Genomic DNA, 56,248 nt, shown 5'->3' with positions numbered 1-56,248 from the left:
CAATTGTCGCTGGAGGGTAGGGGCCCTCAGCCGGACACCAGTCCATCGGGTCGAAGATCGTACACATTCGAGGACATCCAAAGCCTTCGTGCTTATCTCGACGAATCCGGCAAGGGCGTGCGCCGATACCGACCGCATCGCGTCGCGGGCGAACAGTTGCAAGTCATTGGCGTCGTTAATTTTAAGGGAGGATCGGGTAAGACCACCACCGCCGCGCATCTCGCTCAACATCTCACACTGCAGGGCTATCGAGTGCTCGCAATCGATCTCGATCCGCAGGCCTCGCTCTCCGCGCTGCACGGCTATCAGCCAGAGTTTGACGTCGAAGAGAACGGAACTCTCTACGGCGCCATCCGCTATGACGACGCGCGTCGCGAGCTGAATGAGATCATTCGGCAGACTTACTTTTTGGGGCTCGACATTGTTCCCGGCAATATCGAACTGATGGAATTCGAACATGAAACCCCGAAAGCTTTAGCTGCGCGCCAGTCGGGTGACCCGCTTTTCTTCGCCCGCGTTGCGCGTGCCCTCGCCACGGTCCAGGACCGTTACGACGTCGTCGTGATCGATTGTCCGCCTCAACTTGGATTTCTCACGCTCTCCGCGCTCTGTGCAGCAACCGCAATTCTGATTCCGGTGCATCCGCAAATGCTCGATGTCATGTCGATGTGCCAATTCCTAATCATGACATCCGACCTCCTTGCCGTCGTCGCCAAGGCGGGCGGCAACATGAATTACGATTGGATGCGCTATCTCGTCACGCGCTATGAGCCCGGCGATGGACCGCAGGCCCAAATGGTCGGCTTCATGCGCTCGCTGTTTGGCGACCGCATGGTCACCAATATGATGCTGAAAAGTACGGCGATCTCGGACGCCGGCATCACGAAGCAAACGCTCTATGAGGTCAGCCGCGATCAGTTCACACGCGCTACCTACGACCGCGCGATGGAATCGCTGGATAGCGTCAACGGCGAAATCCAAAGCCTTATCCAGGCTGCATGGGGGAGGGCCTAATGGGTCGAAAAAACCTGCTTGCTGAGCTGATGGACGACAAGTTGACCGCGGTCAACGAACAGCCGTCAGGTGAGCCTAGCGACAATTGGAGACCATCCCAACCAACACACGGGTCGCGCGGGGCAGTCGGTGCCATGAGCCGTTCGCTCGAGATGTTGTCCGCGGAGCGCGATGCCGCCAAGGCCTTGACCGAACGACTCACCGCCGGTCAAACCGTCGTTGAAATCGCCCCAGATTTGATTGATGCCTCGATAGTTCCGGATCGCATGACGAGCGTCGACGAGAAGCACTCCGCTCTCGTCGAATCGATACGCGCCAATGGGCAACTGGTTCCGATCCTCCTTCGCCCGCATCCGACCAGCCCAGGTCGGTTTCAGATTGCCTACGGCCATCGTCGCGTCCGTGCGCTCGCCGAACTTGGCCGCCCCGCGCGGGCCGTGGTTCGTGACCTCAGCGACGAAGACCTGGTGGTAGCACAAGGCAAGGAGAATGGTGAGCGGGAGGATCTCTCCTTCATTGAGCGGGCAACATATGCCACCGCTCTCGAGGATCGTGGATTCAAACGTGAGATCATCATGGCGGCGCTCAGCGTCGACAAGACGGAGCTCTCCCGCCTCATCACTGTCGCGCGGACCCTTCCACGGAGCCTAGTCGATGCGATCGGGCCAGCGCCGAAGACCGGCCGCCGGCGCTGGATGGAGCTCGCAGAGCGGATTGTAGGTCGCCACGATCAAAAGGCATTGGCTGACAGCATTGCTAGCGATCGTTTTGTGCGCGCCACTTCCGATGAACGGTTCGCGATAGCGTTCGCCGCGCTCGCGCCCCGCAAGCCAAAAGCTCCACGGCCGACAACTTGGGCCGATGACGACGGCAAGAAGATTGTGAAGATTGAACGTCGCGAAGGTCGCGTCACGCTAGCGCTCGACGAAAAGGCCGCGCCTGCGTTTGGAGACTTTGTGATTTCGCGGTTGCCGGAACTCTACCGATCTTTTCGCGAGGGGCGCACCGATGAATGACATCACGCGTGTCGCCGCTTTGGATATGGCGCCGACCGGACCTCTCATGGTCGGGCAGCGCGATGCGTACCCGCGTTTCCGTCCTCTAACCGTAGGAGCATAGCGGAAAAGAAAAAAGGCCCCCGGAACGTCTCCGTCCGAAAGCCTTCTCTCGTCACGTTTGGCGACTGACAGAGAATCACTTTCGCGAATCGCAGTCAAGCGTCTTTAGCAACGGCGCCGTTTCGGCGAGCAGATTTTCTTTGCCCGCATGAGGCAAAGACATGCAATCACACTCCCCAACGACGCCCTTTGGGCGGCGATCGCTGACGCTTGCCCATGTGACAAGCCAGATGGTCGCAACGGAGCGTCCTCCCGAAAAGATCGTACACAAATGGAAGATCTTCCACGCCATCTGCACGGCGCGGCCGCGCCTTGGGGTATCGGAGCGTTCGCTCTCGGTCCTAAACGCGCTGCTGACCTTCCATCCCGAAACCGCCCTGACGGGGGAGGATGATCTGATCGTCTTCCCCTCGAACCATCAACTCACTCGGCGAGCGCACGGCATGCCGGCATCGACGCTGCGGCGTCATCTCGCAGTGCTGGTTGACGCGGGCCTGATCGTTCGGCGCGACAGTCCGAATGGCAAGCGCTATGCGCGGAAGGACAATGCCGGCGAAATCGAGCTCGCCTTCGGCTTCGATCTGTCGCCGCTGGTCGTGCGCTCGGAGGAGTTCGAGAGCCTGGCGGCCGATATCGAAGCCGAGGCCCGCGCGCTCAAACTCGTACGAGAGCGCATCACGCTCTGCCGGCGCGACATCGCGAAGATGATTGCAACTGGCATCGAGGAAGCCGTTCCGACGCGAAGGGGAGGGCAGGGGCCTGCCGATTGGCAGGTCGTGCATGCTGCCTTCCGCGCGATCGTCGACCAGATTCCGCGTACGGCTACGCGCCAGGAGCTCGAGCCGATAGCCGACGAGTTGTCGCAGCTCGCCGACGACGTACTCAATCTTCTGGAAGAGCACATCAAATCCAAGAATCCGAGCGCCAATGAGTCCCATTCTGAGCGCCACATACAGAGTTCAAAACCAGAGGCCCCTATTGATCTTGAACCTGTCCTTCAAGAAGGCAGGGCGGCGGGAGCTGAGCCCAAACCTCAACCCTCGCGAGTCGGGGAGGGGGCGTATCCGTTAGGAATGGTCCTGAGTGCGTGTCCTGACATCGTCGATTATGCGAAGGGTGGGGTTTCGAACTGGCGCGATTTCCTGGCCACAGCAGCCGTCGTACGATCAATGCTGGGGATCAGTCCGAGCGCCTGGGAGGAGGCTCAAAAGGTCATGGGCGAGGTGCCCGCCGCCATTGTCGTCGCGTGTATCCTGCAGCGCGGGACGGCGATCAATTCCGCCGGCGGTTATCTGCGCGGCCTGACGCGAAAAGCCGAGGTCGGCGAATTTTCGCTTGGCCCGATCCTGATGGCGCAGATCAATTCTCGCCGGCGAGACAAGCAGCGGGCGTAAGGCGATGAGGCGCCGTTCCCAGGTTGCCTTTTTCGTGTGATCAAATTACCCGCGCTAATCCGGCTGCTGCGCCGGGTCGACGCAAAGCGTTCGGAGAGATCGTCATGGCAAAACACCCTCCAATCATCCTCACGCCGTTCTTCCAGCCTCGGGATGAAGGCGCCGCGGAGCCGCGGATGTACGTGGCGGGGTTCGCGGACGAGGCGGGCGAGGCCTGGGGGACGCTGATTCCGTTGGATGCGGAGATGGTCGAGCACGCTGTTCTGGGACTTCAGACATTCACAGTCTGGTGCAACTCCGACGGTCGCATCCAACCGCAGCCGAGCAGCGCCAGTCTGTTTGAAGAGCTCTTGGAGAAAGGCCAATTGGAGGAGACGCCTCTCGATGAGCTCGTCGCCGAAGCCATCGAGCAGGGCAAGAATGAACCCAATGATGACATCCTCGATATGTTCGAGACTCTGCATGAACGGCTGGTGCGGGCGGAGGGCATGGTCGCTGACGAGATCGCGCGGCGCAGGCGATGACCCTTCGCGGCGCGCGTGCGCGGCTCAGTGCTGTAGGGCCAGCTTGTACTAACGCGAGCACCGCGACCGCGCGCGGCCGACACCCGGACCGGTCGATGAAAACATAGAAAACCGACGACCGGGCCGCGCTGGGATTATCTCAAGCTTCGCCGGAGCCGGAAAACAGCGCCGTCGGTGGCGTCGCGCGCGGCGGCGGGAGGGGCCGACCGCCCGGGGCTCCCGGTCTGCTCTTGAGATCGTATCGCTGGGCTAGGTCGAGTAGCCGCCGCTTCGTGAACGGGTCCGCGTTCTCCGCCAGATCGCGCGCCCGCTGCGCGAAGCCCCTGTAAAATTCTTCCACGACGCCACCCTCGCAACATCACTGAAAATCGGATTTCAGCGTGAGACGCGCTCCGCGTCAAGCGGTCTGGTAATTTTCGTCGATCTACTTGTGCTCGCGGCGCACGCGGAACTAAGCTGGTCTCGGCAGGCAAAAACCATGACTCCGCTCTACCTCAGCCGGAAGCTGTGCCCGAAGTGCGGCAAGCCGATGACGGCCGTGCCAGACGACGTCGCGCCCGGCCGGCCGCGCTACCTCTGCCCGGTCTGCGAGGACGATCCGCTGCGCGATCCCGCCGCCCGGAAGTGGGCGGAAAGCCCGCTGCGAGCGCCGGCCAAGTAACGTTCGAGTTAAAATCGAGCCGGGCAGCCGGATTGCTGCAGAGGCCGATTGTGCTCACAGCCCTCTCCAACGCTGTTGCGTTGCAACCCGAACGCCCAGCTTCGTTCCATCTAGCGTGCCGGCGAAATCGTCCCGGACTCGCAGGCCGGCATGTCCAGCGACGCCAGCATCTGTTTCACGCCGCGCAGGGCGTGCCGGGCGCACGGATGCGGGGGCGGGGTCGCATCCAGATGGCGAGTATGTCGCCAGCCTCGTTATCGATGTTGCGACGAGTTCGAAGGTGCGCCGACGTTGCTGACAGCGACGGTTTCCATTGCGGGTGGTGACGTGGCGCTTAGGTGGCCTGCTTAAGGTGAACTACGTTTCGCTGCGACGCTCGTTGCCTTGAGATGCGAATGGCCGAACCGACTAGGGCCGCCTGTCTTCATTCCATGTGTTTTCGCGATGGGCGCACCCATCAGCGTCCTCGATAGGGGCTGGTCTGACCGAAGGGCGATCCCGCTTGGCGGGCTCTCGATCTTGTCCCTGCAACGACCGTCCTCGACTTTCTTCCCCTGGCGCTGCGCACCATTCCTCGCGCTCCAAGAAAGTCGCCGCCGGCCGCCCTCCATTTCATTTCGGCCCTTTGGGTGCAGGTCGATCGCCTCCGGTCTCACGACCGCCATCGAGGTCGCGATAGGGGCGGCCCGAGAAAACCAAGGATATGAGACAATGGCTACCATCGGCACCTTCACCTCCACGGGCAATGGCTTCTCCGGCGCCATCAAGACGCTCAACCTCAACGTCAAGGCCAAGCTGATCCGCGTCGACAACCCTTTCGACAAGGGCCCGCACTTCCGCATCTACTCCGGCAGCGTCGAGCTGGGCGCCGCTTGGCAGAAGACCGCCAAGGACACCGAGCGCGACTACCTCTCCGTCAAGCTGGACGATCCGAGCTTCCCGGCTCCGATCTACGCCACCCTGATCGAGGTCGAAGGTGCGGAAGGCCTCCAACTGATCTGGTCCCGGCCGAACCGGGACTGAGGCTCCAGAAAGTCGGCTCCGCCGCAAGGCGGGGCCGGCTTTCCTTCTACCGGAGATGCGATCATGACTGTCGACACCATTGAAGAATTGCGCGCCGAGCTGCGCGAATGCGTGTTCACGCCAGCGGAGCGCAAGGCGCTCGAGGCCGAACTGGCCGAACTCATCCGTCAACGCGACGAAGCGCTCGCAGCCGAGGAGGGGGCATAAGCCCCCTCGTTCCGCGTCTTACGATGCTCCGTCGTTAGGGATCGTTCCTCCGTTGAGACCGTCCTTGATGGCTTTGGCGGGCGTAAAAGTCAGCTTCCTGGAAGCTGCGATCGCAATCGTTGCGCCGGTCGACGGATTGCGGCCCTCACGAGCGGGGCTATCCTTGAACTTGCCGAACCCGGGAAGGCTCGTCTCGGCTCCGCTCACGGCCGCATCAGCGATCGCCTTGAACACGTTATCGACGATGGTTTTTGCCTGAACCTTTGTCAGGTCGTTCTCGGCTGCGATCTTTTCGGCGATCTCATTGGCAGTTGTCATGGGACGAGCTTCCGTCTTGTTTCGATTTTGCTCGTCTGACATCAAGGCCGTGGAACAGATAGAGCCGGCATCAAAGGAGGTGTAATCCCCTAAAAATTGTCAGGCTATGACATTTTCCCGTCCGCGGCAGCGTAGCCGCGCCTCCGCTTTACGCGCTCCAGGCGTGCGAATGCTTCGATCGCCTCCGCACGACCATCGAAGGTCTGCACCATGGTCTTGCCACTCGTACCGATCCGGCCCCAATTGCGGATCAGCGAAATTTCTCCGAACAAGGTGGGCTGCGTGGACAGCGCATAAAACCGCCGCATATTGCGCGCGGCATCGATGCGGCGCAGATGAAGCGGTTCTGGTTCGGGTTTCGGCACGGACAGATTCTCGCTTCCGAGGGAAACGGCGTCCAATGAGTTTTATGAATCGACCGGGCAGATCGATTCATTTTATCGATAGGTCCATTTCGCCGGAAATGCTGCGACCCGTCCTATTGCCGAATAGAATCTCTCCTCGACGTAGACTTCGCGATCGGGACGCGCGTCGCAATGCTTAGCTTGCAATTGCGCCAGTCCTGATCACAACAGCCGCCCGCAAGAGATCGGCTCTTAAATTCAAAGGTTCCTGCGGCTCTTAGAGCCTTGCCTGCTTGGGCGAGCCCCTTTCGGGGACGGCTCTACTCGCGCCGCCGCGGCGACGCTCCCGGAGCCCACAAGCGGCCTTCGCGTGACGATCCTCTCGCGAGCGTGTCGCAGAGCGCCGAGCAACGAGTACGATTCCCGTCTCGCTTCGTCAGAAATTCCCTCGATGGCTATCGGCTGACCTGCCACTTCTGGCAGGGGATTCGCCGGATGAATTCCGGGATCGTTCCCACGTTCGGATTCGCGATCGCTGTTGGTTCAAACCAACATCCCCAACGACATGATGGACGAGGATATGACCCCAGCGCCGTTAGACCTTTTTCGGACCTTAAGATGAAGACCATTGTCATCAACAATCAAAAGGGCGGGGTCGGCAAGACGACGCTTGCTGTGCATTTGGCCTGGTTCATGGCGGAAGCGAATCTCCGCGTTCTGGTGATCGACGTTGATGCGCAGAGCAATGCGTCGGATACGTTGAGGCACTACGCTGGTTCAACGTTAGCCGCGGATCTGTTCAAGCCGGGGATACGGGTCGTGCCTCGGGAAGACGAGTCCCTAACGCTCGCGCCGGCCGATAGCTCGCTGACCGATCTGGATCGCAGCAATGCGGCCGCCATAACGACTCTGCAAGAGAACCTCGCTGTCGCGTCGGGTCAGTTCGATGCCTGCGTCATCGACACGCCGCCATCACTTGGGCTGCGCAGTGTCGGCTGCTTGGTTGCGGCGTCGCATGTGCTCGCCCCCATCTATCTAGAGGACTATTCGATCAAGGGCGTCAAAGGTCTGATGCAGACCGTGATTGGCGTGCAGAGACGCTATGGCCGCCAGGATACGAAGTTCCTCGGGTTGCTGCCTTCTAACTTCAACACGAAATCGCCCCGTCAAAGGACGCATCTTGAGCAACTCTTGCGCGAGGCGGGCAAATATGTGTTCCCGGGCCAGATCGTTGCAAGGGACGGCTACGCTGAGGCCGTTGCGGAACGCCTGCCGGTCTGGAAGCTGAAGCGCCGCTCCGCGCAGGAGGCGGGTCGGGAAATCCGCGAGGTTCTCGCCAAGATCGTCGCGCAGATGGACGAGCCGGCACATGGCGCTTGATCTCAGCTTTAAGCAGCTCATCGACGCCGCGGAAGATGGTGCTGCAATCGGGCAACCGATTTGCATCCCCATCGACCGTATTGACGAAGATCCGGACCAGCCCCGTCGCAGCTTCGACGAACAGAAGCTCGAGGAGCTTGCGGAATCGGTCCTTCAGCATGGTGTGCTGCAACCGATCGTCCTGAGGCAAGCGATCGAGGAAGGCCGATACATGATCGTCATGGGTGCGAGGCGGTATCGTGCTGCGAAGCGCGCCGGGCTCCGTGACATCCCGGCCTTCATTCATGCCGTTGGGTCTGCGGATCGTTATGCTCAGATGATCGAGAATATCCAGCGCGATGACCTCAATGCTCCCGAAATTGCGGCATTCATCGCGGACCGCTTGGGGCAGGGTGACAACCAAGCTGACATCTCGCGCAAGCTCGGTAAGCCCAGGGACTGGGTGTCTCGTTACGCGTCGGTCCAGAGCATGCCGGAGTTCCTCCGGTCGAAGCTTGCCGGCTCATCAATCCGTGCTGTGTATGAACTCTACCAGGCTTGGCGTGAGCAGCCCAACGCCATCGAGACTTTATGCGAAGCACAGGAGAGCTTCACTGACGCCCACGCTCGTCAGCTGGCCCGCAAAATTCGCAGCGAAGCCGGCGGCGCCCCTGCTGATGGCGAAGGACCCCCTGGAGCTCAACCCGCACGAACCTCGATAGCGCCGCAAGTGGCATTGCGACGCAGAGAGACAGACCGTGTGACAGCGATCGCGAAAAAGCCCCCTAACTATTCGGTCGATCGGTACCAGCGAAAGAGTCCATCACTGACGATCAGAGTGCGTCACCAAGGTCGCACTGGCTGTCTTCTGGTCAATCGACTCGCGTCTCAAGGCTCACGGCACGCAGTACTGCTGGTTGATGGCGCAGAAGAGGCGGAAGAGGTTCTAGCATCGACCATCACAATCGAAGAGATCCTTGTCGCATGAAGCTGGTCTTAGACAGCCCCCTCAGAAACGCTGCTCCAGTTGGTGCGCCGGCGGAGCGGATTTCCCATCCGAAGGATGGCGCGTCAGCGCAGCAGCCGGAGGCCGAACGCGCCCCCCGCAGCGCTGTAGAGAGGCCGGAGGCTGCTGGAAAGCCGCGGTCCACATATTCGGTGCCAATGTTGCCGATCCGCGCGCACGGCATTCGTGGACAAGGATTAGCAGCGACGGCTGCATCATTCCAAGAGGAATACCTTGCATCGATCGCCCGCTGGGTTCGGCCTCACCTGCAGCACCTGCCTAGCTGTGGATGCCGAGTATGTTGGTTTGAACCAACACGGAGGGGGTGGAAGGTTTCGCGTTTTCTAGTGCAGGATAGGCTTCGCGCCAGCGATGTATTACATCGCGATTGGGATTGGACAGCATGGCTCTGATCTCGCTTCGCGTCTCCGACGAAGTCGCGGAGGAGTTCTCAGCTTTTGCGGCTACCCAGGGCGGCAAATCCACGTTGTTGCGGCGTCTCATTGCTGAGGCACTAGCTGCACCAGTCCCGCGCATCTTGGCGTTGCCTGTTGGACGACCGGAGAAGGTGACGGTGCGATTTCGCCAGAGCGAGATGCTGCAGCTCGCGGAGGTGTCACATCGGCGCGGCATGACCCGAACCGGCTGGATCGTCGCGCTGGTGCGCTCGAGATTGGCGTCACCAGTGCAACATTCTCCGAGTGAGCACGAGGCGCTTCGCGCGATCGTTCGCGAGCTCAACCGGATCGGCGGCAACATCAACCAGATCGCGCGCGCCGCAAACGCCAGTGTGCTGCAGGGCAGGGCGGTTGAGCCCGATCTGGCCGCAATTCAAGAAGCCAAATTGGTCATCGAAAGAGAGCTCGCGCAATTACGGGATGCGCTACATGGCAACGCGGATTATTGGGATGGGCGGCGATGAGTCGGCGCTCCTCCCCTCGGCCGGCCGACCTGGCCCCCGAACTTCCGCCGATCTCGTATGTCTGGGAAACGCCGAATCGGCGCCCACGGCGGGCGGAGTGGGATATCCCCGATCCGGCCGCTCCCGGCCGCCTTACGCCGGCGATGCGTGCAAAGCTCGAGCGCATCGTAGGCCGAGCACCAGAGGTGATGGTCAAGATCACCGGCCGCACCAAGGGCGTGGCGCACCTCAAGTCGCACCTGGCATACATCACGCGAAACGGTGAGCTCGATGCGGAAACAGAGCAGGGCGCGACGCTGGCGGGTCGTTCCGGATTGAAAGACCTGCAGCAACGCTGGGAGGATGATGCCGGTCTCGACGACAAGCGCCGCCGCGATGGTTCGCTTTCGATCAACATCATTCTGTCGATGCCGGCTGGCACCGATGCCGTTGCCGTCAAGGATGCGGCTCGGGCATTTGCCATCGAGACGTTCGGGGGCAATCACGACTACGTCTTCGTCCAGCACCTCGACGACAGGCATCCCCACGTGCACTTGACCGTTCGGTCGCTGGGCCATGACGGCAAGCGCCTCAACCCTCGCAAGGCGGATCTTCAGGCCTGGCGGGAGCGGTTTGCTGGCGAACTCCGGCTGCGCGGGATTGCGGCGGAGGCAACGCCGCGGCGAACACGCGGACGGGTTCGAAAGGCTGATCGCGGGCCGGTGCTCGCTTTGCGCAAGCGAAAGATCACGCCCGATGTCGATCGGTTCGCCCGCACGGATGTGCTTTCGGAGGTGAGGGGCGGCAAGGCTGTGAAACATCCTTGGGACGAAAAGATTAAGTCACGTCAGGATGCGATCCGGCAGCGATATCTCGACTATGCCGCCGAGCTACAGCGCTCTGGCGTGGCAGCAGATCACGAGCTCGCGCGCCAGGTTCGCCAATTCGTCCATGACATGCCTGCTGTCGAAACCCGTCGGCATGCGCTGAAGAATGAGCTTTCGGAGCTTGCCAGTAGCCGGCGCCGCGGCGCGGAGCAGGGCGTCGATCCAGAGGAGCGCCACCAAACAAGAGGCAATGACCGGACCAGATGAGCGAGCGTAGGAATCATAATCCTGGGGTCGGGGGTTCGAGTCCCTCTCCCCCCCCCCCCGCTACCAACGTTCCCCCGACATAGCCATGTTTGGAAACAGGCCCGAATTGCCGCAAAGGGCGGCAAGGCGCCCCTTGATGTCGATCCGCACACTCCGGTCATCCTCAGTGTTGGCTTTGGTTCCAGCACCGCCCGGTCGGCTCGGGCTGGCATGCACGATGATCGCCGTCACCAGCTCGCGGATGGTCGCAAACTCGGTCGGTGTGCCGCGCTTGAACTCGCCGGCTAGTTCCACAACAGCGCGCTTGTAACGATCGAGCGCCTTGGGGTGCAGGGCGATGACATTGTCGCTTTCCTTGGCGGCATCGAGCCCGGCGATGACCTTGGCCTTCTCAGCCTCAAGCTCCTGCATCCGGGCGACGAACTGTTCAGGCGGCATGCCGGTGACAACGATAGAGTCAACGATACGCTTCATCTCGCGCCCGATCTCGCCGAGCCGCCGTTCCAACTGCGCGCGTTCAGTAGTCGCCTCTTTCTTGAGCCGCTTGCGCTCGGCGTTATAGGCGTCGACAAATTCGGTGATCACCTCGGGATGCATGAGGTGCTGGCGGAGCCCCTTGATGGCGAGCGCCTCGATGTCGTCGAGATAAACGCGGCGACCATTTCCGCACGATCCGCTTTCCCTATGGGTTGAGCACTGCAAGCGGAGACCTTTCGCGTCGCTGCCGATTGACGCCATGCCGCCGCCGCACGAGCCGCACCTGATCAAACCAGAAAAGACCCGCTTCGGCGCGCGCGCCTTTTGCGCGTTCGCCGGTGTGGCGTCACGGCGGCGCTCAGACTTGACAGCTTGCGCGCCCCTGAATGTCGCATCATCAACGATGCGCAGATGCGGCGCCTCGACGATCTTGTATTGATCCTTTGGATTCGGGCGCGAGAGACGCTTGCGTGTCACCGGGTCCTTGATCATGCGGACTTTGTTCCAGATGATCCTGCCGGCATACAAATCGTTCAGGATCAGCCCGCCGCCGCGCGACACGTTGCCGTTAATCGTTGATGCGTTCCAATGGCGCCCACGCGGCGGCCGCACACCGCGCTTGTTGAGATCGTTCGCGATCATGCGCGGCGTCTTGCCCGAGATGTAATCGGCGAAAATCTGGCGAACGATCTCGGCTTCTTGCTCGACGATCTCCAACTCGCCCGGGTTACCAGCAACAGACCGATAGCCGTATGCGCGACCACCGGCATGGCGGCCATCGCGGATCACTCCCTCAAGACCGCGACGCGTGTGGATCACGAGGTTCTCGATGAACATCTCTGACATCAGCGCACGCAACGCGCCGTCGAGCTTGCCGACCTTGCCAGACACGGTGTGCAGTGACACGCCAAGGTGATCGAGATGCTTGCGGGCAGTGTGATAGTCGGCCTGATCGCGAAAAACGCGATCCAAATCCTCGGCGACAATCACGTCGAATAGCCGTGCCTCGGCGGCGCGCATCAAGGCTTGGAAGCCGGGACGGTTGATCGCGCCGGTGCCTGAGATGGCCCGATCCTCAAACGTCGAGATCACCGCCATGCCCTCGCGACTGCAAAGGTCGCGGCACGATGCAACTTGATCGTCGATCGACTTGTCGCTTTGCAGGTCGGAGGAGAAGCGGGCGTAAATGGCGGCGCGGATCATCGTCTTCGCTCGTCACAGGTTGGATGCTTGGCGGGTCGCGATCTCGACCTGATGATCCTCTCGTGCCAGCCGTTTGGCAAGCTCCCGCACATAGCGGAGAATAGCCTCGTCGGGCCGATCCAGCGGTATTATAGGAGTCATGCTGCCGTCAGGCGCAATCGCGGCCGGCGCCCGCAACGGGCGATCTAGCGTCAACGACTCATCATCCTGATGATTGCGCTCCACCAGGAAGCATCAAGCAAAGTGCACTGCTTCGCAGAATCCACTTATGAACCAGAACATGCTGCTCGCCGCTGCTGCCTGTTCAAAACACACCTTTCGGCGCGATGATCCCGCCGTTCAGCCGAAGATGACTTATGAACCAGCACGTCGCCTCATGACGACGTGCTTGTTCATAACTCACTTCTCAAAGCGCGAATTAGGTCTAGTTAGGATGCGTCCTGACGTAACAGGGCGCACGTCCAAATGGATTGGCGTGCTTACTCTAGAAACAGGAGCACGACCATGTCAGTTCGCAAGCTGTTGTTATTTCCTGAACTGCACGACCACGGCGTTCCCTTCGGTCGCCGGTACATCGATCGTCTCGAAGCTGAGGGAAAATTCCCGAGACGCGTTCCGATCGGCGCCAAGCGCGTGGGTTGGGTTGCCACCGAGATTGAGGGTTGGGTCAGTGCCGCGATTGCACGGCGCTAGGCGCAAGGTTGCGACGCAGGTCGCGGTCGACAGCGTGGCCTAGTCGCGGAAAGAAAAAGGCGGCCTGCCAGCCGCCTCTCAATCGTCCTCTCAGGAATTTTAGAATGTTAGTCACTGATACAAGGGCGCCCGCGTGCGCGCAAGCCAGCAGCACGAACCCGCAGGCCATCGGCCCGATCGACTTCCTGAAAGCACTCCTCGCCAACGCCACCGGGCCGGCTTACATCTGCTCGTTCACCAATGAGCGCGTAGAGGGCGCCGAGCGCCACATCATCGGCCGCAATTTCGTGCACGTCCAAGGCTTCATGGAGAAGTGGGACATCAACGGGCGCGGCATGTTCGTTTGCGTCTCGACCCAGCGCGAGGGCACGCAGAAGCGCAACAAGGAGAATTGCAAGGAGACCAACGCCGGCCACACCGACATCGACTTCAAGGGTGTCGACGGGCTCGGCGCCGACCCGCGCGGCGAGGTGCTGAAGCAGCTCAAGCGGTTGAAGTATCAGCCGAGCGCGATCGTGTTCTCCGGCAACGGCTTCCACGTCTATTACTTCTTCAAGGAACCGGTCGACACCCAGGAGAACAGGGAGCGCCTGGAGGCATTCTATCGCCAGCTCGCCGAAGTGATGGCCGGCGATCTTGCTGTGTGCGAGGTCTCACGCGTGATGCGTCTGCCCGGCACCCACAACAGCAAAAACGGCGAGATGGTGCCGGTTGAGATCATCGAGCTGCATCCCGAGCGGCGCTATGACCTCGCAGAGCTGGAGGAGTGGTTGCCCTGCTCGACGTGAATGATCATTTGCTTGCTGTCGATGTCGGAGATTTTGAGCGAGATGACCTCGGTGGCGCGCAGGCCGGCGCCGTAGAGGCCACGCTCAGCGCCGCCTTGTACTTGAGCCCGGGTGCGGCATCGAGCAGCCGCGCCACTTCCTCAGGGCTGAGCACCACCGGCAGCTTGCGCGGCTCGCGAATGAAATGCGTGTGCTCGACGATATCGTAGCGCCTGAGCGTGACCCTGAAAAAGAAACGCAGCGTCGATACGGTCTGGTTGATGGTCGGTACACCAACGCCGCTCGCCGCCAGATGCAGCTGGTAGCGGCGCACGTCCTCGAAGCTCGCCATATCGGGTGATCGCCCGAGGAACGCAGCGAAGTTCTTGACCCTCTGCACGTAGTCATGTTGGGTCTTCGGCGCTAACTTGCGGATCGTCATGTCTTCGATCATGCGCCGCCGCAATGGGCTCATGGCCTCGTCGGTCATGGGGATGCTCCTGTCTTGAGTGAGGTTGTCGAAACCCCTCGATCTCAAGACAGGACGCCCCGTTGCGCTATCCCTTTGCCCCCGACGCCCGCCGCAGTGCCCTACCGCGCGAGCGGTTTAGTCGTGTGCCGGGCATGCTCAATAGCTCGGAAGTGAAAGTCTTCCACCCAACCTGATGGAGGTGAAGGGTTAGTGAAACGCAAGGGCTGCCGTCGCGAGGCGGGGTCTGAAGGAAGCGTGGATCAAAGGTGCGAGCCGATGAACAAAAACCGGATATGAGGCGCAAGCGTCGGACGAGCGGGCGACACATCGCGAAGTCCAGATCCATCAAGGATGCGAAGCGTAGATCCGGCGGTTGTGCACCGAAGGCGATTGAGCTTACCCCGGGAGATCTGCCCGGTGTCGCCCTCGGGCGACTGAGACGACCGCGAGGCCGTCTGACCGCCGGGCAGAAGTCAGCTGAGGGCGTATTAGGTCAGGCTGTCGGCAAAGCTATTGAGGCACTCCAAGGCCGAAAGGCGGAGAAACAGATAGGCGGAGCCGGAAACGATGGCTGAAGGCCCGAACGATTGAGAGAGCAAGTAGGACTGGTATCTCGTGAATAGAAAGCGGCAGAACAACCAGCAAGTGCTGGCCTTGGAACCGAAGGACCGGGGTGAAGCCCCGGCGCACGGTGACGAGGAGACCGAACCATTCATGGCGAAATCAGCTACCGAAAACTCGGCTTTCACAGAACAACTGATGGAGGAGGTGTGCGACCGAGAGAACCTCGAAAGAGCATGGAAGCGTGTTAAAAGGAACAAGGGAAGCCCCGGCGTTGATGGGATGACCATCGACGACGCTAAGGCGTTCCTGCGTCAGCACTGGCCAAACACTCGGTCTCAACTGCTCGACGGAAACTATCGGCCGCAGCCGGTTAAGCGGGTCGAAATCCCGAAGCCGGATGGCGGGGTCAGGAAACTCGGCGTCCCCTGTGTCGTCGACCGCCTGATTCAACAAGCTATGTTGCAAGTTCTCCAAGAGCGATGGGATCCGACGTTTTCGGAGCACAGTTTCGGATTTCGGCCGGGGCGGTCCGCCCACCAGGCTGTAGCCCAGGCACAGCGTTACGTCGCCGATGGCTACAACGTAGTGGTTGATCTCGATTTGGAAAGATTTTTCGACCGAGTCAACCACGACATCCTGATGTCGCGCGTCGCCGCACGGATACCCGATAAACGCGTGCTCAAGCTTATCCGGGCATTCCTGAATGCCGGGGTATTGGAAGATGGTTTGGTCCGACCGGTGGACGAAGGGACCCCGCAAGGCGGTCCGCTCTCGCCCTTCCTCAGTAATATCGTGCTCGACGATCTCGACAAGGAATTGGCTCGACGTGGTCACCGGTTCTGCCGTTACGCGGATGACTGCAACATCTATGTTCGTAGCCACCACGCCGGCGAGAGGGTGAGGGCCTCGATAAGCCGGTTCCTGACCGACAAGCTCCGCTTGAAAGTCAACGAGGCCAAAAGCGCGGTGGCGCGACCCGAGGAACGTAAATTTCTCGGATTCAGCATTGCGAATGACGGGAGCGAGCGACGCATTGCGCCGAAAGCCCTCGACAAGTTCAAAAACCGAATCCGGGAAATCACATGCCGGACGCGAGGGATCAGCTTGCAGCAGATGGTCGCAGACCTCACGCCATACCTCATCGGATGGCGCGGGTACTTCGGCTTCTGTCAGACCCCGCGCGTGCTAACGAACCTGGAAGCCTGGATCCGCCGGAGACTGCGTTTGTATCTCTGCCGGCAATGGCGGAACGGGCATAACCGATTCACGGAGCTTCGCCGCTTCGGCATCGCGAAGTTCGCCGCATCGGTCGCTGCCGGTTCACCGACTGGACTCTGGCGCATGTCCGGACACCCGGCGGTTCAACACGCCCTACGAAATCATGTGTTCGACTCTCTTGGTCTCCCCCGAATCTTCATGCCTGTGCCGGCTTAATTCGATCGAACCGCCGTGGTACGGACCCGTATGCCCGGTGGTGTGGGAGGGGTGGCGTCGCGAGACGTCCCCCTATCCCGATCGTTGACCCATCTCGGACATCTGAGAACAGACACTCGGTGCTCGCCGCGCACGGCGATAGACCAGTTCGTCATACTGATTAAGCGTTCGGATCGCGTGATGATGCCATCCGAACGCTTCGAGAGGAGCCTGAAACTACGGCGCGCGCGCCGGACCGATCTGCGGCGCGCGAACCGGCTTGGCCATGCCGTAGAACACAGTCACCCCCTGGCCGCCGCAACGGGTCGAGAGCGCCTCGTTTGGCTCGCCGAAACAACTGGCAATGTCCGTCCAATTGTTCATTACCCAGACGTTGCCCGCTGGGTCGACGGCAAGATCAGTCTGCATTTGCAGGCCGCCACCGACATAGCCTCCGGGCGGCGAAATCTGGTCGCCTGTCTTCATGCCCGGAGGACAGGTCTCGGTGCGAGTGCCGCACAGCTGGGTGATCGGACTGTTCGGCATGGCAAAGTTAGAGATCCAGACGTTGTCGTTGCCATCCACCGTTGCCGCCCAAGGACCGGGGAGACCGCCGCCCGTGAACGGCGAACCGGGATACTGAGTACCATCGGGCCGCAACAGCGTGACGCTGCCACCGTCAGGGCCGCCTACCTGTTTGGCCATTTGCTCGGTGAGTGTCCGATCAGCGTTGTCGCCCATCTTCAGGACAGCGATGTCCTCGACAATATCGAACATTCCGCGATCCCTGCTACCTAGTCGATTGGTGACCCAGACATTGCCGCGGCTGTCGATGCCAAGACCGCTGCCGCTGTACCCGGTTTTGAACTTCTCGACCTTATTCGGGTCGGAGGCGGGAAATCGCGTCACATGCGCACCAAAGGCGTTCGTCACCCAGATGCGATCTTGCTGATCAATACCGAGATGGAACGGTCCAACGAACGATTTGCAAGGCTCGACTTCTCGGCCCTCACAGACGATCCGGCCTTTGGTTGGATCACCCTTTGGGAAGTGGAGGAGCTGGCTCTTTGATATGCCTACTGCCCACACGTCTCCACTGGGTGTTGCGATAATACCCTGCATGAGACCTAGCTTGCCATCAAACGTAATGCCCTCCGGCGGTGTCAGTGGCTTGCCGTTCTTGTCGAATACCGCAATTGACTTGCCGCCGTAACTGGAGAGCCAAGCGTTGTCTTTTGCATCGACGGCTGCGCCGAATGTGCCGCCCTGCATTCCACCGCCCGCGAACCCGGTCGTGATCGGGGAGAGCGGACGACCGTTAGGGGCGAACTTGGTAGCGTTGCCTTGCCAAAGGGTATCCTGACCCTGCCAGCCGACTGTAAAGTTGTCACCGACCCAGAGGTTGCCTTGGCTGTCGAACATGGCTTTGCCGCCCGCACGATAGCCGCCACCATCGAATTTGAGCGGTAGAACCCAAGCGCTAGGCGCAAAGTTCAGATAGGGCATGTACGGAACGGCGCGCATGGTCCTGCCCTTCGGGACCGGATAGAACTGGTCCAGAAGTGCGAACAGTCTCGTGGGCTGATACCACGGAGCACGCGCAATCGACTGTGCTGCCGCCAGCGTGTCATTCGGGGCATCACCTTTTGGCGGGGTGGCCGCCGTGTAGAGCTGGGGGCACGCATCGGCCGTCACACGCGTGACGCATCCGGCAAGCGCATCCGCGAGCGTGGCGAAGTTGGCCATCGTTGGCGTCTGGACGCTGTTGAGCGGGTCCTGAATTGTCGTGCCCCAGCCGCCCGTCTGAAGATCGACGAAGTTCGGAACGTTGCCAGCGGCAATGCGCAAGCTGAGCGGCGGTCCCTTGATCACGGAGCCGTCGAGAAATTGCGCGTGGGTCCATACCGAGGCCACGGTCGTCATCTCGTTAATTGTGATAGTCGCCGGTGGTTTACCGCCTATCACCGTCATCAGCGCAATGGCAGGGTTGTCACCACTTTGCGCATTCGATTTAGGTTGGCCGCCCTTCGCAATCAGATAAAGCGTGGCAGCGCCGGTCCCACCCGTTGAATTGAGCGTAAACCTGCCATCGGCTCCGGTGCGGGCCTGACCCAGCTGCTGCGGCGCGCCCGCGCTCGTAGCCCAGAGGCTGACTGTCGAATTGGTAATCGGCTGGCCGCCGCCGAGAACTTTCCCCTTGAGGGTATCCGCAGCAGCCGGGCCAACTGCCCAAGTGAGCAAACCGCCAGTCAGTAGTATGGTGACGAACTTCGCCTTACTTTTCGCTATCACAAGAGCCTCCAGCGTTTTGGCCGAAACCTGCAGTCTGTCAGCTGCTCTCATCTTGTTCTATGCAATTTCGGCAGAATGATCCCCAAAGGCGCACGCATCTCTGGCATATTGTGCGACGCGCTATCTATATTACCTGCACTTCCGTTTTTGTGAAGGTTTGCGGATGCCGGCCCCCATGATGGTGGCGCCGCGCAGACCGGGGGTAAGCGCTTAGCCGCAACCCTATTGAGGCTGGCTTGACGTTTTGCGGAATCGCCACGGCATGAGGTCTTCGATGCGGCTATGGGGATGGCCGTCGATGATTGCCTCGAGTGTTTCGGCGATGTAGGCGGCCGGGTTAACGTCGTTGAGCTTGCAGGTGGCGACGATCGAGGCGAGCAAGGCCCAGTTTTCCGCGCCGACTTCATGACCGGCGAAGAGCGCATTTTTTCTGGTCAGGCAGACTGGCCGGATGGCGTTCTCGACCGGGTTCGTGTCAAGCTCGAGACGCCCGTCTTCGAGGAAGCGGGTCAGCCCCTGCCAATGATTGAGCGCATAGCGGATGTCCTCGGCGAGCGTCGAGCCGCTGGAGATCATCGACAACTGTTTCTCGAACCACGTTTTTAACGCGGCGACGAGAGCCAACGAATGCTCCTTGCGTGCGGCCAGCCGAATGTCCGACGATGAGCCGCGGACCATGGCTTCGTGTGCATCCTATCCACATCGGGAACGCAACTTTACAGGGACGAGGACTAGCTCCCCATCCATATACCAAGATCACACACAAGAGTGCGATCGGAACGACTATGATCAGAACCGCTCTCATCCACGCGGTCAAAAAGGGTTCCTGATCGGCGACATTCGGATCGGAAACCGAATCTATCATGCGGAGCCTCACAAATTATTCCTGATCTTAGCGCCCGGCGTCCTGATCACCAGTGTGCAAACGACGGTATCGCTTCATCCGGGCGGCGATGGCAGTAGGCCCTCTGGCGCGGCCGATCCTCATAAGCGCAAAAACCAGCGACATCCTTCTTGGACTTGATGTTGTAGAGAGTGCACATCAGAAACGAAGTGTCGTGTCAGATCGGTGCACCGGAACTTCGAGATCGTTCTCTTCGAGCAAGAGGCTTACGGCGTTGTATTGGTTTTCTTGGTCTCGGTGCGGGCCGACGATGATTGATTTGATCGGTAGTTTTGCGTCCAAAGTTTCAAACAGTCGGATATAGGGTACTACCGCCCCAGCCGCTCCTTCCCGAAAATGGATTGGAATGGTTGCGCGCGTCTCCTCGCTAGTCTTACTCGGACGGGTCGCTGCAACAACGAGGCGATATTCATTTTCTTCTTGGAAGCGCGGTGTTTTGAGAAACGGAACCGTTTCCAGAAATGCACCTACGTAGGTGCCGAATTCTACATTACTAAGAATGGCTGCAACGTCTGCCCGTGCGGCTAAGTTTGGTGTCTTTTCGCGAAACGCAGTGCTCAGTGCCGCAAGTCCGAGACCGATGAAACGATCTTTGTTTGCCGCCTTCTCGTGACTTGTGTACTCGACCTTGCGAGTTGCGATCATCTGAATAGATCGATTTGTGTTTTCCAAAACGGTGAGCCTATCCAACTCGCTCTCGTCAAATTCAATCGCGAAGCCGCCGCGACCATAGCCCCTCCACTGACTGAGGAGCCCGTGCCGGCTCTCTTCACTTCCAACAGCGTGCATGCAGAAGGACGTGACGTACATTGGCGCTACGGCCTCGATTGCTCTCATCACCGCTCTGCAAGCATTTCGAGCTTCGCTGTCATAGATGCTCTCGCCATAGCTATTGAGGAGACCGGGCAAAAACGCGTTTGCGGCTATCAGCTTAGGTATGCATTGACGAAACTCTTGAGATATTTGCGGCGTAAGCAAATCCGATAGAATTTTCAGTTCGGCGGTGTCATTCAGATAATTTGCGTGAGTGGCCCAAAGCACGCGCTGCGAGATGATGCCGATCAAGCCAGATGCGGTAGTGTAGTGAAACAGCGAACCAGATTTCTGTGACTGACCTCGATCTTCGCTTGCGTCTTCGTCTTGGTGCTCTCGCTCATTCATAAGGCGGCTCCCCTTTGGTCCTATCCTTTTGTGACCAACGCGCGAGTGTCCAGCGCAGAATTGCGGCCCTCCTCTTTCATTTAGAAAGGCGTGTAGCAAGAGCCTACCGAATTCTCGCCACAACTGCATGAAGCAAATGCGCGGATGCTCGAAATCCCCTGTTGCGATCACTGCGAAGAAGAAATCGCGCCTGAAGAGCTGACCGTTCTTGCGCCACCGGCCGGGGACGGCGAGTTGATCTGCGCTCGGTGTATTGAAATCAAGTGCGTCGGGCTGTCGTGAAGCTGGCGCGGGGTTGATGATTGATGCCCCAGCGCATCATCGATCTCGGTTACAACTTCAGTGTTGCGGATCAGGGGCGGCCGGGGATAGTCCAGGAAAGACCGCCGCGTGGTTGCAAGTTGCCGACGTGGCGGTTGACTACCGGAAAGAGCGCGAGGATGCTCGCGAATGCTGTAGAGGTTGCACATGGAGAACACCCGTTGACGACGTACTGTATCTAGCAGCCGTGTTGTTGCGGCTGACAGCTACGGTTTGGAAGGTTTTTTTGCTTCCTGCACGCGATAGGCAAGAAGACTTAATAGGGAGATGTACTCTATCGCGCGCTGTTCTGTACCTTCCGGAAACGAATGGCCGCCGGGGTTGCGAATACCTAGCACCGCGCCTTCGAACAAATGCATCATGCCTTCTTGCTCGTCCAATTTTGTCTGGTCCGAGAGATCATTAAAGGCAAGCGCCGGGCTATTTTTCGAAAAGACCGTGCGCATTAGCGGCGCGCCATCAAGATCGTGGCGTCCTGATCGCTCTTTGACGAAATTCACTAGTGCTTTTGCCGCCGCAAAAACCGCGTCGAAATGGTGGCCGTCAAGAAACAGGTCACGGGCAACATCCGCAATTCTGGGATGAAGATTGAGTTTTTCGAAATAGCTTGACGGTGCTGGTCGTTCGCCACCTTCAAGGTCCTCGCGCTTTTCCTTGAGGCTCGCGATCAACCCGCTGATGATGCCTAAGACTTGCCTGCGACCATTTTCGCGCCCTTCTAATATTTGACCCGGATGCATGTCCACGAACATAGGACCGGCCCAAAAATCAATATGCTGATGTTCTCGATATTCAGGTGAGTTTGGGCCGTAAATCTCTAAGATCGCTTTCTGCAGGTTGCTCCTTGCTGCGTCGTCCGCGCCTGTGTGATGACGCTCGGCGGCAACGAAATCGATATCCGAAATCTCTTTGATGCGTCGCTCAAGTTTCACGATGGCGCGAGCAATTTCGTCGGTATTCTGAAAAACCTTTGGCTCTATCTCCGGTGGAGCGGCTGGCTTGCGAGCCATCTGGTGATTCCCGTGCTAGTTGGGGAGAGTTGAAGGGATCAATCCTAGCACGCAGGCAATCACAAGGCTGGCCACGGTTGCGTCAGTCCCCATGTTTCTGCAATAGAGGATGCTTCGATCACCGAATGACCCGATAGACCTTCGCCCGCTTCCGTCGCGGCGTGGGCTCAGGCTCCGCGTTGTGCCGGCAGACGTGATCGATAGTCGTCGCAGGCGCATCGCCGCCGCAATAGATGCACCACGGACAACCGTCCAGTACGGCCGCGTGCGCGCGACGCTTCTGTTTGCTTTCGCCCATTGAAAAATATTCCCTGATGCTGCTTCCCACCGACCTATCGTCAGCTCGTCCCCATGCACGCCTGCGAAAACTTCGGCCGCCACCTCCGCGCCGCGTTGTCCGCAGCGTTGACAGATGAAGCGCGGCTCGATGTCGGAGAGCCGGACCTCATCGGGCCAACCATCGGCGCTGCTTTCGACATGGTGCCCGCAACGATACCAGCAGTAGCGCTTCCATGGCGGCCTGCCATTCCGGGGCGTCGTGCTCAGCCTTGGGCACCGTGGTGACGTAATGCGCCGCGTCCCGCAGGGTAACGAGCGGCTTGCCGCCTGGCACCGGGACCCGGTTGAGAGAACGCGGCGCGAAACTCCCACGAGGGGAGAAGGTGGCCCCAGCGCAGCTAGGCCACCGACACCATAAACTCAGGGGAAAGCGGTCGGGGGGAACGTAGGTAGCGCTCTCCCGCTACCAATCTCACCCCGGAAACGGAACGATCCTCGAACGACTGTTTGAGAAGTGTTTCCAGATACCCTTCGATCCTGATTTCCGGCGCCTGTCCCCGAGGTCGGCCGTTTCGCCGTAAGGTATCGCAGGATATTCGGAGAAATGCGCCCGACCACTTTGCGTAGAGCCGCGGACTGAAAAACCGCACCACAGAAGCACATTCGATCTTTAGGTTTGCGAGAAATGCGATAAGTTCCGCAATCGGCTCAAGCCGGACAGAGGTATGGAAAATCTCACGCATTACCCATTGCTTTTATCGATAGCAGTCTTCCTCGCTCTGTGGCTGGCCACGTTGGCGGGCTCGTGGCTGCACAACCGCGATCCGAAAGCCCGAGATGAGCAGAAAGAGGATCTCGGCATCATCCTAGCGGCCACCCTGACGCTGCTCGCATTGGTTATCGGCTTCAGCGTTTCGATGGCCAGCAATCGCTACGATCAGCGAAAGAATTTCGAGGAAGCCGAGGCGAACGCGATCGGAACCGAAGTCCTGCGCGCCGATCTTCTTCCGCCGGCAGGTGCCGCCAAGGTGCGCGAACTTCTCGGCGCCTACCTCGATCAGCGTATTCTGTTCTACATGAATCCTGACGACGAAAGGCGAATCCAGATCGATCGGTCAACCAGTCAGTTGCAGGCCGAGCTGTGGGCCGCGGTCCGCGAACCGGCGATCGCACAACCAACGCCGGTGGCGGCGCTGGTGCTCGCTGGCATGAACGACGTGATCAATTCGCAGGGCTATACGCAGTCGGCGTTCTGGAACCGTATTCCCCGAGCCGTCTGGTGGTTGATGGTTGCCATCGCGCTCGTTGCCAACGTGCTGTTCGGATATCGGTCGAAAAGCGGACGAGCAGAGAGGAAGCTGAACCTCGTGCTACCCCTTGTCATATCGATCGCCTTTCTCATCATCGCCGATATCGACGCTCCGAGGCATGGCTTGATTCATGTCAATCCGCAGAATTTGGAAAGTCTAGCGAAGTCGCTCGGACGCTGAGCTTGGACGCCCGAGCAAGCTTGCCACAACCTAATTTTCTTTGCGCGCAACCTACTTGTCGATGTTTGCGGGCTCTTCGAGAGTTGATCAACGCCTCCGGAGGGCTTGGCGTTAGTGTTTGATAATAATGCCCATTTCGTCCGAATGGACGGAGCGCAATCGAGCACGTCGCGCAGCTCGATCCCGGACCGGCGTCATGACGCCCCAACCACTGTGCCGAATTTGCATAGCGCGCAGCCTCCATCGGGGTCACGATTAGGCAAGGGCGTGCTGTGCTGCAGCCATTCGATTGTCCGTGCGCTCTCGCGAGACTCATACGATTGACCGACAAGTCACGGAAAACAAATTCGACCAGAGGGAAATTATGAAACAGCTTTGCAGAAGCATGCCGTTCGCGCTGGCTCTCGCTGCGGCAGCTCTCGCGGCTCCGGCTTGCGCGCAGCAACAGCAGAAACCCAACATCCTCGTCATCATGGCCGATGACATCGGGTACTGGAATATCAGCTCTTATAATCGCGGCATGATGGGATACCGTACGCCGAACATCGACCGCATCGCCAACGAAGGCGCCATCTTCACCGACTATTACGGCCAACAATCCTGCACGGCCGGCCGCGCCGCGTTCATCACCGGCCAAAGCCCGCTGCGAACCGGATTGTTGAAGGTGGGATTGCCGGCGGCTAAAGAGGGATTGTCGGAAAAGGATCCAACCATCGCCGAACTGCTCAAGCCGCAGGGCTACGCCACCGGGCAATTCGGCAAGAACCATCTCGGCGATCGCAATGAGTTCCTGCCGACGGTACACGGTTTCGACGAGTTCTTCGGTAACCTCTATCACCTCAATGCTGAGGATGAGCCGGAAAATCCGGACTATCCGAAGAATCCATCTTTTAAGGCGCAATTCGGTCCGCGCGGCGTCATGAAGTGCGTCGCCAGCACCACGGACACGCTTGGCGAAGATCCCCGTTTCGGCGCCTGGGGTCGGCAGAAATGCGAGGACACCGGGCCGCTCACCAAGAAGCGCATGGAGACCATTGACGATGAATTCCTCAACGCGTCCATGAATTTCATCGATCGCGCCAATCGCGATAAGAAACCCTTCTTCGTATGGTTTAACCCGAGCCGCATGCATATCTGGACCCGCCTCAAGATGGAATCCCAAGGCAAGACCGGACTTGGAATCTATCCGGATGGTATGGTCGAGCATGACGGCCAGGTCGGCCAGTTGCTGAAGAAGCTTGACGACCTCGCCATCGCCAACGATACGATCGTGATCTACACCACCGACAACGGCGCCGAGACGTTCTCGTGGCCCGACGGCGGTACCACGCCCTTCCGCGGCGAAAAGAACACCAACTGGGAAGGCGGTTACCGCGTGCCGGCGATGATCCGTTGGCCCGGAACGGTGCCGCCGCGTACCGAGATCAACGAGATATTCTCAGCGGAGGATTGGGCGACCACCTTAGTCGCCGCCGCGGGCGAGCCCGCGGTCAAGGACAAGCTGCTGCAAGGCTATGAAGCGGCGGGGAAGACCTTCAAGGTTCACCTCGACGGCTACGACCAGCGCGAACTGCTCTCCGCCAACGGGCCGGACAAGCGCCGCGAGTTCTTCTACTGGACCGACGACGGCAACCTTGCCGGACTTCGCTATGAGCAGTGGAAGGCGGTGTTTCTGGAACAGAAGGCCGAAGGCTTCAGTGTCTGGCAACAGCCACTCGTTCAGCTCCGCCTGCCGATGTTGTTCAACCTGCGCTCGGATCCGTTTGAGCGAGCGCAACACGAGGCCGGCGACTACGTGAGATGGTTCATCGAACATGCGTTCGTGATCGTTCCGGCGCAAGGCATCGTGGGGCAGCATCTCCAGAGTTTCGTCGCGTTTCCACCACGACAGAAACCCGGCTCGTTCTCGGTAGAGCAGGCGATGGACAAGCTGAGGAGTCCGCCCGCGAACAACTAGCCTGATGTCATGGGTCTGGAAGGACGTAAATGAACAAGGCATCCCGTGAAACGATAATTTCGCCAATTGGCTTTAACCGCCGTACCGTCCTGTCGGCGTTGGCGGTACTCCCAGCCGTGTCTGGACCGCTCCTGACCACGTCGGTGCAGGCGCAGACCGCAGCGACCGGTAACGCGCTAGCTTCCTGGAACGAGGGAGCTGCGAAGCAGGCGATCATCGAGTTCGTTCGCGCTACCACGATGCAAGGCAGCCCCCAGTTCGTGACGCCCGAGGAGCGCATCGCGACGTTCGATCAGGATGGTACGCTCTGGGTCGAGCATCCAATGTATTCGCAAGTGATGTACTGCCTGGATCGCGTTCCGGCCGTGGTGGCGAAAAAGCCCGAACTCAAGAGTATCGAACCCTTCAAGACCGTGCTGTCGGGCAATCTTGAGGCTATGGCAAAATTCACGATGAAGGATCTCGAGAAGATCCTTGCCGCTACTCTGACTGGGATGCCGGTGGAGCAATTCAATGCTGAGGTGAAGCAATGGATTGAAACCGCCCGGGATCCGCGCTGGAAAAGGCTCTACACAGAGCTTGTCTACCAGCCAATGCTCGAAGTGCTGAACTACCTCCGCGGCAATGGTTACAAGACCTACATCGTGACCGGCGGCGGCCAGGATTTCGTACGGGTGTATTCCGAGCGCGTCTATGGCATCCCGCCGGAACAGGTCGTCGGCACCGTGGGCGGAACGAAGCTCGGTTATGACAAGGACGACAAGGCGTTTCTTACCAAGGAGCCGAAGCTTTTGCTCAATAATGACCATGCCGGCAAGCCCGAAGGCATTCACATGATGATCGGACGGCGACCCTGTGCCGCCTTCGGCAACTCGGTTGGCGACCAGCAAATGCTTGAGTGGACCGCCGCCGGATCCGGTGCGCGGCTGAAAATGCTTGTGCTGCATGACGACGCGAAGCGTGAATATGCCTACGGTCCGGCGCTGGGCCTTCCCGGCAGCAAGGTCGGCACCTTTACGCCGGCGCTTTACGATGAAGCGAGAAAGAATGAATGGATCGTCGTCAGCATGAAGAACGACTGGAGGCGCATTTTCGCTTTCGATGAACGCGATAGCTGATTCAGGAGGGAAACTGTCATGACCGATACCGTATTGCTGCCCCAGAGGTCGACCATCTGGTGGATATTCCTGCTGCAGGGGTTCGCAGGGATCATGCTGGGTCTCATGCTGGTGACCCAGCCCGGCGCAACGATCGTGGCGCTGGCGACGTTTCTGGGGTTCTACTGGCTCATTACCGGAACGCTAGGGCTGGTTCAGGTCTTCGTCGATCGGGCGACTCCCTGGATATGGTCCTTGCTCAGCGGCCTCGTCGGCATTCTTGCAGGTCTTTTTGTGCTGAGACATCCCCTATTTGCCGCGTTCACAGTCCCTACGATGATCGTCATCATTCTCGGCATTCAAGGCCTGGCTATGGGCGCGCTCCAGATCGTGGGAGGATTCAAGGGCGGCGGACTTGGGCCCATTATTCTCGGCGTGATCAATGTGTTGGTCGGACTATTGCTGTTGGGCTCGCCGATCGCGGCCTCGTTCGCTGTACCGATTGTGTTCGGTGTGCTGTTGCTCATCCAGGGCGCAGGATTGGTCATGCTGGCGTTTCGTGTCCGCGCCTGACAGCGCTCGTCCCGTTGGAATGCGTCTATGTTGCGGTCGAATATCATCGAGCGTTTCTCGAAATCTCGGGTGTCGAAGCGATGGGCCGTTAAAGGCTGCTCCACGCCACGTCACGACTCCGATGAACTGATCGCGAGATGGCACCCAGAGAACCGGCTTTTGGAACGAAATGAAAAGGAGGTTACCATGCGGCTATCAAGAATGTCCGTGCTGGCTTTTATCCTTACGGCGCCAGGATTGATAACCCATGCCGCGGCTCAGAATGCTCCTCAGTGCCCAATGTCGGGATCGCCATCGGGGTGGGGCGTCAACTCGATCGGCTATATTGAGATAAATTCGGGGACAAGCTGCTTATTCTCGCTGAATGTCAGGGGCGAAATATTGAGTTCGCGCGTGTCACAGCGGCCGAGGCACGGCAGGCTGCAACGAATAGATAGGTCGTCTTACGTGTACACGTCGCGCGCCGGCTATAGAGGTAGCGATACTTTCTCGGTGCGGGCGACAGGTACGAGCGCGTATGGTTCGGGTACGTCGGTCATCACAATCAACGCAACCCTGGAATAGTGACGATTGGCCGCGCCGTGGTCCACGACACATAGCCGCGATAGGAGCGCGTTCGAACAATGGGCTTCCATATCCCCGCCACCGTTATCGTCGCCGTCGTACTCATCGTGGTATCCTTGGCGATGCTTTTCAGATGGCACATCGTCTCGTCGTCGATCGGGGTTCACCGGCTCGACCGCTGGACAGGGAAGGTGGAGTTCTGCTCTGAACCGGACGGAAAGATTGTCTGTCACTAGGCACAGAGTGCGACGATCGTCGCCCGTAGGATGTGATCGAAATGAAATCCAAGGCGCAGCCGCGCGACTGGCGACGAATCCACCATTCACCGGCATTCTGGATCGGTATCTCGCTCTGTCTCGCGGCGATCACAATCTACGTGTTGTCGGATGATCTTGCCTGGCGGTCCACGTCACCAGGACATTGAGTGGAACCGCGGTACCGAGGTCTCGTCGCCACGAACATGAGTCGAAATAACCGCCGCCTCAAGGGGCACATTTCTTCACGCCGATCGAAGTCGAACCGGTGTTCCCCGAGTGTCCCCTCTCGCCTGTCGAGAGGGGCCGATAGCTTGCAGGGCGCAGCGGACGGGTCCGTCGGGCGGTTTGCTTCGACAAAATGAGGTAGGCGCGTAATCTAGATCACTCCGTTCGCCTCAGTAGCAGGGCGGGTAGGGATAGTATCCGCAGGCCGGCCGCCCATAGGGGTAGGCATAAGGCGCGGCATACGCTGCTGCGCCATACGCCGCCGCGCCGGCGGCACCAGCATACATCGCGCCACGGAACGCGCTGCGCCGGGCAACGCCGGCGAATGACAATGGCGTGAATGGCCGTCCGATAATGTCGATAGAAATTGCAGCGCCTCCGTCGCCGCCGTTGAGATCGCCTTCGAGTGTCTGAACGTTGAACGTCAGCTTATCGCCCTCCAGCTTCGGGCTTCTCAGAACGACGACGGCATCCTTCACCGAGCTATCCTTGCCGAGGACCGACACGGTCGCGTTCGGGGGATTCTTCGCAAAACTGTCGTCACCCGATCCCCAGTCCGCGATGACGTCGGCGGTGAGCTGATGGCCGGCCGCCCTGACAGGACGATCGGCGAATATGATGGAATTGGACGCCAGTCCGGTTAGCGTGAGGGTATCTCCCTGCAAGGTCGCGCCGCGCGAATTGAGCACGATTAACGAGGGCACAATCTCGGGTCGTGCCGCTGCGGCTGGTGTGCCGATCGTCTTCATCGAAGAGGGGACCGGGGACGTCTGGGCCAGTGCCATGTTCGCATTACAGAATGTCACCATCGCGAGCATTCCGGCCATCCGATGCAGTCTCATGGCGCCTGCCATATCGTTCTCCTTGTGAGTTTAGCCCAGCGTTAACGCGTTGGAAGCGGTCTCATCGGTGAGAAAGCTTTCGACCTCATCGTATCGGCAGGCTTGTCCGGGTGGCTATGCAGAAGCGGCAGAAAGCCAAGAAGGAAGTCCAATATCAAGCGATTGCGGCACTGCCGGCTTGGCTGCCAATCCCCCGCGTCGCGATCGCGTGCCTGCCCGTCGATCCATTTGACGCCGGCATCCAGGGCCGGCAGCGCGGGCGTGCTGGCACGGCAACGTTGGTCCGCGGGTTATTTCGAATCATTAATTCTGCGTCCAGCGCTGCGTAATGTGAAAACCTGCATTGCCCGGTCATAACGGCGGGCTATCGCGCGCCGAGTTCTCCATGGAGACTCGTTTTATGACCGACTATCTTTCGGACTACCGGACGGCACTATCCTTCCAGGCGCCGCGACGCTCGCCGTTCGCAGCGCGAAAACTCGCATTGATGGCATCTGTCTTGACCGGCATGTCCATCGGCGCTTACGGCTTCAGCTCCGCCTCGGGCGGGTTCGATATTCTTGGTAGTCCCGCGCACGCCGAAGTCGGCGGCGCCGCGCAGCCCGCGGGCTTTGCCGATGTGGTTGAACGCGTGAAGCCTTCGGTGATCTCGGTGAAGGTCACGATGAAAGAGAAGGCGGTCGATACGAGCAGGAAGGGCGAGAACGATGGCTCGCCGATGGAGCGCTTCTTTCACCAGTTCGGCGGCCCTGATGGGTCTCCCGAAGGCTCAGGGCGCGGCGGCCGGCACGGTGAAATGATCGGCCAAGGTTCTGGCTTTTTTGTTTCATCCGACGGATATGCGGTCACCAACAACCATGTCGTCGACGGCGCCGACAAGGTCGAAGTTACGACCGATGCGGGAAAGACTTATGCCGCCAAGGTCATTGGAACGGATCCGCGCACCGACGTCGCCCTGATCAAGGTCGAGGGCGGCTCCGACTTCCCGTTCGTGAAATTGTCCGAGAGCAAGGCCCGAACCGGCGATTGGGTGCTTGCGGTCGGTAACCCCTTCGGCCTAGGTGGCACCGTGACTGCCGGCATCGTGTCGGCCAGCGGGCGGGACATCGGAAACGGTCCCTACGACGATTTCATCCAGATCGACGCGCCCGTCAACAAGGGGAATTCCGGCGGCCCGGCCTTCAACCTGCAGGGCGAGGTTGTCGGCGTGAACACCGCGATCTATTCGCCATCCGGTGGCAGCGTCGGCATCGCATTTTCGATTCCGGCCGCGACCGTGAAGACCGCCATCGCGCAGCTGAAGGATAAGGGAAGCGTGAACCGCGGCTGGATCGGTGTTCAGAGTCAGCCAGTGACCCAGGATATCGCAGATAGCATGGGTCTGAAGCAGGCCAACGGGGCGTTGGTGGCCGATCCTCAGAAGGATGGTCCCGCTGCCAAAGCCGGGATCGATTCCGGCGACGTCATTATTGCCGTCAATGGTCAGTCGATCAAAGATGCTCGCGAACTGGCGCGCGTAGTCGGCAGCCTTGCTCCCGGCAGCACGGTCAAGCTCGACGTATTGCATAAGGGTAAAAGCAAGGTCGTGAGCCTCACCCTCGGCCAATTGCCGAACGTTCAGGAAGCCAAGGCAGAATTGGGTGTTGACGGGAAGGGCGCAACGCAGGGTGCAGAGATTCCGCGCCTCGGCCTGACAGTCGCGCCGGCTGGTAAGGAGAACGGCGCGGGCAAGGACGGTGGCGTCGTTGTCATGAAAGTCGACCCGAAGAGCGCGGCCGCCGATCGCGGGCTTAAAAAGGGCGACTTGATCCTGGAGGTTGCCGGCAAGAGTGTGTCGAATCCCGGCGACGTTCGCGAGGCGCTCGACGCCGCGCGGACGGACAAGAAGAACAGCGTATTGATGCGTCTTCGCTCCGGCGATGCGTCCCATTACGTCGCTGTGCCGCTCTCAGACGGCTAGACCCTGGTTGGCAGCGGCCTTGCCGCTGCCAACCGTTATGGGAGCCACTCGCACCGGTCAGCGGCCTTTCCGGTATCAACGCGTCGCAGCGCCGACGGAAGCCATCACTATGAAGACCTTCCGAGGCGCGGTCATGTGCAGGACGTCCGACAATGAGTTCATAAAGCTGCGGATTGCACGGGCCTATATCAAGTTATTGTGCCTTCCAGAAGGTGATTCGAGGGTCGTCACGCTCGCGCACATCGGCAGCTGCGAGGTTCGCATGTTTGACGGCTCGCAAGACGGCGCCAGCTCGGCATCGCTGTTCTCGATTGAACTCTTCGATCATGATGCGGGCTCGCCGGTCGAATCTCGCGCCTGCTTCGACATCGAGCAGGGAGCGGCTGCATATCAGGAGTTCATCTCGCGGTAAGCGTTTTCGAGCGGATGTGCCGTGCGTTCAATGTTCACTGGGCCGGCAAATGAGACAGCATCGTCGAATGCAGCCGACGCAAGTGCTTGTTCCTGGCGGTACGCCATCGAACTCGATCCTGACGACATATTCGCAGGAGAGCACTGGCTCGTGAATTCTGGAATTGATTGTAGACCGCGCAACGCTGCCTCGGCACGCGCCGTGATCAGAATTGTCGGATCTTTATGCCCTTGCTCATAAGATGCCGCCGAAGCGCCAACCAGCTCATTTCCGGCCGTTGGAAGATCGACAATCAGACAGTCCGGACGGAAGACAGGCAGCAACGCCGCCAGAAATTCCTGTCCTGATCCATAAGCGCGGGCGCAAAATGCGTGTGAACGTAGCAGGCGGATCAAGGCCCTAAGCACTGCTGGATCATCGTCCACGATAGCGACCATGAGGGAGCTTTCGCCAGAAACGACCATCGCAGTTAGATCGGGCACTGGCGATCCGGCTTTGGGCCGATAGGTGCGTCCAAATTCGAAAAGGTGAGCATGCTCGGGCGGCGAACGAGATCGGCCATGTGCGAATGCCCGGCTCTTCCATCGTCCGACCCGGTGGGACCTTGATGGTTTTTTCAACCGAAACCAGCTCGTCAGCAACCTGCTTGGTGACCCGGGCCCCCTCAGACACCCAGAGCAGTACCATGTTGCGTATGTCGAAGGCCTGGGAGCACAAATTTGCCGAAGGTGCATAGCGCCGATTGTTCGAGCCTGCCACGTCTCTTGAGTCGGCAACGGAAGTAAACCAGATGACGCAGGGGTGACAGCATGTGGAAAGTGCTATTGGTCGCGACGACAGTACTGGCTGCGGCGAGTGCGGGCGTTCGGGCGCAAACAGATCTCACTGCGTTCGCGGACGCCAACGGCTACATTGATGTCCAAGCGTTGACCTGCGCTGCCCTTGCGGGAACTTGGCAGGGGGATGCCGACAGGCTCACAACCTGGTACAGTGGCTGGTACAATGGGCTTGCAAAAAAGCACTATTTCAATATCGCTCGTTCGAAGGAACTCGAACACGAAGTTATCGTGTACTGCAAGGCCCATCCCGAAGTTCGAATTATCGATGCCATAGGTGTGATGCTCAAGGAAGAGCGGCTTATGAGTGGGTTTAAATGAGATAAGAAGCGCGTCCGGGCGTGATGAGCAATGTTTGTCAGGGCGTCTCTGTATGAGTGCGAACGTTTCGCGGGCGTCCTGAGGTGCTGGCAAAACGGCAGTGCCAGCGCGGTTGTATGGCGGATTTGACGGCCGGCTTCAATTCGTCTGTGATTTGATCGATTTGTCGCTAGTTAGTTGATTACATAGGTTTCGGCCATCTCGTCGCAGTGCTCGGGTCTCCAGGAGGCTACTTGCGGCAAATCGGCTCAAATGGGTATCTTCGCCGAAGTCGCGCTTGCACCGGACTTCTCGCTGTCGGCTGGCTTGCACTTTGCGTCCCATCGACTGGGATGGTCACACAATCACAGGCGCAGCAACTTCTCCAGAGGCGCAGCAACTGCTGCCAGACTCGCACATTGAACTTGCAGACCAGGATCGCTTCACCTGGACTGTGAGGAAAATTCCGCCCAGCTTTACATGAATGAGATTTACTGGCTGCAGTACTCGACCGAAACCCCGGCGATTGTTCGTGATTCATTTTTGCAATATGTGCTGAGAAGCTTCGAATTTACGCGCGACAATTTCAATGGATCGAAGTCGCAGGCTTGGACTGCCGGTGGCTGGTTGGCATTTCGATCCGGGCTTATCGGTGACGTGTTCGGAGTGCACGCAGCCGTCTATACTTCGCAACCGATTTTTGCTCCTTCCGATGAAGGTGGCACCAAACTATTGGCACCCGTTCAAAACTCGATAGCCGTGCTTGGCCAGATATGGGCGCGTACAGATCGGAGACCAGGAAGTTCGAGGCGGCCGCCAATTGGTGGACACGCCTCTCATCAATCCGCAAAACAACCGAATGGTGCCCAACACGTTTGAAGCCGCCACTCTGGTCTCCCTGCCGGACAGAGATCGTAACTACGATTACTCGGTCGGTTATCTCTGGAATATGAAACAAAGAGACTGGAACACCTTCATTCCGCTGTCGGATGTTGTCGCCGGCAGGAGCGATGTTGCGAACCATGGTGCGGTCTTCGGGATGATCAGATACCGGCCGGTTCGGTCTCTCGCTTGCCGCCATGGACTACAACGTCCAAGACTTCGTCAACACAGGCTTCGCGCAGGTCGACTACGATTTCAGGCAACCGAAGGGGGTTCCAAATGGGATCATCGGCGCGAAGGTCATCGATCAACGAAGCGTTGGAGCCAACCTGCTCACAGGAGTTTCCTTCGAGACCTTTCAAGCCTCCACAAAGGCGCAGATTCTTTACGCCGGATGGACGAGAGCTGGTCCCGGTTGTCTGAACAGAATCTCCGCGTTGATAAGTGGAGCTTCTGCCGGGGTTAGGCTGCCAAGCGGATTGGCAGCGGGGTGAAGTAGGCTTGATCCGGTGTGCTGCCGTCAAGGCTCGAATGGGGACGGCCGATCGAGTCGCGCGCCTCGCTGACGGTCTCGTAGGCCCGCAGATACACCTCCTCGTACTTGACGCTGCGCCACAACCGCTCGACGAACACGTTGTCCCGCCAAGCCCCTTTGCCGTCCATGCTGATGGCGATGCCGTTGCCGGCGAGCACGGCGATGAAGGTCGCACCGGTGAACTGCGAACCCTGGTCGGTATTGAAGACGTCAGGCCGGCCGTGCCGCGCCAGGGCATCCTCCAGGGTCTCGACGCAGAAGGCCGCTTCCATCGTGATCGACAACCGCCACGACAAGACACGTCGGGTAGCCCAATCGAGCACGACAGCGAGATACACGAAGCCGCGCGCCATCGGGATGTAAGTGATGTCCATCGCCCAGACCTGGTTCGGACGCGTGATCTCCATGCCGCGCAGCAGGTAAGGATAGATCTTGTGGCCGGGCTCCGGCTTCGTGGTCCGAGGACGGCGATAGAGCGCCTCTATCCCCATCCGCCGCATCAGCGTTTTGACATGCCGGCGGCCGATCTTGCACCCCTCGGCAGCCAGCAGGCCTCTCAACATCCGCGAACCGGCGAAAGGAAACTCCAGATGCAGCCGATCGAGACGCCGCATGACCGTGAGATCGGCGTCCGACACCGGGCGCGGCAGGTAATAGACGCTGCCACGGCTGATCTGCAACACTTCCGCTTGCTTCGTGATCGACAAATCGTGCTCGCGGTCGATCATCGTTTTGCGCTCAGCAATCCCGCCTTGGTGAGCGCGCTTTCTAAAAAACTGATCTCGGCGCTGCACGCCCCCTGTGGGATAGAAACGGGTTAGTGATAGACTGCGTTCGGAAGGGAGCGGCCGATACGATTTTGGTGGCATTTAACCCCGTCAAAAAACCTGGTCCATGAGCTGTTGCGGACTTGAGAGTGGTGACGCCGCATAGGCGATCCCGTTTAGGAATCTGATTAATTGCGCAACTCAGCCCTTCCGCCCTGTCAGCAGGAGGATTGGAGATGAACCGCAAGAAGTCGAAGTCCAAGGTCGACCGTACCATGCCCATGGTGCACCCGAACGCGGCTGCCATCGATGTTGGTGCGACTATGCACATGGCTGCCGTAGGAGCGGATCGCGTACTCGAGCCAGTACGCAGTTTTGGCACCTTCACGGCCGATCTCGATCAACTAGTAAAGTGGTTTGTGGAATGCGGCGTCGAGACCGTCGTCATGGAGTCAACCAGCGTCTATTGGATTCCGATCTTTGAGCTTCTCGATGCACGAGGATTTGCCGTGTTTCTTGTCAACGCGCGCGATGCCAAGCATGTGCCCGGGCGCAAGACCGATGTCAGCGATGCCCAGTGGCTGCAGCGGCTCCATTCGTTCGGACTGCTGCGGGCGAGCTTTCGGCCCAAAGGGCAAATTGCGGAGCTGCGAGCCTACGTGCGTCAGCGTGAGCGTCTGCTGGAATACGCCGCCTCACACATCCAGCATATGCAAAAAGCACTGACCGAGATGAATCTTCAACTCCACCACGTTGTGGCCGACATCACGGGCACGACTGGCCTGCGCATCATTCGCGCGATCCTTGCCGGCGAGCGCGATCCAGAGGCGCTGGCGTGTTTGCGCCATTACAGTTGCCACTCCAGTGTCGAGACTATTGCGAAGGCGCTCACCGGAAGCTACCGCGCGGAGCATCTGTTTGCGCTCGATCAGGCACTCGCGCTTTACGACGCTTACCATGAGAAAGCATCTGCCTGCGACGTCCGAATCGAGACTGTGTTGAAGGAACTCATTATCCATAGGGGTCATGATCATGGATCAGCGCCGCCGGTCTCGCGGCGTCGGAACAGAACCGATCAAGCGAACGCTCTGGCGTTCGACGTCCGCGCGTCGTTGTTTGGGCTGCTCGGAAAGGACGTCACCACCATCGACGGCCTCGGTCCTTACCTCTCGCTGAAGCTGATCGCAGAATGCGGCGACGACCTTACCTCATGGCCAAGTGCAAAGCATTTTACCTCCTGGCTGGGGTTGGCGCCGAGCAATAAGGTCTCCGGGGGCAAAATGCTCTCGTCACGAACGCGCCGGTCCGGTGGTCGGGCCGCGGCTCTTATGCGCCTTGCTGCCGTAACCGTAGGACGCACCGACACCGCGCTCGGCGCCTTCTATAGAAGACTGTCGTCCCGCATCGGCAAGGCCAAGGCAGTCACCGCGACGGCCCGCAAGATCGCAGTCCTGTTCTACAACGCTGTCCGTCACGGAATGGACTACGTCGATCCCGGCGCCTCGTCCTACGAGACACGCTACCGTACGCGAGTGATCAACAATTTGCACCGACGTGCCAAGATATTCGGCTTTGTTCTGCAGCCCTTGGAACCGGGAGCTGGTGCCGTTTCTTAGGAATCGTTCTCCAGCGTCAGCTCGCCGATCTTTGCGTGCAGCGACTTTACGTCCACGGCCGGCGCGGCGGGCGTCACACTTCCAGATCCGAAAACCTCCGAAGCTCCGCCCTCGAGCTGGGCCTTCCACGCCGTAATCTGATTGGGATGGACGTCAAACTGCTCGGCCAGTTGAGCTATCGTTCGGTCGCCCTTCACGGCGGCGAGTGCCACCTTGGCCTTGAAAGCCGGCGTGTGGTTCCGGCGCGGTCGTCTGCTCATGGTCTCTCCTGTTCGCGGCGATTATCGCCGCCGTCAGGCAGAAACTCCACTTATCCTCCTGTTCAAATTTGCGGAGCCAGCTCTGACGTTACCCGTCGTCGGGTCGATGACTGGTCCGGGATCTAGTCTTTATGCGCCGTTCGGTGCAAATCCAAATTACACCGCGATGCAGCAATTGCTGTTCACTAACGCGAACGAAAAGGCCATTGGCGGAAGCATTGCTTACGCGTTCGATACGATGGCTCTTTCCGGGCTTAGCGCCGGAGTGTGGTATACGCGTGGTTGGGGCGCCATCGACATTGTCACCAACGCAGGAATACCTGATCGAAGCGAGTTGGATCTTTGGATACAGTATCGTCCCACGGAAGGCCTCCTGAAGGGCTTTCGTCTTAAGGCGCAATACGCAAATGTCTGGCAGCAAGGCAACGTGCGGAATACCCAACCGGAAGTTCAGTTCATCGTCGACTATACGGTACTATTCCGTCCACCGCCTCGCTGACATCGTGAGTGTTTCGCAGACCAAACCGTCGGACGACGCAATCTGGCACCAATAGTAGCCGCAGTTTCGTCCCCGAGAATTATTCGTTACTCTAGCGTCGACCGCCCATCAGGCGCAGCATCATCATGAACAAGTTGATGAAGTTGAGATAGAGCGACAGCGCGCCCATCACGGCCTTGCGGCCTTCCGAAGTGCCGTCATCGCTGCGATCGTACATCCCCCCAATTCGCTGGGTATCGTAGGCCGTGAGGCCTGCAAAGACACCAACGCCGATAATGGAAATCATCCAGTCCAGCCCGCTCGATCTCAACAATAGATTAACCAGGCTTGCTATGATGATGCCGATCAGGCCCATGATCAGGAAAGTGCCAAATCCCGACAGGTTTCGCTTTGTAGAGTAACCCCAGATGCTGAGCGCGCCGAAGGCCGCCGCCGTAATAAAGAAGACCCGTGTGATCGAGGACTCCGTGTAGATGTGGAAGATCGTCGACAATGAAATCCCGACAAGGGCCGCGTAAAGGAAGAAAAATCCTCGCGCAGCTTGCGCCGACAACGTGTTGATCCGGGCACTGATAAAGAACACCAGTCCCAGCGGCGCCAGCATGAAAACCCACATCAGCGGGCTCTGAAGCAATTCGGGGCCGGTGAACTGATAAGTCAAAAATGCGGTCGCGCCGGTCAGGCCGACGCCGACGGCCATGTAGTTGTATACACGTAACATGAAAGCGCGAAGACCAACGTCTATCGCCGCGACGCCGTTTGCGGAGAAGCCGGGCGCGGCTACGTTCGGATCGTAGTTAGACATGAGGCGTTTCCTTTCTGATAGGCTCCTTCGGTAAGTCGCGAGTGGGAGCTTTCCGTAGCTTAAGCCAATTCACGCGGAATATGAGCAGCCTCGCCAAAGGATTTGCGCACTTCAAACTCGAAAAAGAAAGCAGACGTCTAGTGAGATGCTAAGCAATTTCGGCAGGAAGGGACCAATTGTCCTCTCCGTCGTTCAAGCCCTGTCTTGCTTGGGGTGACCCAGAACCAAAACGTCAGCATCCTTGCTGCCATGCTTCTCCAGGTCGGCTAATACTCCCGCGTCGGACAAATCGAGCGTCCGCGAATTCTTCCAGTCACGGCGTGAAACCTCCACGAGACGCTTCAATACTCGCTTCGACTTGGTTTCAATCGCGAGCTCGCGTCTTGAGTCGAAACTGCCCGGACTAAGGTTAATCGACCCGACTATCGCTTGTTTTCCATCCGCGATCAGAATCTTGCCGTGCAATTTGAGGTGCCTTAACAAATGAACCGTTGCACCAACGTCGTGCATGATGCGCAATCCACCGATGCCTTCAGCGAGCTTCTTCCCCGACAGCTTATGCGGTGCTCGCGCCATGATCCGGACCCGAACGCCGCGGTTTACTGCACGAACCAGTCTTTCGACGATGACTGTATCCTGATAGCGTTCATTTTGAAGCCAGAGTGACTTCTTCGCTTCGTCAATGATGGTCGCGATCCGCTCGCGACCGTTATTGGGACACCAAATCAGATGTGATTTCGGGTCAGGTTTGAACGTTTTTCGAGCCCAGTCGGCGTCGAAGCATAGTATCATTTCCTGGACTTCTCTCTTTTTAGTCGTGGTCACTGCGTAGTCACGGGTTTCCGTCAGATCGCGCGGTTCCCAATTGAGCGATTCCACAAAGCCGATCTTGTCATCGATGACCATCGACTTCTGATGAGTGAGAGCAAACGCGGCGCTGCTATCGCGCACCTCAATGCCGGCGGCGAGAAGCGCTTTTCGGGCCGCTTCATTTTCGCTTTTGCCGTTTCGGCGTGCCGGATTGAGCATCACCCGAACTTTGACTCCACGTTGCTTGGCTGCGATCACCGCACGGAGCAGTGTCGGCTCCGTGAACAGGAACATCCTGATGTTCAGCGAGCGCTTCGCGGCATTGATCGGCTGCAGAATGGCGTCCACCGTATCGTCCGGAAGAACAATAAGCGTATGCGACATTATGTTGCTCCTGGACGAGGTCAAGAATGCACAGTGCTAGGCTGCATGGGCGGGCGAAGCTTTCATCGATTCATACTGGATGCGATGGAGCTCGGCGTAAACGCCATCACGAGCAAGTAGCTCGCTGTGCGAACCCTCTTCCGCGACTACACCGTCTTTGAGAACGACAATCTTGTCCGCCTCGCTTATAGTGCTCAGGCGATGTGCGATCATGATGACGGTGCGGCCCTTCATCAATTGTCGCAGACCTTCGATAACGAGGCGCTCTGACTCGGTATCAAGCGCCGCGGTTGGTTCGTCCAGAATCATGATCGGACTGTTGCGAATGACCGCGCGCGCTATGCCAATGCGTTGTCGCTGCCCGCCCGAAAGCGTGTCACCGCGCTCTCCCACAAACGTGTCGTATCCGTGGGGCATGCGGCCGATGAATTCGTCCGCGTTGGCAACTTTCGCAGCGGTGATGACTTCTTCATCGGTTGCCCCGGGCCGTCCATAAGCGATGTTTTCCCGGATCGACCCGCGGAAAAGCACGGTTTCCTGCAATACGAAGCCAACCTGAGTGCGCAACGCGTCGAGCTTTAAGGTTGCCACGTCGACGCCATCGATCAAAATGCGCCCACTGTTGGGATCGTAAAAGCGCGGGACCAGGCTCAGCACCGTCGATTTGCCGGAACCGGTCGGACCGACGATGCCTACGACCTGGCCGGCCTCGATCGTGAACGAAACATCGCGCAAAACCTGTGTCTCGTCGTCGTAACCAAATGCGATATGCTCGAATGTGATCGCGCCCTTGACGCGGCCTGGATTGACCGCATTCGGGACCTCACGAATGATTTCATCTGCTGATAGTATCGTTTGGATACGCTCGAGTGCGACCGTCGTCTGTGCAATTGCGCTGGTCATGCTTGCGAGATCCTTGACCGGCTTAAAGAACTTCGCGAGATAGGCAAGATAGACCGTCAGAGCGCCAGCTGTCATCGTGCCCGCGACGATCAGAGACGTCCCCCTCCACAGCACGATGGCCGTGCAGATCGCGACCACGATGGCGACCATGGGTGACAGCATCGACTTGATTTGCCGGGCCTTGAGGGCGGCTTCGACTGTGGCGTGGCTCGCTGCTTCAAGATTGGCGACTTCCAGGTCCTGGCGTCCGAAGGCCTTGACGGCTCGAACCGATCCCAGTCCCTCCTGAACAACAGCGACGACTTCACTCTGCCTGGCTCGAACAGCTCGCGTGACCTCCTTGACGGCCTTTTTGAAATGGACGACTGCCATCAGCAGAAAGGGCGTGATGGCGAGTGCTATCAAGGTGAAATCCCAATCGAGCCAGAACATCAGGCCGATCATGAACACGATGGTGATTATGTCCACAATGATACTCAGCGTTGATGATGACGCAAAACTCTGAATCGTTGCAACGTCGCTGGTGATGGTCGACATCAGCGCGCCGGTCTTCGCCGTATCGTAGAATCGCAATGAAAGCCGATGAAGATGCTCGTAAATACGAATTCGCAGATCGTTGGCGACCCATTGCCCGACACTTGTCGTGTAGTAATTGTCAATATAGGTCGCGACCGCGCCGATAACCGCAATGACCAGGGTGGCGACGCCCGCAAACAGCGCAACGCCGAGGGTATGGCGTCCAAAGCCGTAATTATGCGCCCAAGCCAGCCACTCAGGCAGGTGGTGCTTTCCGAGCGCGTCGTCAAGGACGAGCTTTAGCGGCCAGGGTGCTGCGAGGCTCGCGACGATCTCCGCCAGCATCGCGGCAAAGACGACCGCGAGCCAACCGCGGTAGGGTCGAAGTAGCCCAAGCACCAGACGCGTCATTCGCACGCTCCATCCGCCGAGCAGATTGGTCCGGCAAAACTGCCGTCCCGTCGCAATCGTTGCAGCTGCTCAGCTCCGAAGAATCGTCGTTCCTGTTCGATTATGCTATGCAAAATCGGCAACCGCCGTGAGAAAGTCCTGACCGAACCCCGCAGTAGCGTGCGTCGCGGCCATCGGGTCGGATTATGCATAGACAAGAGAGGCTCCTTCGAGTGAATGAACTAGCCGGACATGCACTTGCGGCATGTCTTGGCTGAACAAGCCAGGGAGTACGAGGATGCCCTTTACGATCGCAATGATCGCTCTAAGTTCGCAACTGGTCGTCGCAGTCGCCGATGGCGTTCCGGTATTCGACGTTACCCAAAGCTGCAAACTCGACGTGGCTGCAACGACTGGACTTAGCAACAATCAGTCGATCAAGGCTTGCGTCAGCGATGAAAACAGGGCGCGGAAGATGCTTGGAAACCAATGGTCAAAATTTTCCGCCTCTAGCAAGGCAGAGTGCATACCGCAGGAGAGCGTCGGCGGAGCGCCGAGTTATGTTAGCCTGCAAACATGCCTGCAAATGAATATATGGGTGCAGGCGAAATAGGTCAGGCAGGGCAGTGGAATTCGCGCAGCACGGTTCGACTTGGCGCGCTTCAAAACCGTCGCTCCGCCGGGAGCTCTATTGACGCCGTGCGGTCCTCTGCTGTTGGAGCGCGTTGTCCATCGTCATCTCGATCCAGGCAGGACCTGAAAGGCCTTGGCGTTTTGCGATGATGTTGACCGCGTCGACGACAGCAGGCGTGAGTGGCACATTGATGATTATGTCGAGGCCGCTTTCGAGGCTATATACCAGCCTCGTAGCTTGACCGGAGAAACGCTGAACAAGCGAAGTCTTTTCCGAGTCTGTCAGTCCTGCCTCGCCAGCGATCATCGTGCAGTAGGCGCCGATGAAATGGTCTATAATAAGCACTTTTGACAGGCCGTCCCGTCGCAGGGTGCTGATTGCAGTGTTGAGCAAGCCGACGTCGACCATTGCGTTGGCATTGGGAAGAAGACCTGTGACTTGCTCAAGTGTGGCGGGAGAACTGGGTGAAAAAGGGTTGGTGCACTCGAACTTTTCCGCTGCGACAGCGGGCACGAGCGTGAGGAGAAGGAACGTGAATTTTAGCAGGAACTGGATCTTGTGCATGGCTGGGGTCCTTTGCAACCCGTGAACGGATGTCCTTGATTGAGACGTGCACAAAAACGCCGATAGCCCAGCAAGATGCGTCGCGAGTAGAACCGAAAGTATGCCAACCATTGTTGCGACGGCCGCGGGATTGACCGTGCGCAACGGCCCAAAAAAAGCAATACGAAAACGAAGCACTTCTTGACAATCGCGGCCGTCAAAATCGGTGCGCGGACATCAGGAACGAGCCCGGCGTAGACCGTCAGAGAGCAGAAAATGAACAGCAAGGCATTGGCCGCCCGTGCGTCGAGTACGATCATTTCAGTGTTTTCAAATACCCAATGATGCTTTTGCGTAACGCTTCATTCGGAAACCCGCCGATCATTCGCGTGATTGCAGGGTGTCCGGTTCTTTGTGTGAGAAAAGCCGCGGGATCAGCGAGAAATTGGAGAAGGTTCACGTCAGACCATATGAGTCCCTTCGCGCCAGCCTCGACATAGGAGGGCGAATACGCATATCCGCTTGCTGTGCCACCTCTCCTTCCAATGACACCAAAAAGCCCTGGCCCGTAGCCATTCTGTCCGGATGCCGTAGGGTGGCAGGCGGCGCAGTTGTTATCAAAATCAGATCTTCCAAGTCCGGCCGCGACAGAAGATGCGAGGCCGTTCCGTTCGCTTGTGCTGAAATCGCGACGTCCGGCACAATCGAGAAGAGCATGCCAAAAAATAGAAGGCCCATCGGCGGTGACAATTTGGTCACGATACGCACCCTGTCAGAAATTGATCGGATAGAGCCAGTTGAACCAGGAATGAGCGCGAATGGAGAGTTTGCGTAGCACGGCCCAAGCGCCGTATTCTCCCCCAGTGTAGATTGCGGCTGAACCCTGGGCACCGATCGTGAACTCAGTTTGATCGGAGTGGTCCAGTTGTATCTTTACGGCATATTGTCCCTGGGGAACGTTTGGCGGCGGTTGCTGGAACTTGGGAATGTCGTCGCTCGGCAAATATTGACCTATACCGTTGCCGCGCCAGATCGTGTCCACTCTTCCAGAAAAGAGTTGACCGGGATAAAGGTCGAGCGAAACGTCGACAGTCTGGCCTTCTTTCACGTATTTGAGGTTCTCCTGAAAGAATGTTGCCAGAAAGTAGCGATCCGCATCTGCGATGAAAGCGGCTATCCCGCCGACGCGGTAAATCCCGGCGACCATTCCAGGGCGAACCTGTAGATTGATCATACGGCCGTCCTCTGGCGCAGTCAGAGTGGTGTTGTCCAGATAGTACCGGGCCAGCTGAAGTTGTGCTTCCATGTTGGCAACTGCTGTATTGACCCCGTCAATCTCGGATTTCTATTGCAATGTGGCCCGCTGGAGCTGAGCCAATGCTGCATCGTTGGTAGCTTCAGCGGCATTCACGCGAGTCAGCCACTGCTCGACGTCCTCCTCACGCACGGCCTGCACCTGGGCCAGCTTGTCAAATATCCGTTTCTGATACTGCGCGTACTCAAACTCCACCTTGGCCTTCTTGGCGCCTTGGGCTGCCGCATCGACGTCCGATTTCAATACGCCGACGTTTTGCTTGGCCGCAGCGAGCTGAGCAGCGATCTGGTCGACTTTGTATTGGTAGGGACGGCGGTCGAATTGAAAGAGCGTTTGGCCCTTCTTGACTGGGACATCTTCATCAACAAGCACCGCCTCCACGAGTGTGGGCTCGGGTAGGCGCGGCACGAGTTGAATCGTCCGTTGAACGACGGTCGCATTGACGGAGTAAGGCGTTACGAATCGGAGGCCTATCAGGAACACCAGCATCAGATGGACAACAAAGAAGCCGAAGATGACTCCCCAGCCTGGCGTTAGCCTGATGAGTTTGAGCCTGAAGAAGACAAGCCAAAACACAAAACCAGCAAAAGTGCGAACGAGAAGAGCGGCCATCATGACGGCATCTCTCCATGCTGCGTTTCCGTTTTTGCAATCGCCGGCGGCGTGTTGCCGGTCATCGTTTCAATCATCGCCTCAGTTTCGAGTTTCCGTTCATGCGGTAGATAGCGAACGTCGATGACCATGGTCGGCCTGAAAGCCCAGGCGAGAGCTTGAACCCACGGACGCCGCAAGAAATCCGACCCAGCCCATGAGATAAACCGCCTCAGCCTCGGGATGATTGCGGGCGATCGCGATGCGTCCAGGCAGGCCCAAGACAAACACTCCGAGGCCGAGGCCGGCTGCGGTGAGAACAAACAGAGTCAGGAAGGTCACATAGTCCCAGAAACCAAGGGAAAAGCCCAGCAAAGCTTCCATGACGTCCCTCGTGGACAGCAGGACAAGGAGAGGTAAACATCGCGATCGGTTCGGCTTCCAAGGACTATGCAATTTCGGCGGGACAGGGAAAAGTTCTAAAGTTCACGGAGGCCGTTTGGTGAGCCAGGCGATGAACTATTCGTCCCTGTTGCCTGTTGCCTGTTGCCTGCTGTCAACGGAACGCGTGGTCCGCTCAATCCAGCTATTTTCCGGGCAGGTGCGCGCTGCATTCGATGCGATGGGTTAGGAAGAGGAGGCGCAGTTCAAGCCTATCCAGCCGACGCGCGCGTGCTCGTAAGCCGGGTCGCGACATAGGTGCTCCTACAAATGGTCACCCGCGACAGCCTCACTTCCTGGCAGCGTTGTTTACGTTCGAGTAGTAGGCGGCGAGCAGCATGATCTCCTCACCAGTTAGTTGGCTGGCAACACTTCGCATCTGCTTACTGATGTCGTTGCGCCGATTTCCGTCTTTAAAGGACTGCATCTGCAGTTCGAGATAGGCGCGCTGCTGGCGTTGAAGCCCCGGGGCGCCAGGTATGAAGCCGAGCGGCCCGTGGCAGGAAGCGCAAGGCGCTATACCGCGAATTGGGTCACCCACCTCAGTCAGGCGGCCGACGACCGTGTCGGAAACGTTATGTGGGTTCGAAATGTCGCCGCTCGGATTGGGCAAGGATGCGTAGTGTACGGCAAGATCGAGCAGGTTTTGCTCGGACAATTCAGAAACATATACCCCCATCACCGCGGCATCGCGCTTGCCGCTCTGGAAATCCTTCAGTTGCTTGTAGATCGCTGTAGCGCTTTGGCCGGCCAGATTTGGAATGATCGCATCTGAGCTTATTCCGTCGGTGCCGTGGCAGTTGTTACAGGACTTGGCGATTCCAGCTCCCGCGATTAAGTCTCCCCGTGCAAGATTTCGCCTTGTTTCGGTCGTCCAGGCAACCATCGAAGCAGGTTGACCGGCTATCGAAGGCGATACCGGCGCATTGCCGTTCGGCAGGCCGACCGCGCGGCAAATAGCACGCCACAAATCGACGCCTTCGGGGTCTCGTTGGGCGGAGGGAAGCCAGACAAAACCAACGGTGAGCGCAAGGAGGAATAGTCCCACCGTAGCGCCAATCCATATGGCGAACCGGGAATCGTGTGAAGATGGTTGGTTACCGCTGGTCATTCGGTGGAGACTTGAAAAGCGGGTACGGCAGTTCTGTTGAGAAAAACGAACTGCACTATCGGGTAGCCGTAGTTTGCGACGGTCAGAGCCAAGACGAGCAACGCCCATATCCCGAAGCTGTTCAAGGATTGCGGGAGCCACCGAGGCGGATAAACCGCGAGCGAAAACTTAAGAGGTGGAATGGTAGCCGTTAGCCCGCCGCGATGGGACGCAAGCAGAACACCAATCAGCAACAGTGCCGAGAAAACAAGAACGAAACCACCGATGGCGGATACGCTGACCCAGATGCCTTGCGAAGACAGGGCGGAATTGCCGAAATCGTAGTAGGCCATGCGACGGGGCTGCCCCATCACTCCGACCAGATGCCACGGCAGAGTGACGATCAGCATTCCCACGAACCAGGTCCATAATTGGAGCCGAACCAGCCTCGGCGCAGCGAGCGGTCGACCGGTCAATCGCGGCCAAAGTTCGTATGCGATGGCGAAGTACATGATAACGACTGCTCCACCATAAATCAGGTGGAAGTGGCCAGTAACCCACTGCGTGTTGTGTACCGTCGAATTCAGTACGTAGCTCATGTTGATGATGCCGCTGGCACCGCCAAGTCCCAGCATGACCATCGAAAACCCCGAAGCGAGCACAAACGGACGATCCCACGGCAAGGCGACGATCCAGCCGAACGGGCCTCGACCGCCGCGTAGCCGGCCGGCAATTTCGAGTGAGGCGCAAATCGTGAAGATCGTGAGCAACGTTGGCACCGCCACCATTCCGGTGAAGACTGCATGAAGAAACTTAAAGCCCGCACCGATCTGGGGATCGACAAACAAATGATGGATGCCGATCGGCATCGAGAAAACGAGGAGCTGTAAGAACGCAATGCGACCCATCTTGTCACTATACAGGCGACCGCCGGCGGCCTGCGGCAGCAAAACATAGAACGATATGTAGGTGGGTATCAGCCAGAAATAGACGATAGCGTGAAGAGTCCAGGAAAAGAGCAGCCGAGCAAGTCCGGGATCGATCGTTTGCATCCAGCCGAAGGCGTTGGGCAAAATGAGAAACGCGATCTCCGATCCGGCTCCGAGCGACGTCCATCCCCAGAGCAACGCGCCTGCGGTCGTGGCGAACATTGCGAGCGGCACCGGTAGACCCGGATGATCCAACTTCCATCGCCTGAAATGCCAGACCATCAGCCCGATCCAGATCCAGGAACCAAGAATGGCGACCAGGATACCAAGGTAGTAATAAGGGCTTCCCAACATTGGTGGATAGAAAGTGTAGAGAACCGTTGCTTTCCCAGCGGCAGCCGTCACAAAGGCCAACACAGCCCCGGCGATCACTAATACGAGGGACATCCACGCAAGCGGTAGGCCGCGCATCGGGTTGCCGAGCGATACCGCGCAAATAGCGTACCCGAATCCCATCGCGATCAATGTCGGGAAAACATACGCGAACATAGTGCCGTGCTCTGTGACGGCCCGGTAATACAGTTCCGGATCTACCCATCGATGAAGCGGGCTGCGGACCAGCATTTGCCACGCGCCAAGCGGAATCGCGACGGCGAAAGCGGCAAATGCGGCCCAGAAATGCGCCAGAACTAGTCGATTGCTACCCTGCACAGGACGCTCGCGGTTGACCATCATAGGACTTGGCAAATTCCGGTCGGTCGACAACTTTGACGTGAGCCCACATGCCTTCGTGACCGACGCTGCAATATTCGTGACACGGCATCAAATGATCTCCCGCGTTGTCGAACTGCGTCCGTATCTCGGCGATGAATCCCGGCACCACCATGCTGTTCACGTTCGTGCCCATGATGAGAAATCCGTGCACGACGTCGGGGCTGGTCACACGGAAAATGACAGCGGTCTTGGCGGGAACGACTATGCAGGAGGGAATGAACGAGTATTGCTGCGCAATGACGCGCACGATCACGGAGCCGTCAGGCTGAACTGCCGTGCCGAGATTCTCCTCGACGAACTCACCGGCGAGATGCAGGCGGTTGGCATCAATGGTTTCAACGTTCGATGGCGGCTGGCTTGCCCGGTGCAGGCTGCTGAATATGATCACCGCGAATACCAATCCGACGACGCCCGCGACAACATAGGACCACAGTCGTTCAGACCGTTCGATAACGTTCGGCGAGAGTTCACTCATCCGACACTGCCTCGCGGCACGAAGATGAAGAAGAAGAAAGCGATCCAGATAGTCAGCAATATTGCTACCGAAATCCCGGCGACCAACGCTGCGCCGCGAGGGCCCTCGGCCACTATTGCCAGCACCTCGTCGTCGTTGCCATGAAACGCCACGTTTTCCCGCCTAAAGGCAGCCGAGACGTGGCCTTCGATTACGGTGTCTGATGTCGACATGGAGCCTTCCCGGCTATCCGGGCTTTGTGAGATTCAGTGCTGCCAAGACTTGGGCAGGCCGGAACGGGATCGAACGCAGCCGCGCGCCCGTAGCGTCGAAGACGGCATTTGCGATTGCCGAAGGCACGACGGCCGTCGTGGGTTCACCTGCGCCCCAAGGGACTTCATTGGGTCGGTCAATCAAGTCGATGACGACATCGGGTACACCGGGAAAGGTCAGGATCGGGTAACTTCCCCAGTTGAGGCTGGTGACGGCGCTTCGGCTGAATGTCACCTTCTCAATCAGTGTACGGCTGACCGTCTGCACGATATTCCCCTCGATCTGATTGCGTAGCCCGTCGGGGTTGATGATCTGGCCGCAGTCGTGCACGGCAAATACGCGATCGACTTTGATTGCGCCCGTGGTCCGATTGACCGTCACGTCGGCGACGACGCCGACATAGGTGCGGACCAGTTCATACTTCACATAGGAGACACCGCGTCCACGCGCCAGCGGACCGGCATCGCGCGGGCGCGCGCCGCGCGGCTCCCACTTCGCGAGCTTTAGCAATCGCTCAAGCAGTTCGCGCCCGCGCTGATCGGTCAGGTAGCGCGTTCTGATTTCAAAGGGGTCGCTCGCCGTGGTGGCGGCGATTTCGTCGAGGAAGCTCTCGTTGGCGAAGGTATTTTGCAGGCGGCCCGGCGCGCGTATCCACGCCGCGGGTAACGGTTCGTCCGGAAGCCAGTGTGCAGTCAACTTGCTGCTGACGAGGTTGTACGGGATTCCCAGTCCCGCGTTGTAGATTCCAGGACCTGAGCCGAACTTCGGGAGCTTTGCGAGCGTCGCAGCGAGCAGCGTCGCGCCGGATCGTTGCATAGGCTGTTCGTTCAGAAATATGTCGGCTTCCCACCGCGTGATCCGGCCTTCGCTGTCGATGTCGGCGCTGTAGTCGAGCAGGACTGGCGGACACTTCGGATCCCAGCCGTGCTCGTCAGCGCGCATCCATTGTAGCCGAACGGGACGCCCTATCATCGTTGCGATCAGCGCTGCCTCGGAGGAGCAATCATCGGCGCCATTCCGGCCATAGCAACCCGCCCCCTCGATAAAAATGCAGCGAATACTTGCCGGTGGCAGCTGCAGCATGGTGGCGAGTTGCGGTCGGAGCAAATGGCACGCCTGCGTCGGGGTCCAGACCGTGAGAAGGCCGTCCTTGAAGTCCGCTACCGCGCAAGATGGACCAATCGATCCATGCGTATTCATGGTCATGTCATAGGTGGCCCGCAGCGTTCGGCCGCCCGGCAGTCGTGCCTCGTTGGCATTGCCGGTGCTCTGCAAAACTTCGTTGCGGTTGATCTTGGAGTTGCGTACCCACTCGAAAAGCTTGGATTCCTCGGGCAAACCGGCCCAGGCGGACCATGTTGCGACGATCGCGGTCGACGCCCTGATCGCCGCCCACTCGTCAGTCGCCACCACGGCGAGAAAATTGCCTTTGCGGACTGCGCGTAGATAGCCGGGAATTTTCCGGCACGCGTCGTCGTTCCATTTTTCGAGTGTTGCGCCGACGGCGGCAGGGTGGACAACGCGCGCATGCACCATGCCAGGCAGCTTGAAATCCTGGACGAAGCCGAAGGTCCCGAAGATCTTGGCCGGGATGTCGAGGCGAGGCACGGAAGTGCCCACGATCGTATAGTCTTTCGGGTCCTTCAGCGGAGCGTTAGAATCGATCTTCATCGTAAGCTTTTCTGCGCCAATCAATTGCGCATACGAAAGCTCCTTGCCGCCGGCGGGCGGTCTGACTGATCCGTCGCGGGCCGTCAAAGTGCTCTTCGGCACTTTGAGATTGTCTGCGGCCCGCTGCAGGAGCGCTTCGCGCGCGGTGGCGGCGGCGCGCCGAATCTGCATGCCACCGTTCTGTATCGTCAAGCTGGCGTAGGTCGGTCCCTGGTTGGGCGTGAGCTGGGTATCGCCCTGGATCATTGTCACGCTATCGAAGGCCACGCACAGCTCTTCGGCGGCGATCTGGGCGATCGCGGTGACGGCACCGGTTCCAAGCTCGACTTTTCCGGAATAGATCGTAACCCCGCCCGTCGCGTCGATCGCAATGAAACCGTTGACTTCATCGGCGGCGACGCTCTTGTCGGCAGGACGCGCTACCTCCGCGTGGATATGTCGCGGCGCGACGGCAAAAGTCACCGCCAGTGCGCCGCCACCTTTCAAAAGAGCCCGGCGCGAAAGCGGCTTGTAAGTGATCTGCGCTGTCACGCCATTTTCTCCGCAGCACGCATGACGGCGCGCAGGATACGAATGTGGGTCCCGCATTTGCAGAGATTGCCCGCGAGGGCCTGCCGGACCTGCTCTTCCGTCGGGCGTTTGGTTGTCGCGAGGAAAGCGGCGGCCTGCATGATCATGCCGTTGATGCAGTAGCCGCACTGAGCCGCCTGCTCGTCGATGAACGCCTGCTGGACCGGGTGTGGGTTTTTGACAGTACCGAGACCTTCCAGCGTCACGATTTCGGCGTCCGCAACGGCCGAGACCGGCATGACGCAGCTGCGCAGCGCCTCGCCATAGTAGTGCACCGTGCAGGCCCCGCACTGCGCCAAACCGCAGCCAAAATGCATACCGTGAAGACCGAGCTGATCGCGCAATGCGTACAGCAAAGGCATACTGGGGTCATCAACCTTCAACGTGACGGCCTTGCCATTGACGGTCAATTTGATGGTTGTGCTCATCATGCACTCAACTGAAATTGATCTACTTATAGTGCTCGCGCACGCAGGAGTGCGGGCAGACACAAGTGCCGCGCGATTGCGACCTTTCCTGCCGGTCGAAGGTTGGCCGAAGCCTCCCGCTTCCGCTATGCAACTTCGGTAGCCCCAGATGTTGGTCGCCTCCTCGAACCGACCGAGATCGAGCCGAAATCGCACGGTGCTGTGAGAGTGCATGACCCAGATGCTTCACGGGAGACCCCATTTCCCAAAGGCTCACGCTGCTGATGCCTTGATTGAGACGCCCCACACCAGGTTTTACCTAGTTTCAGGCTTTCAGGACGTAACTCTGCAGGTTTTTGCACGCGCTCTTGAACATCGAGTCGAAGTACATTCGCGAAATGGGGCCACCCATGGCGACCATGAGGCGCGGCTCAAGCGCCACGCTGTAGGTGAATCGGGTGTTGCCTGGCGTGGAGTCCTCCAACAGGTAATCCTCGGCGAGGGCATGGGCCATCGGCATGGATTGCCCGGTCACGTAGAACGAACAACGGCGGTCCTGCTCCCATCGGAAGAAGTGCTCGTCGAGGGTGACCGGCGCAAGCCATGCGGTCCGGGTCGTACCGACGCCGTACGGCTTATTGCTGGTCCATGCCACCTTGCGGATTGCGCGAAACCATTGAGGCCAGGCTTCTCCATCCTCAAAAATGGAAAAAACCCTGGCGGGAGAAGCATTCAGTTCGACCACATTCTTGAAACGCAGGGGTGCGGTGTCAAAGAACGAGACATCCACGGGGCGACAAGAAAAGCGCATGGCTGAGCCTCTCGGGCAATGTGCGGAGAGAGAGGAGGTGATACGCATTCTCCAAGCTTCGCCGGCGGCAAAGATTGGTTGAATATCGCAGCTATTGCTATGCAATTTCGGCAGATCGAGAGAAGACCGCGGTCCTGACAAAAGGAGTGCGCCCGGTCTGGACTCTAACAGCGGTATGTGCCGAATTTGCATAGTCGCGCTGCAGGATTTCCCTCAGTATTGGAAATCACGAGTCCTCAATCCCTGCTTCCTTTGCCGGGGCAGATCTCTGCCGGATCTAAGCAATTTGTGCGCGTCAACCATGAATGCGGAGCGCTGTGATGAATAAGGCGATACGAAAGCTGGGCATTGGATCGTTGCTTGCGCTGTCTGCGGTCTTGTCGGCAAGTGCCCAACAGGCGCCAACGGAGCGCGTCATCTTCCTCAATCAAGCGTGGTCGCAGGAGGATCGGGAGTGGTACTATAACTTCTCACAGGGTTCGGCGATCATTTGGTATGACGTTTTCCTGAACCTGGAAGTAGCTGGCAGCCAGGAATTATTCCGCTCGGATGCGAACAGCAGAGCTTTCGGGTTGATGCCGCAGGCCGCAAACTGGAATAACAAGGATGCTGTGCCGATCGGCATCAGCAAGACAACGGTTGCGACCCCAATCAAAGGCTGGCCTGCCGGGGAGTACGCCGGCCTGACTTGCGCGGCCTGTCACGAGGCGCAGCTGTCCTACGAGGGCAAACACATTCGCATCGAAGGAGGAGCTTCTACAACGGTCAATCTTCAGGGGCTGATCCGAAGCCTGGATGAATCGATGCAAGCTACCTTGAGCGATCCAGCCAAATTTGACCGCTTGGCGGCGCGGATAGGCGCCTCAAGCGCGGACGCAAAGGCCAGCTTGCGCAAACGAATGGAGCCCGACGCCGCGCGGGTTCACCAGTATGCCACCCGAACGTCGGTGACTCTCTCACCCTGGGGACCTGGCAGGATGGACGCCCTTACCATGATTGCTGACCGCGTTACATCAACGCTGCCCGAACTTCCTGAGAACTGGTCCTCTGGCTCGGCGCCAGTCAAACCCCCCTTCCTCTGGAATGCACCGCAGGGGTTATGGACACAGTGGGCCGCCTTTCAGCAAGATCCAATTCATCGCAATTTTGGAGAGACGGAGGGCGTGTATATGCCCATTGATCTGTCATCCAAAACCCCCGCCGAAGGGCTGTTTGATTCAAATGGCGCCGTTCTCGATCTTCAGCGAGTCGAGAACCTGTTGTCGCGCCTAGCGCCTCCAAGTTGGCCAGAGGACCTGTTCGGCAAAATCGACCGCGACAAAGCGAAGGCAGGCAAAGCCTTGTTTACGGAGTACTGCGCCAGTTGTCACAATGCCTGGCCCTATCGCTGGACCGAGCCCAACAAGTACGGCAAGCGCTTCGTCCTTGTCGGAACTACGCCGCAAACATACGTAGGTACGGATCGCACGCAGTCCGAGGTCTTGCGACCCTTCGCGCTTACCGGCGAACTTGCCAAGTATCTTCCTGGAGAGTTCCGGAACAAACCGATTCTGCCCACCAAGGACTTTCTCGTGTTGCTTCAAGGCGCGGTTCGCGACAAGGCAATCGAAAAGCTGAAGCTGACCGAAGAGCAAGCTGCGAATCTCCACGGTTATCGGGAGACGCCGCTGCAGCCAATTCCCGACCTGGTCTACAAGGCGGCTCCGCGAGATGGGGTGTGGGCAACCCCGCCCTTCATGCACAACGGGTCCGTTCCTAATCTTTACGAGATGCTGATTCCGGCCAAAGAGCGAACGAAGAAATTTCATCGTGGACAGGAGTTTGATCCCGTCAAAGTTGGCTTAGTTACAACGCAAAGTTCCGGTTATCTGATGGATACCACGCTGCTAGGAAACTCAAATTCGGGTCATTCCTTTGAGGAAGGACCGCGCGGCAGTGGCGTCATCGGTCCGCTGCTAAAGGATGAGCAACGCTGGGCGCTTGTCGAATATCTGAAATCCATTCCGGAGACGCCCGGACGCGTAACTCCGTTCGGCGGTCCATCAGAAGGTCAGCTTCCTCAAAAATAGCCGGGCCCTCGGTTAAGCATGACGGTTTCGGCTAGAGGGTGTGGTCGAGACGCGCAAATATTGATGGAGTGGAGCGATGTCCGATCATATCGACGGGCCAAGACAGATTGGGGACCCGTCGGCTGACCTGACCGATTTATTCGCGTTCACGAGCCCGGAGAATCCATCCCGGACCGTGCTCGCCGCAAATGTTTTTCCGACATGCGGGGTCGATGCAATCTTCTCTAACGCGATCGATCATTCGATCGTCGTTCGTCGTGCGAAGGTGGCCGGCATCGGCGAAGCCACCAAATTCGAGACGGCTGACCCGGAAATACGCTTTTCCTGTCGGTTCGACGGCCTTGAACGCAATGCGGCAGGCGGCAGGCCTCTCCAGCGCGGCACAATGACCTCTCCCGACGGCCAGAAACTTCGGTTCGTTGTCGGCGATGAGAAGGGGATGTCCACGCCGGATGGGGCATACCGCGTGTACGCGGGGATGCGCTCCGATCCGTTTATCCTTGCATGGCTCATTCCCGCCGGGCTGAAGAAGTTTCAAAATCTGCTTCTTAACGACAACGTGCTGAGCATTGTTGTCGAGTTTGACACGCAGCGCGTACTTGATCCCGGCAAAGGATCGTTGTTCGCGGTGATCGCCGAAACGACGCCGATTCCGCGGCCGGGCGCCTTTGTGGGTCATGAGCCGCCGCGCATCGACTGGGTTGGTCGTCCCGAGCAGACCAATATCCGCTTGAACAATGGTGGACTGAAGGGGGCTGACGATATCCGCGATCTCTGGAACCAGCAGACCCCGTTCGCGATCGACGAAAAGCTCCGGCCTGTCTTTCTTCAGCGAATGAAGGACAGCCTGGCCGAATGGGATATGCGCGACGGCAAGCAGGACTGGACTCCGTCCGCACTGGCCGTGAACGCCAATATGTTCGTTGACGACTTTCTGCTGATTGATGTTGCAAAGCCGATCACCGACGCCGGCCATCTGGAAATCGAGCGAAGCACGATCAATGGCAAAGCCTATCAGACGGGCGGGGGGCGTACGGTCGATTCGGATGTCATTGATGTGCTGCTGACGTGGATCGTGAATCGCGACCGCGAATTTCTGGAAGGTGGGACAACGAAGGCAACGAAGCCTGGAACCAAAAGCTTTCCGTACCTCGCGGCGCCGAATCTCGACTTGCAAACGGTGATGGAGACCGTCGATGTCAGCGCAACGCCCGACAAGGTCTGGGAGCTGATTGGTCAGTTTGGTGGCTATTGGCATCCCCTGATCGCAGAAATTCGCTTGACCGGAACTGGTCTAGGTCAATTACGAACGATCGAAACGATCGATGGCAAGCAGATCATCGAACGTCTCGACGAGATCGACAGCGCAGGCCGGTTCTATCGCTATACCAATATCGCCGGACTGCCGGTGGCAAACTACACCGGAATGCTTTCGGTCAAGCCCAACGGTGCTGGCAGTTTGGTGGAATGGCGCGCCCAGTTCCTGCCGAACGGGCAGGGCACTATTCTTGTGAAAACGATCGTGTCGACACTTTTCAAGGCCGGACTGGACAGCCTTAAGTCCCGCTTCTGAGGTGACAATGATTGATGCCGCAATGCTCGATGGCGAGTGTTTCCAGACGACCGACGGCGAGATCGCCGTTGCGAACTTGAATAGCGCGCGGTTGCGGTCCTGGAGTCGTTTTTATCAGGATCCGCAACGCCAAAACGCCGCCGAAATAGTGCTCGAACACGAGCAGCTGACAGCACAATTTGCCAGCGACCTATCGGCCCTCGATCGTTTGGAAGCATTTGGCGAACAACTCGGCCAGCTGCACGCGTCCTCGCCGCGTATGATGGTGATCGAGGCACAAATCGCCTCTGCGCTACATCGTTTTTCGGACGCAAGACACCACCTCGCACAAGCAAGTCTTGGCGGAGCGCCGCATGGGGACGTAAAGCGTATCTTGTTGAGCGTGGATCAGGCCTGCGGAACGAACCTTGAGGAAGTGTTGGACGAGCGGCGCAGCGTGGTTGCGGAATCCGGTCGATTTGAAGACCGCATTGCACTAGGTGCGCTGTTGGCCGATTTGGGCGACTTTAGCGACGCCGACGAAATCTATCGACTGGCCTTGCGAGAATACCAGGATGTTTCGCCGTTCCCGGTCGCCTGGGTTAGTTTTCAGCTGGGCATGCTTTGGGGCGAACTCGTTCCGGAACCGCAGCCGTCACGCGCCGAGCACTGGTATCGCAAAGCGGTTGTCAGTTTGCCTTGTTATGTGCGAGCGCGGGTACATC

The 56,248-nt window shown here is 58.7% G+C and carries 53 protein-coding genes and 3 pseudogenes (2 of these 56 only partly in view); 28 read left to right on the top strand and 28 right to left on the bottom strand.

What is annotated here, in order from left to right; translation table 11 throughout:
• From repA to ABIA90_RS42265, 4 genes are all read left to right on the top strand, one after another.
• A protein-coding gene (gene repA, locus ABIA90_RS42280) for a plasmid partitioning protein RepA (RefSeq protein WP_247315821.1) crosses the window boundary here: on the top strand, positions 1 to 1,014 show its 3' portion. Its footprint begins 189 nt before the window's first position; the window shows 1,014 of its 1,203 coding nt (coding positions 190–1,203); its start codon lies off the left edge, out of view; its stop codon occupies positions 1,012 to 1,014.
• Entirely contained in the window at positions 999 to 2,030 is a 1,032-nt protein-coding gene (repB, locus tag ABIA90_RS42275; RefSeq protein WP_354121727.1) for a plasmid partitioning protein RepB, read from the top strand. The genes repA and repB overlap by 16 nt, the downstream gene beginning before the upstream one ends.
• A gap of 263 nt (positions 2,031 to 2,293) precedes the next feature.
• A complete protein-coding gene (gene repC / locus ABIA90_RS42270) occupies positions 2,294 to 3,526 on the top strand; it encodes a plasmid replication protein RepC (protein WP_354121726.1) in 1,233 nt (410 codons plus the stop codon).
• Positions 3,527 to 3,630: 104 nt separating this feature from the next.
• On the top strand, positions 3,631 to 4,050 hold the full coding sequence (locus tag ABIA90_RS42265) for a hypothetical protein (RefSeq protein ID WP_247316018.1): 420 nt from the start codon (positions 3,631 to 3,633) through the stop codon (positions 4,048 to 4,050).
• Positions 4,051 to 4,189: 139 nt separating this feature from the next.
• On the opposite strand, the gene ABIA90_RS42260 is transcribed toward ABIA90_RS42265, so the two are convergent.
• Positions 4,190 to 4,390 (bottom strand): hypothetical protein, encoded by a 201-nt coding sequence (locus ABIA90_RS42260; protein ID WP_354116457.1) that lies wholly within the window; start codon positions 4,388 to 4,390, stop codon positions 4,190 to 4,192.
• Between the two features lie 138 nt (positions 4,391 to 4,528).
• Between ABIA90_RS42260 and ABIA90_RS42255 the strand changes: the two genes are divergently transcribed.
• The 3 genes from ABIA90_RS42255 (at position 4,529) to ABIA90_RS42245 (ending at position 5,941) form a co-directional block, all read left to right on the top strand.
• The gene (locus ABIA90_RS42255; protein ID WP_354121725.1) at positions 4,529 to 4,711 is read left to right on the top strand and encodes a hypothetical protein; all 183 of its coding nucleotides are present in this window, start codon (positions 4,529 to 4,531) and stop codon (positions 4,709 to 4,711) included.
• A gap of 711 nt (positions 4,712 to 5,422) precedes the next feature.
• On the top strand, positions 5,423 to 5,734 hold the full coding sequence (locus tag ABIA90_RS42250) for a DUF736 domain-containing protein (protein WP_354121724.1): 312 nt from the start codon (positions 5,423 to 5,425) through the stop codon (positions 5,732 to 5,734).
• Between the two features lie 63 nt (positions 5,735 to 5,797).
• The gene (locus ABIA90_RS42245) at positions 5,798 to 5,941 is read left to right on the top strand and encodes a hypothetical protein (RefSeq protein ID WP_354121723.1); all 144 of its coding nucleotides are present in this window, start codon (positions 5,798 to 5,800) and stop codon (positions 5,939 to 5,941) included.
• 18 nt (positions 5,942 to 5,959) lie between these two features.
• Here the strand turns inward: ABIA90_RS42245 and ABIA90_RS42240 are convergent, their stop codons facing one another.
• The gene (locus ABIA90_RS42240; RefSeq protein ID WP_354121722.1) at positions 5,960 to 6,259 is read right to left on the bottom strand and encodes an HU family DNA-binding protein; all 300 of its coding nucleotides are present in this window, start codon (positions 6,257 to 6,259) and stop codon (positions 5,960 to 5,962) included.
• A gap of 104 nt (positions 6,260 to 6,363) precedes the next feature.
• Positions 6,364 to 6,624 (bottom strand): WGR domain-containing protein, encoded by a 261-nt coding sequence (locus ABIA90_RS42235; RefSeq protein ID WP_354121721.1) that lies wholly within the window; start codon positions 6,622 to 6,624, stop codon positions 6,364 to 6,366.
• A 597-nt stretch (positions 6,625 to 7,221) separates the two neighbouring features.
• Here ABIA90_RS42235 and ABIA90_RS42230 point away from each other — a divergent pair.
• The 4 genes from ABIA90_RS42230 to ABIA90_RS42215 all read left to right on the top strand — a co-directional run bounded on the left by ABIA90_RS42230 (position 7,222) and on the right by ABIA90_RS42215 (position 10,963).
• Entirely contained in the window at positions 7,222 to 7,983 is a 762-nt protein-coding gene (locus ABIA90_RS42230) for a ParA family protein (RefSeq protein WP_354121720.1), read from the top strand.
• Positions 7,973 to 8,950: a ParB/RepB/Spo0J family partition protein gene (locus tag ABIA90_RS42225; protein ID WP_354116462.1), complete on the top strand. Its 978-nt coding sequence runs from the start codon at positions 7,973 to 7,975 to the stop codon at positions 8,948 to 8,950. The genes ABIA90_RS42230 and ABIA90_RS42225 overlap by 11 nt, the downstream gene beginning before the upstream one ends.
• Before the next feature lie 421 nt (positions 8,951 to 9,371).
• Positions 9,372 to 9,890, top strand: a complete 519-nt coding sequence (locus tag ABIA90_RS42220) for a MobC family plasmid mobilization relaxosome protein (RefSeq protein WP_354121719.1) — start codon at positions 9,372 to 9,374, stop codon at positions 9,888 to 9,890.
• Entirely contained in the window at positions 9,887 to 10,963 is a 1,077-nt protein-coding gene (locus ABIA90_RS42215; protein WP_354116464.1) for a relaxase/mobilization nuclease domain-containing protein, read from the top strand. Before ABIA90_RS42220 ends, ABIA90_RS42215 begins: the two co-directional genes overlap by 4 nt.
• 60 nt (positions 10,964 to 11,023) lie before the next feature.
• On the opposite strand, the gene ABIA90_RS42210 is transcribed toward ABIA90_RS42215, so the two are convergent.
• Together ABIA90_RS42210 and ABIA90_RS42205 are read right to left on the bottom strand one after the other, a co-directional pair.
• Positions 11,024 to 12,643, bottom strand: coding sequence for a recombinase family protein (locus ABIA90_RS42210; protein WP_354121718.1), 1,620 nt, complete (start codon positions 12,641 to 12,643; stop codon positions 11,024 to 11,026).
• A gap of 12 nt (positions 12,644 to 12,655) precedes the next feature.
• Positions 12,656 to 12,868, bottom strand: coding sequence for a hypothetical protein (locus ABIA90_RS42205; RefSeq protein ID WP_354116466.1), 213 nt, complete (start codon positions 12,866 to 12,868; stop codon positions 12,656 to 12,658).
• A gap of 279 nt (positions 12,869 to 13,147) precedes the next feature.
• On the opposite strand from ABIA90_RS42205, the gene ABIA90_RS42200 reads away from it, so the two are divergent.
• Together ABIA90_RS42200 and ABIA90_RS42195 are read left to right on the top strand one after the other, a co-directional pair.
• On the top strand, positions 13,148 to 13,336 hold the full coding sequence (locus ABIA90_RS42200; RefSeq protein ID WP_247447555.1) for a helix-turn-helix transcriptional regulator: 189 nt from the start codon (positions 13,148 to 13,150) through the stop codon (positions 13,334 to 13,336).
• Between the two features lie 104 nt (positions 13,337 to 13,440).
• Complete coding sequence (locus ABIA90_RS42195) at positions 13,441 to 14,124, top strand: DNA-primase RepB domain-containing protein (RefSeq protein WP_354116467.1); 684 nt, start codon at positions 13,441 to 13,443, stop codon at positions 14,122 to 14,124.
• A gap of 4 nt (positions 14,125 to 14,128) precedes the next feature.
• Here ABIA90_RS42195 and ABIA90_RS42190 read toward each other — a convergent pair whose 3' ends face one another.
• Entirely contained in the window at positions 14,129 to 14,593 is a 465-nt protein-coding gene (locus ABIA90_RS42190; RefSeq protein WP_354116468.1) for a tyrosine-type recombinase/integrase, read from the bottom strand.
• Between the two features lie 597 nt (positions 14,594 to 15,190).
• Here ABIA90_RS42190 and ltrA point away from each other — a divergent pair.
• Positions 15,191 to 16,573: a group II intron reverse transcriptase/maturase gene (gene ltrA, locus ABIA90_RS42185; protein WP_354116469.1), complete on the top strand. Its 1,383-nt coding sequence runs from the start codon at positions 15,191 to 15,193 to the stop codon at positions 16,571 to 16,573.
• A 216-nt stretch (positions 16,574 to 16,789) separates the two neighbouring features.
• On the opposite strand, the gene ABIA90_RS42180 is transcribed toward ltrA, so the two are convergent.
• The 4 genes and pseudogenes from ABIA90_RS42180 to ABIA90_RS42165 form a co-directional block, all read right to left on the bottom strand.
• A complete protein-coding gene (locus ABIA90_RS42180; protein ID WP_354121717.1) occupies positions 16,790 to 18,895 on the bottom strand; it encodes an NHL repeat-containing protein in 2,106 nt (701 codons plus the stop codon).
• Positions 18,896 to 19,066: 171 nt separating this feature from the next.
• Positions 19,067 to 19,534: pseudogene (locus ABIA90_RS42175) on the bottom strand (IS66 family transposase); the annotation flags it as partial.
• Positions 19,535 to 19,886: 352 nt separating this feature from the next.
• Positions 19,887 to 20,909, bottom strand: coding sequence for a DUF2971 domain-containing protein (locus ABIA90_RS42170; protein ID WP_354116474.1), 1,023 nt, complete (start codon positions 20,907 to 20,909; stop codon positions 19,887 to 19,889).
• A gap of 527 nt (positions 20,910 to 21,436) precedes the next feature.
• Positions 21,437 to 22,240 (bottom strand): TIGR02391 family protein, encoded by an 804-nt coding sequence (locus ABIA90_RS42165; RefSeq protein ID WP_354116475.1) that lies wholly within the window; start codon positions 22,238 to 22,240, stop codon positions 21,437 to 21,439.
• Between the two features lie 1,004 nt (positions 22,241 to 23,244).
• On the opposite strand from ABIA90_RS42165, the gene ABIA90_RS42160 reads away from it, so the two are divergent.
• The 4 genes from ABIA90_RS42160 to ABIA90_RS42145 all read left to right on the top strand — a co-directional run bounded on the left by ABIA90_RS42160 (position 23,245) and on the right by ABIA90_RS42145 (position 27,636).
• Positions 23,245 to 24,009, top strand: coding sequence for a bestrophin-like domain (locus ABIA90_RS42160; RefSeq protein ID WP_354116480.1), 765 nt, complete (start codon positions 23,245 to 23,247; stop codon positions 24,007 to 24,009).
• A 364-nt stretch (positions 24,010 to 24,373) separates the two neighbouring features.
• Positions 24,374 to 25,966: an arylsulfatase gene (locus ABIA90_RS42155; protein WP_354116481.1), complete on the top strand. Its 1,593-nt coding sequence runs from the start codon at positions 24,374 to 24,376 to the stop codon at positions 25,964 to 25,966.
• 29 nt (positions 25,967 to 25,995) lie between these two features.
• Positions 25,996 to 27,084 carry an HAD family hydrolase gene (locus tag ABIA90_RS42150; protein ID WP_354116482.1) on the top strand — a complete coding sequence of 363 codons (1,089 nt, stop codon included), beginning with the start codon at positions 25,996 to 25,998 and terminating at the stop codon, positions 27,082 to 27,084.
• Between the two features lie 18 nt (positions 27,085 to 27,102).
• A complete protein-coding gene (locus ABIA90_RS42145; protein ID WP_354116483.1) occupies positions 27,103 to 27,636 on the top strand; it encodes an HdeD family acid-resistance protein in 534 nt (177 codons plus the stop codon).
• Between the two features lie 1,216 nt (positions 27,637 to 28,852).
• Here the strand turns inward: ABIA90_RS42145 and ABIA90_RS42140 are convergent.
• Positions 28,853 to 29,536 (bottom strand): hypothetical protein, encoded by a 684-nt coding sequence (locus ABIA90_RS42140; RefSeq protein WP_502916679.1) that lies wholly within the window; start codon positions 29,534 to 29,536, stop codon positions 28,853 to 28,855.
• A gap of 388 nt (positions 29,537 to 29,924) precedes the next feature.
• On the opposite strand from ABIA90_RS42140, the gene ABIA90_RS42135 reads away from it, so the two are divergent.
• Positions 29,925 to 31,484: a Do family serine endopeptidase gene (locus ABIA90_RS42135; protein ID WP_354116484.1), complete on the top strand. Its 1,560-nt coding sequence runs from the start codon at positions 29,925 to 29,927 to the stop codon at positions 31,482 to 31,484.
• Between the two features lie 109 nt (positions 31,485 to 31,593).
• A complete protein-coding gene (locus tag ABIA90_RS42130; protein ID WP_354116485.1) occupies positions 31,594 to 31,896 on the top strand; it encodes a hypothetical protein in 303 nt (100 codons plus the stop codon).
• Here ABIA90_RS42130 and ABIA90_RS42125 read toward each other — a convergent pair.
• Positions 31,875 to 32,333: a response regulator transcription factor gene (locus ABIA90_RS42125; RefSeq protein WP_354122499.1), complete on the bottom strand. Its 459-nt coding sequence runs from the start codon at positions 32,331 to 32,333 to the stop codon at positions 31,875 to 31,877. The genes ABIA90_RS42130 and ABIA90_RS42125 overlap by 22 nt on opposite strands.
• A 372-nt stretch (positions 32,334 to 32,705) precedes the next feature.
• Between ABIA90_RS42125 and ABIA90_RS42120 the strand changes: the two genes are divergently transcribed.
• Together ABIA90_RS42120 and ABIA90_RS42115 are read left to right on the top strand one after the other, a co-directional pair.
• A complete protein-coding gene (locus tag ABIA90_RS42120; protein WP_354116487.1) occupies positions 32,706 to 33,053 on the top strand; it encodes an HdeA/HdeB family chaperone in 348 nt (115 codons plus the stop codon).
• A 459-nt stretch (positions 33,054 to 33,512) separates the two neighbouring features.
• Positions 33,513 to 33,911, top strand: coding sequence for a hypothetical protein (locus ABIA90_RS42115; protein WP_354116488.1), 399 nt, complete (start codon positions 33,513 to 33,515; stop codon positions 33,909 to 33,911).
• A 465-nt stretch (positions 33,912 to 34,376) separates the two neighbouring features.
• Here the strand turns inward: ABIA90_RS42115 and ABIA90_RS42110 are convergent.
• A pseudogene (locus tag ABIA90_RS42110) lies at positions 34,377 to 35,249 on the bottom strand (IS3 family transposase); the annotation flags it as partial.
• Positions 35,250 to 35,452: 203 nt separating this feature from the next.
• Between ABIA90_RS42110 and ABIA90_RS42105 the strand changes: the two are divergent.
• Complete coding sequence (locus ABIA90_RS42105) at positions 35,453 to 36,832, top strand: IS110 family RNA-guided transposase (protein WP_354116489.1); 1,380 nt, start codon at positions 35,453 to 35,455, stop codon at positions 36,830 to 36,832.
• A gap of 2 nt (positions 36,833 to 36,834) precedes the next feature.
• On the opposite strand, the pseudogene ABIA90_RS42100 reads toward ABIA90_RS42105, so the two are convergent.
• Positions 36,835 to 37,092 (bottom strand): annotated as a pseudogene (locus ABIA90_RS42100) (transposase); the annotation flags it as partial.
• Here ABIA90_RS42100 and ABIA90_RS42095 point away from each other — a divergent pair.
• The gene (locus ABIA90_RS42095) at positions 37,091 to 37,591 is read left to right on the top strand and encodes an OprD family outer membrane porin (protein ID WP_354116490.1); all 501 of its coding nucleotides are present in this window, start codon (positions 37,091 to 37,093) and stop codon (positions 37,589 to 37,591) included. The pseudogene ABIA90_RS42100 and the gene ABIA90_RS42095 overlap by 2 nt on opposite strands.
• Before the next feature lie 91 nt (positions 37,592 to 37,682).
• Here ABIA90_RS42095 and ABIA90_RS42090 read toward each other — a convergent pair whose 3' ends face one another.
• From ABIA90_RS42090 to ABIA90_RS42080, 3 genes are all read right to left on the bottom strand, one after another.
• Positions 37,683 to 38,396 (bottom strand): Bax inhibitor-1/YccA family protein, encoded by a 714-nt coding sequence (locus tag ABIA90_RS42090; RefSeq protein WP_354116491.1) that lies wholly within the window; start codon positions 38,394 to 38,396, stop codon positions 37,683 to 37,685.
• A gap of 192 nt (positions 38,397 to 38,588) precedes the next feature.
• The gene (locus ABIA90_RS42085) at positions 38,589 to 39,590 is read right to left on the bottom strand and encodes a phospholipase D-like domain-containing protein (protein ID WP_354116492.1); all 1,002 of its coding nucleotides are present in this window, start codon (positions 39,588 to 39,590) and stop codon (positions 38,589 to 38,591) included.
• 36 nt (positions 39,591 to 39,626) lie between these two features.
• Positions 39,627 to 41,420: an ABC transporter ATP-binding protein gene (locus ABIA90_RS42080; protein WP_354116493.1), complete on the bottom strand. Its 1,794-nt coding sequence runs from the start codon at positions 41,418 to 41,420 to the stop codon at positions 39,627 to 39,629.
• A 277-nt stretch (positions 41,421 to 41,697) separates the two neighbouring features.
• Here ABIA90_RS42080 and ABIA90_RS42075 point away from each other — a divergent pair, with 277 nt between their 5' ends.
• Positions 41,698 to 42,012 (top strand): hypothetical protein, encoded by a 315-nt coding sequence (locus tag ABIA90_RS42075; RefSeq protein ID WP_354116494.1) that lies wholly within the window; start codon positions 41,698 to 41,700, stop codon positions 42,010 to 42,012.
• 75 nt (positions 42,013 to 42,087) lie between these two features.
• Here the strand turns inward: ABIA90_RS42075 and ABIA90_RS42070 are convergent, their stop codons facing one another.
• From ABIA90_RS42070 to ABIA90_RS42020, 11 genes are all read right to left on the bottom strand, one after another.
• Positions 42,088 to 42,597, bottom strand: coding sequence for a hypothetical protein (locus tag ABIA90_RS42070; protein WP_354121715.1), 510 nt, complete (start codon positions 42,595 to 42,597; stop codon positions 42,088 to 42,090).
• 751 nt (positions 42,598 to 43,348) lie between these two features.
• Positions 43,349 to 43,882 carry an HlyD family secretion protein gene (locus tag ABIA90_RS42065; RefSeq protein ID WP_354121714.1) on the bottom strand — a complete coding sequence of 178 codons (534 nt, stop codon included), beginning with the start codon at positions 43,880 to 43,882 and terminating at the stop codon, positions 43,349 to 43,351.
• Between the two features lie 39 nt (positions 43,883 to 43,921).
• Positions 43,922 to 44,506: an HlyD family secretion protein gene (locus tag ABIA90_RS42060; RefSeq protein ID WP_354116498.1), complete on the bottom strand. Its 585-nt coding sequence runs from the start codon at positions 44,504 to 44,506 to the stop codon at positions 43,922 to 43,924.
• Positions 44,507 to 44,602: 96 nt separating this feature from the next.
• On the bottom strand, positions 44,603 to 44,866 hold the full coding sequence (locus ABIA90_RS42055; protein WP_354116499.1) for a DUF3302 domain-containing protein: 264 nt from the start codon (positions 44,864 to 44,866) through the stop codon (positions 44,603 to 44,605).
• A gap of 346 nt (positions 44,867 to 45,212) precedes the next feature.
• On the bottom strand, positions 45,213 to 45,971 hold the full coding sequence (locus ABIA90_RS42050) for a c-type cytochrome (protein ID WP_354116500.1): 759 nt from the start codon (positions 45,969 to 45,971) through the stop codon (positions 45,213 to 45,215).
• Positions 45,972 to 46,030: 59 nt separating this feature from the next.
• Positions 46,031 to 47,677: a cbb3-type cytochrome c oxidase subunit I gene (locus tag ABIA90_RS42045; RefSeq protein ID WP_354121713.1), complete on the bottom strand. Its 1,647-nt coding sequence runs from the start codon at positions 47,675 to 47,677 to the stop codon at positions 46,031 to 46,033.
• Positions 47,643 to 48,191, bottom strand: a complete 549-nt coding sequence (locus ABIA90_RS42040; protein WP_354116502.1) for a cupredoxin domain-containing protein — start codon at positions 48,189 to 48,191, stop codon at positions 47,643 to 47,645. The genes ABIA90_RS42045 and ABIA90_RS42040 overlap by 35 nt, the downstream gene beginning before the upstream one ends.
• Complete coding sequence (locus ABIA90_RS42035) at positions 48,188 to 48,403, bottom strand: hypothetical protein (protein ID WP_354116503.1); 216 nt, start codon at positions 48,401 to 48,403, stop codon at positions 48,188 to 48,190. Before ABIA90_RS42035 ends, ABIA90_RS42040 begins: the two co-directional genes overlap by 4 nt.
• A gap of 13 nt (positions 48,404 to 48,416) precedes the next feature.
• On the bottom strand, positions 48,417 to 50,645 hold the full coding sequence (locus tag ABIA90_RS42030; protein ID WP_354116504.1) for a xanthine dehydrogenase family protein molybdopterin-binding subunit: 2,229 nt from the start codon (positions 50,643 to 50,645) through the stop codon (positions 48,417 to 48,419).
• Positions 50,642 to 51,112 carry a (2Fe-2S)-binding protein gene (locus ABIA90_RS42025; protein ID WP_354116505.1) on the bottom strand — a complete coding sequence of 157 codons (471 nt, stop codon included), beginning with the start codon at positions 51,110 to 51,112 and terminating at the stop codon, positions 50,642 to 50,644. The genes ABIA90_RS42030 and ABIA90_RS42025 overlap by 4 nt, the downstream gene beginning before the upstream one ends.
• A 304-nt stretch (positions 51,113 to 51,416) precedes the next feature.
• On the bottom strand, positions 51,417 to 51,902 hold the full coding sequence (locus ABIA90_RS42020; RefSeq protein ID WP_354121712.1) for an SRPBCC family protein: 486 nt from the start codon (positions 51,900 to 51,902) through the stop codon (positions 51,417 to 51,419).
• A 320-nt stretch (positions 51,903 to 52,222) separates the two neighbouring features.
• Between ABIA90_RS42020 and ABIA90_RS42015 the strand changes: the two genes are divergently transcribed.
• From ABIA90_RS42015 to ABIA90_RS42005, 3 genes are all read left to right on the top strand, one after another.
• Positions 52,223 to 53,971: a di-heme-cytochrome C peroxidase gene (locus ABIA90_RS42015; protein WP_354116507.1), complete on the top strand. Its 1,749-nt coding sequence runs from the start codon at positions 52,223 to 52,225 to the stop codon at positions 53,969 to 53,971.
• 76 nt (positions 53,972 to 54,047) lie between these two features.
• The gene (locus tag ABIA90_RS42010) at positions 54,048 to 55,544 is read left to right on the top strand and encodes a DUF4331 family protein (RefSeq protein WP_354116508.1); all 1,497 of its coding nucleotides are present in this window, start codon (positions 54,048 to 54,050) and stop codon (positions 55,542 to 55,544) included.
• 7 nt (positions 55,545 to 55,551) lie between these two features.
• Positions 55,552 to 56,248, top strand: the 5' portion of a protein-coding gene (locus tag ABIA90_RS42005) for a tetratricopeptide repeat protein (RefSeq protein ID WP_354116509.1). It continues 464 nt past the right edge of the window; 697 of the gene's 1,161 nt are visible here — the first part of the coding sequence; the start codon lies at positions 55,552 to 55,554; its stop codon lies beyond the right edge, outside the window.

Origin of the sequence: Bradyrhizobium sp. LA6.8 (assembly GCF_040547935.1) — a bacterium.
Taxonomy (GTDB): domain Bacteria; phylum Pseudomonadota; class Alphaproteobacteria; order Rhizobiales; family Xanthobacteraceae; genus Bradyrhizobium; species Bradyrhizobium barranii.
This window is presented reverse-complemented; position numbering and strand designations above follow the sequence as displayed.

Excerpts from the sequence above, each read along its gene's own strand:
- ABIA90_RS42130 (WP_354116485.1), top strand. The coding sequence starts at position 31,594 with ATGAAGACCTTCCGAGGCGCGGTCATGTGCAGGACGTCCGACAATGAG.
- ABIA90_RS42210 (WP_354121718.1), bottom strand. The coding sequence starts at position 12,643 with ATGATCCGCGCCGCCATTTACGCCCGCTTCTCCTCCGACCTGCAAAGC.
- ABIA90_RS42035 (WP_354116503.1), bottom strand. The coding sequence starts at position 48,403 with ATGTCGACATCAGACACCGTAATCGAAGGCCACGTCTCGGCTGCCTTT.
- ABIA90_RS42145 (WP_354116483.1), top strand. The coding sequence starts at position 27,103 with ATGACCGATACCGTATTGCTGCCCCAGAGGTCGACCATCTGGTGGATA.
- ABIA90_RS42255 (WP_354121725.1), top strand. The coding sequence starts at position 4,529 with ATGACTCCGCTCTACCTCAGCCGGAAGCTGTGCCCGAAGTGCGGCAAG.
- ABIA90_RS42105 (WP_354116489.1), top strand. The coding sequence starts at position 35,453 with ATGAACCGCAAGAAGTCGAAGTCCAAGGTCGACCGTACCATGCCCATG.
- ABIA90_RS42025 (WP_354116505.1), bottom strand. The coding sequence starts at position 51,112 with ATGAGCACAACCATCAAATTGACCGTCAATGGCAAGGCCGTCACGTTG.
- ABIA90_RS42070 (WP_354121715.1), bottom strand. The coding sequence starts at position 42,597 with ATGCACAAGATCCAGTTCCTGCTAAAATTCACGTTCCTTCTCCTCACG.
- ABIA90_RS42095 (WP_354116490.1), top strand. The coding sequence starts at position 37,091 with ATGGTCTCTCCTGTTCGCGGCGATTATCGCCGCCGTCAGGCAGAAACT.
- ABIA90_RS42090 (WP_354116491.1), bottom strand. The coding sequence starts at position 38,396 with ATGTCTAACTACGATCCGAACGTAGCCGCGCCCGGCTTCTCCGCAAAC.
- ABIA90_RS42120 (WP_354116487.1), top strand. The coding sequence starts at position 32,706 with ATGTGGAAAGTGCTATTGGTCGCGACGACAGTACTGGCTGCGGCGAGT.
- ABIA90_RS42245 (WP_354121723.1), top strand. The coding sequence starts at position 5,798 with ATGACTGTCGACACCATTGAAGAATTGCGCGCCGAGCTGCGCGAATGC.
- ABIA90_RS42020 (WP_354121712.1), bottom strand. The coding sequence starts at position 51,902 with ATGCGCTTTTCTTGTCGCCCCGTGGATGTCTCGTTCTTTGACACCGCA.
- ABIA90_RS42115 (WP_354116488.1), top strand. The coding sequence starts at position 33,513 with ATGAATGAGATTTACTGGCTGCAGTACTCGACCGAAACCCCGGCGATT.
- ABIA90_RS42055 (WP_354116499.1), bottom strand. The coding sequence starts at position 44,866 with ATGGAAGCTTTGCTGGGCTTTTCCCTTGGTTTCTGGGACTATGTGACC.
- ABIA90_RS42220 (WP_354121719.1), top strand. The coding sequence starts at position 9,372 with ATGGCTCTGATCTCGCTTCGCGTCTCCGACGAAGTCGCGGAGGAGTTC.
- ABIA90_RS42190 (WP_354116468.1), bottom strand. The coding sequence starts at position 14,593 with ATGACCGACGAGGCCATGAGCCCATTGCGGCGGCGCATGATCGAAGAC.
- ABIA90_RS42170 (WP_354116474.1), bottom strand. The coding sequence starts at position 20,909 with ATGAATGAGCGAGAGCACCAAGACGAAGACGCAAGCGAAGATCGAGGT.
- ABIA90_RS42250 (WP_354121724.1), top strand. The coding sequence starts at position 5,423 with ATGGCTACCATCGGCACCTTCACCTCCACGGGCAATGGCTTCTCCGGC.
- ABIA90_RS42075 (WP_354116494.1), top strand. The coding sequence starts at position 41,698 with ATGCCCTTTACGATCGCAATGATCGCTCTAAGTTCGCAACTGGTCGTC.
- ABIA90_RS42045 (WP_354121713.1), bottom strand. The coding sequence starts at position 47,677 with ATGATGGTCAACCGCGAGCGTCCTGTGCAGGGTAGCAATCGACTAGTT.
- ABIA90_RS42240 (WP_354121722.1), bottom strand. The coding sequence starts at position 6,259 with ATGACAACTGCCAATGAGATCGCCGAAAAGATCGCAGCCGAGAACGAC.
- ABIA90_RS42200 (WP_247447555.1), top strand. The coding sequence starts at position 13,148 with ATGTCAGTTCGCAAGCTGTTGTTATTTCCTGAACTGCACGACCACGGC.
- ABIA90_RS42135 (WP_354116484.1), top strand. The coding sequence starts at position 29,925 with ATGACCGACTATCTTTCGGACTACCGGACGGCACTATCCTTCCAGGCG.
- ABIA90_RS42160 (WP_354116480.1), top strand. The coding sequence starts at position 23,245 with ATGGAAAATCTCACGCATTACCCATTGCTTTTATCGATAGCAGTCTTC.
- ABIA90_RS42060 (WP_354116498.1), bottom strand. The coding sequence starts at position 44,506 with ATGATGGCCGCTCTTCTCGTTCGCACTTTTGCTGGTTTTGTGTTTTGG.
- ABIA90_RS42155 (WP_354116481.1), top strand. The coding sequence starts at position 24,374 with ATGAAACAGCTTTGCAGAAGCATGCCGTTCGCGCTGGCTCTCGCTGCG.
- ABIA90_RS42265 (WP_247316018.1), top strand. The coding sequence starts at position 3,631 with ATGGCAAAACACCCTCCAATCATCCTCACGCCGTTCTTCCAGCCTCGG.
- ABIA90_RS42150 (WP_354116482.1), top strand. The coding sequence starts at position 25,996 with ATGAACAAGGCATCCCGTGAAACGATAATTTCGCCAATTGGCTTTAAC.
- ABIA90_RS42225 (WP_354116462.1), top strand. The coding sequence starts at position 7,973 with ATGGCGCTTGATCTCAGCTTTAAGCAGCTCATCGACGCCGCGGAAGAT.
- ABIA90_RS42230 (WP_354121720.1), top strand. The coding sequence starts at position 7,222 with ATGAAGACCATTGTCATCAACAATCAAAAGGGCGGGGTCGGCAAGACG.
- ABIA90_RS42085 (WP_354116492.1), bottom strand. The coding sequence starts at position 39,590 with ATGTCGCATACGCTTATTGTTCTTCCGGACGATACGGTGGACGCCATT.
- ABIA90_RS42140 (WP_502916679.1), bottom strand. The coding sequence starts at position 29,536 with ATGGCAGGCGCCATGAGACTGCATCGGATGGCCGGAATGCTCGCGATG.
- ABIA90_RS42125 (WP_354122499.1), bottom strand. The coding sequence starts at position 32,333 with ATGGTCGCTATCGTGGACGATGATCCAGCAGTGCTTAGGGCCTTGATC.
- ABIA90_RS42040 (WP_354116502.1), bottom strand. The coding sequence starts at position 48,191 with ATGAGTGAACTCTCGCCGAACGTTATCGAACGGTCTGAACGACTGTGG.
- ABIA90_RS42195 (WP_354116467.1), top strand. The coding sequence starts at position 13,441 with ATGTTAGTCACTGATACAAGGGCGCCCGCGTGCGCGCAAGCCAGCAGC.
- ABIA90_RS42165 (WP_354116475.1), bottom strand. The coding sequence starts at position 22,240 with ATGGCTCGCAAGCCAGCCGCTCCACCGGAGATAGAGCCAAAGGTTTTT.
- ABIA90_RS42215 (WP_354116464.1), top strand. The coding sequence starts at position 9,887 with ATGAGTCGGCGCTCCTCCCCTCGGCCGGCCGACCTGGCCCCCGAACTT.
- repB (WP_354121727.1), top strand. The coding sequence starts at position 999 with ATGGGGGAGGGCCTAATGGGTCGAAAAAACCTGCTTGCTGAGCTGATG.
- ABIA90_RS42065 (WP_354121714.1), bottom strand. The coding sequence starts at position 43,882 with ATGGAAGCACAACTTCAGCTGGCCCGGTACTATCTGGACAACACCACT.
- repC (WP_354121726.1), top strand. The coding sequence starts at position 2,294 with ATGCAATCACACTCCCCAACGACGCCCTTTGGGCGGCGATCGCTGACG.
- ABIA90_RS42015 (WP_354116507.1), top strand. The coding sequence starts at position 52,223 with ATGAATAAGGCGATACGAAAGCTGGGCATTGGATCGTTGCTTGCGCTG.
- ABIA90_RS42080 (WP_354116493.1), bottom strand. The coding sequence starts at position 41,420 with ATGACGCGTCTGGTGCTTGGGCTACTTCGACCCTACCGCGGTTGGCTC.
- ABIA90_RS42010 (WP_354116508.1), top strand. The coding sequence starts at position 54,048 with ATGTCCGATCATATCGACGGGCCAAGACAGATTGGGGACCCGTCGGCT.
- ABIA90_RS42180 (WP_354121717.1), bottom strand. The coding sequence starts at position 18,895 with ATGAGAGCAGCTGACAGACTGCAGGTTTCGGCCAAAACGCTGGAGGCT.